This is a genomic window from Thiothrix eikelboomii (assembly GCF_900167255.1).
Taxonomy (GTDB): domain Bacteria; phylum Pseudomonadota; class Gammaproteobacteria; order Thiotrichales; family Thiotrichaceae; genus Thiolinea; species Thiolinea eikelboomii.
Genome location: NZ_FUYB01000022.1, coordinates 1 through 57671, shown reverse-complemented (window position 1 = coordinate 57671; position 57671 = coordinate 1). Strand labels below are relative to the sequence as shown.

Below are 57671 nucleotides of genomic sequence, written 5' to 3'. Positions count from 1 at the left end.
TAACTCTGCTTTTATGAAAGCAGCTCATCATATCTCGGAATCTTTACTGATTCAAAATGCCCTGCCTGCGATTTGCATGATGTTAGTCATGCTCGTGTTTTGGCCTTGGTTTCCAGTCAATCAAAACTATTTGTGGATTTATACCCTATCCCTAGGCTTAGCAGGTGTCTTATCTTTTTATTGGCTAAGAGCTTGGTTACCTGCATTCACAAACCGCCAGGCCCCTTTTCCACGTCAACAGGTCTTCCAAGGCTCAATTCCACTAGCCCCAGTCTCTTTCTTTGCCTTTCTGATGCTGTGGGCCGATACCTTAATGACCGGTTGGTTATTAAGCAATGAAGATGTAGCACTGTTCACGGTGGCAGCTCGCTTATCGTTTGTCAGTGGCTTCTTTTTAGGTGCTTTAGATGCGACTATTTATCCTCGCCTGTTACGCCTGCATAAGCAAAACCCGGAAAGAGTCCGTAAATTTTTCTGGCAAGCCACATTATTAGTCGTAGCGGTCTTAACCGTAGTCACGGTACTGATTGCTGCGGTGGGCAAGCCGGTTTTAGCAGTATTTAATGAGGGCTATGTACAAGCTAGCACCACTTTAATCATCTTATTATTAGGGCAGCTAGTCCGAGGTTTGGCGATTACCTTCTCGTTTATGTTCATTATTCGTGAGCAAGTGCGCTATCTTAATAGCCTCTTACTATTTGCCTTGCTCGCCAATCTACTCGCGAATGGGTTGCTGATTCCGCAATATGGAATTGAAGGGGCGGCAATGGCAACTTTAGCTGCTAACTTACTCTTAACGGGTGGAGTTATCGTATTTTTCTTCAAAAACCGCCTGTTAAGTGGTTATGCTTAGACCATTATGCTAAGAATTCTTGCCATCCTTTTTGTGATCTCCATTTTTATTCCAGTCGAATTCTTTGTCATGGCTGGTACCGTTCGGATAGAAACTTATCGGGTCATTCTCGCCTTGACTTTGATCTATGCCTTTTTTAATTTTCGCACCCTCCTCAAACGGGCAGATCTCACCGACCTGTTGTTGCTAGGGTTGATTGTGATTGCCTTTGCAAGCTTCTGGTACAACCATAGTTTACAAAAAGCCATCGAGTCGACTGGACTTTATTCTTTAGAAACTTTAGGTGCTTTTTATTTAGCCAAACTTTTTATCACCACTCCAGATCGCTTCTACAAAATCAATCAAGCCTTTATTTGGATCTTAGTAGCATTGACGCTTCCTGCCATTTATGAGGCTTTATCCCATCATCGAATCTTGCATGAATGGGCTGAGCGTCTCACTGGACATCTCTCCATTGATTATCGTCTTTATACCAGCGATTATCTTCGTGGCAATATTATGCGCACCACCAGCGTATTCGCTCATCCCATCTTATATGGAACTTTAACGGCACTTTTCTTTCCCTTTGCGATTCTATTATTCTGGCGGCAGCAAAAATTTAGACAATTTGTGGCCATCTTAGGCTTGAGCCTTTCTATGCTGACCACCTTGTCTTCGGCGCCGCTACTGTCATTAATTTTCCAAGGCTTCACTGTCTTACTGGTTAAATTTTGGCATACTGCACGCCGTTTCTGGGTAGCCTTATTTTTCAGCGGCTTAGCGGGAGCGATGCTGATTCAAGCTTTGTCCAATCGAGGCTTTTTTGGAATTCTCATCTCCTATCTCACGTTTAATCCCAATACAGGCTATTTCCGTATGTTGCAATGGGAATACAGCATGGATGATATTTTAGATCATCCCATTTTGGGGATTGCGCACAATGATTGGACGCGCCCGTATTGGAAAGATTGGATGGGCGATAGTATTGACAGTTTCTGGCTACTTGTTACCCTACAACATGGGATATTCGCATTTATCTTGCTACTAACGGCTTGTTTGTACGCGATTTTTAGCGTGCTAAATCAAGTTCATCGCCAGCATGAAACGGTAAAATGGATGGTCACTGCTTGGATACTTTCATTCATGTCCTTAATTCTTATAGGATTCACGGTTGACTACTTTGACAAATTGCAGCCAATGTTTTTCTTTACACTAGGCGCTATGTCTTGGGCGAAATACTATCTAATGCCAGAAGCATCCATCACGAATACGGCGGCCTTAGCCACGCGGAAACAGGGGAAACCAACAACATGAAGCCACGCTTTGTCAGTCAAAAAGTATTCATGTGGATACTTCATTTCCGTCACAGCTTGCTTTATGCCTATAACTGGTATTTGCGTTCTTTCTATGGCATGAAGCTAGACCCGAGTGTGCGTATTTCTCTAAAAGCACGGATGGACAAAACCAATCCGAGTGGCTTAGAAATTGGCGCAGAAACGATGGTGACTTTTGATAGCATTATTCTCTCCCATGATTATGCCACTGAGCGTCATGCCGGGGCTTATCAGCAAATGACAAAAATCGGTAAGCGCTGCTTTATCGGTTGTGGTTCGATCATTATGCCGGGGATTACCATTGGCGATGAATGCATTATCGCAGCCGGTAGTGTTGTTACCAAAAATATTCCCGCTGGCTCTATTGTCGCGGGTAATCCAGCGAGTGTGATTCGTAGTGGTATTCATACCAAACCGTATGGTCGTCTGATCAATAATCCAGTCTCCACGCCTGAACCGACTAATTCAACTTTGCCTAACACTGCTTTGAATGAAACCCTTAGTTAGTATTATTCTCGTCTCGTATAACACTGCTGAGCATAGCCTTCGTGCTCTGAACTCTGTTCAAGAACAGACCCAAGTGGCTTATGAAATTATCGTGGTAGATAATCATTCGACGGATCACTCGGTTGAACTGATTCGCAACAGTTTCCCTAGCATTCAATTGATTGAAAGTAATGAGAATTTAGGTTTTGCAGGTGGAGTCTGCCTAGGCGTAGCACAGGCTCAAGGCACTTATCTCCTATTACTTAACCCAGATACCTTGGTATTAGATGGTGCTATTGATCAATTACTGCACTTTGCTGAGCAATACCCGCATCATGGTATTTGGGGAGGTGTCACCCTCAACAATGATCTGAGCTTAAATACGCAACATGCTTGGTCAAAACCAGATTTTTCTTCATTGCTCTTTAGTGCCTTGGGCTTAAGCAAACTGTTCAGCTCAAGTTGCCTATTCAACCACGCGAATTACGGCTGTTGGCAACGTGACACCGTTAAAGAAGTGGATATCCTATCCGGCTGCTTTTTTCTAATTACCCGCAAAGTTTGGGATCAGTTAGGTGGTCTAGATCCAACATTTTTCATGTATGCCGAAGAAGCTGATCTCTGTTTACGTGCTAAAGCTCAAGGTTATCAACCGATTGTTACCCCGACCGCTCGTATTATTCATCATGGTGGAGTCAGTCACTCCCGCTTTTCGGGAAAACAAATTAAATTATTAACCGGTAAGGTAGAGTTGATTAATCGGCATATGAGTGCTTGGAAGCAGCCTATTTATAAATCTTTATTATGGCTTTATGTATTTAATAAATATTTACTGCATCGCCTCTTCAAGCCTAAATCTGAGCAAACACAGGAATGGCAAACGGTTTATCAAGCACGTTCTAATTGGTTAAAAGGATATTCATAAGCCATGCCTAGCATTATTGTTCCGGCTCATAATGAAGCAACCGTGATTCGGGCTTGTTTAGATAGTTTACTGAAGCAAGCAGGCGTTGATCGCATTATTGTTGCTTGTAATGGTTGCACCGATAACACCGCAGCCATCGTCCAACAAGAATATCCACAAGTTATCTGCCTTGATCTCCCCACTCCCTCTAAAGTTAATGCCCTTAATGAGGCTGAAAAGCAGGTCGTGGCTTGGCCGGTGTTTTATATTGATGCAGACACTAAGCTATCTGCAGGTGCAGTCCAAACCATTACGGAAGTAATGTCTCAAGGTTCGCTATTATTAGCCGCACCAGAACCCGTGATTGATACTTCGCGCTCGTCATGGCTGGTGCAGCAATATTATAAAGTTTGGCTCAGCCTGCCCTATATTCGTGAAGGTGTAGTCGCTACCTGTAGCTTTGTTCTCTCTGCTACCGGTCGGCAACGTTTTACTCAGTTTCCTCAGGTTATCAATGATGATGGCTTTGTCCGTTGCCAGTTTGCTGCCCATGAACGTGGCAATGTATCGGGTACTCAAGTCTTTATTCAAGCCCCACATAACCTGAAATCTTTGATTAAAATTAAAACCAGAGCACGTTTAGGGAATCTGCAATTAGCCGCAGCAAACTTGTGTACCCAAGCTCAAGAAAAACCTTATTCGCACATTATGCGTACTCGATTATTTAGCAAAGACTTTCTAGCAGTTGGCATTTATCTCCTGATCGCTAGCCTGATTCGCCTCAGAGCGAAGCAGCAATTCAAGCATTTAGCTAACTATCGTTGGGAGACTGATCATAGCTCTCGACAAACCTCATCCCACTAGATGCTAACGGCTGTCATAAAAATACCTACATTTGTATTTTTTTTGCGACACAAATTGCTGAATTAAGCTATATTTAATGGCAGAATAGCGGCCGATTTGAGTGTCTACTAGCCGCAAAAATCGAGTTTTGCTTATAGAACAGCTGCTTATGATAAATAAGCTAAAAACAATGGCTTTCATTCTATGATAAAGTTTGTTGTTTTTTTGTCAAAACCGCTGTAAATAAGCAATTGTGACAATAAAGCCCTGCGTCTAAAGCGTTAGGATAAGACTTGTGGATGGAATATAGCGATGGTCGATAAAAAAATCAGTTCTGAACTCGTCTACCGTAGTGCAGATACCCTGATTATTTTAAGCATTGTACTCTTAGCATCCGTTTATGCTCCTAGTTATGACTTCACCGATGGCTACTTAGCTGTTGGCTTAGGCGCTGCACTCATCTTCGGTTTAGTCGGACGTTTCACCGATATTTATACGTCTTGGAGTGGTCGACCCTTCTTCCGTGATGAAGCGATGCGGATGGTTGTCACTTGGCTTACGACCTTTTTCTTGCTGGTGTTCATTATTTTTGTTGCGAAAAGCTCTGATCAGTTTTCGCGGGTTGTTTTGGTTGGTTGGTTATTTACCACGCCGATCCTACTCATTATTAGCCGCTATACACTGCGGGCTGCTCTGTCCTATTTAAAACGTATCGGGATTCATAATCGTAATATTGCCATTGTCGGTATCACTGATACTGGTTTGCATTTTGCAAACTCCATCAATCAACAACCTGAATCGGGTCTGCAAGTCGCAGGCTTTTATAGTGTTGACTTAGATAATGCCAGTTTACCGAGCACCTATGCCAAGATAGGTGGTGTTGCTGAACTCTTAGAGGCTGCCCGCAGTGGAACTTGGGACCAAATTTATTTAGCTTTACCGAATCAAAACCAGCGTTTTTCAAGCCAGTTGATTAGTCAACTCGCAGATACCATCACACCTGTTCGCCTCATTCCTGATAATTTCACGCATGCCTTACTGCATAATAAATATTTAGAAATCGCTGATACACCCGTTTTATGTATTTATGATGCACCGCTGTCAGCCGAACGAGCCCTAGTCAAACGTGCAGAAGATTTAATTATCGGCAGCCTACTATTAGTTTTATTACTACCATTAATGGCGTTAATTTCTCTGGCCATTAAAACCAGTTCACCAGGCCCGGTACTCTTTAAACAATCACGTCATGGGTTACGCGGTGAAGAATTTCAAGTCTGGAAATTTCGCACGATGACTGTCTGTGAAAATGGCAGCGTGATTAAACAAGCAACACGTAATGATGCCCGCGTGACTAAAGTCGGTGCTTTCCTACGTAAAACCTCGTTAGATGAACTGCCACAATTCTTTAATGTGCTTCAAGGGCATATGTCGATTGTTGGACCACGCCCACACGCTGTCGCGCATAATGAGGCCTATAAAGCCTTAATTCCGGGTTATATGCAACGTCATATGATGAAACCAGGAATCACCGGTTGGGCGCAAGTCAATGGTTGGCGGGGTGAAACCGACACTTTGTACAAAATGCAAAAGCGTGTTGAATGTGATATGGAATATATCCGCTCATGGAGCTTAGGCTTAGATCTGCGAATTATTGTAGCCACTGCCTTCAAAGCCCTCTCCGACAAAAATGCTTATTAAATTAAACCTAATATTAGAAAATTTTGAAACTTGATCAGCTTACGTTTACACGTTATATCGCTGCTTTAACGGTTGTATTCTTTCATTTTGGCCAACAAGCCTTTCCCGCCACGCATGCATGGTGGCATCCTGTGGTAACGGCGGGGCCAATCGCGGTCAGCTATTTCTTTGTACTTTCTGGCTTTATCATGGCGGTTGCTTATTATCAGCCTAAGGCTCAGAGCCTAACCTTCAATAAAGGTAAATACTGGCTAGCACGCTTCGCACGCATTTACCCTGTGTATTTATTAGCTTTAGTGCTGATGATTCTCGCCAATTTAAAAACGGACGGTCGAGATCCTTTGGCAATTGGTTTAAGCCTTAGCATGCTTCAAGCTTGGATTCCGGGTTATGCGATGGTCTTGAACTCACCGGGATGGTCACTTTCAGTTGAAGCTTTATTTTATCTAAGCTTCCCGTTTCTGCTCTATTTTGTACATCGTAAAGGAATTAGAACCTTAGCCTTCCTCACTTTAGTCGCTTGGCTCAGTACACAAACCTTACAAATTTTTTTACACAACTCACCCAGTTATGAGGCCAAGGGTAGTTTGCATCAATTCATCTACTATCATCCTTTGATGCATCTCAGTACCTTTATGCTAGGTCTGACCGTTGGGATAAGCTTCTGTCATGGCAAATTTAAACGGTTTGATCAAGCTTGGAACGGGTTAGCAATTAGCCTACTCACCCTTCTAGTCATCTTATGCCTCGCCTATGAAACTCAACTTGAGCAGTATTTAGGAATTTTGATTGATTATAATAACGGCCTGATTGCGCCCCTATTTTTAGCAATTTTAGTGCTCTTAGCGGTCAATACTGGCTGGACAAACCGCTTGATGTCTTTACCTTTTTTAGTATTGCTAGGCGAAGCGAGCTATTCATTGTATATTCTGCAACGGCCAGCTTATGGTATTTATGACCGCGTGCTAGGCCAGTGGTTACCTTTAGATGCTAATCTGCACTATTATCTATTTGCGATCCTACTAACCGTAGCCTCTATTTTATCGTTTAAATATATGGAAACACCTCTACGGCGTTTGATCAACTCATACTACGGCTCATCTGGGAAAGCTAGCTCAAATACTTAAGCCTATGCACACTCGCTTGCCACAAGATAAGATTCAGTGCTTTAAATGGTGCTGGCTCAGCCTCAGATGCTGAAATTACGATTAACCCCAAGAACTTACTGATACCGACTATGAATCAGAACACTGCAAGTCAAGTCAATGGAACGAACTATGTTCCAGCTTATGCCAAGGCTCAGGATACCCTCGATCTGCGTGAATTTTGGAAGACTCTGGTACGTCGGAAAAAATTAGTGTTGGGTATCACGGGCGCAACTATTCTGCTCGCCCTGCTACTCACCCTGTTAAGTAGCCCGGTTTATCGAGCCACAGCCACCTTGCAAATTGAACGTGAATCCACCAAAGTGATTGACGTCAACTTTTTGAATCCGGGCGATATTCGTGATACCCGCGACTTCTATGAAACACAATTTCAATTAATCAGGCAGTATTCATTGATTGAATCGGTGATTGATAAGCTTAAACTGACTGAGGACGTGATTCGACAATCGCTGCTTGGCAAAATCAAAGGCCTATTTTCACCCGTGGATGATGCGAATAGCAAAACTGCACTGGCTAATGCCATTATTGAAAACTTAACGATTGAGCCTATTAAAAACTCACGCTTAGTCGCAATCCACTTTGATGCCTCCAGCCCAGAAAAAGCGGCCGAAGTTGCCAATGCGATTGTCGAAGAATTCGTTGAAACCAGCCGTGTACGCCGTTTAGAACTCACGGGTGATGCGCAAACCTTTTTGCAACAGCGTATCCAAGACGCTAAGCTCAAATTGCAAGAAAGTGAAAAAGCTCTCAATGTTTATGCTAAAGAAAATACCATCATCAACTTAGATGACAAAGAGTCTAATACCAGTTCGCACAAAATTATGCGTCTGTCTGAAGAGCTGGTCAAAGCAGAGAGTGAAGCCATCATTATTGAAACTGACCCAGCTCGTCAAGGTGAGCTTGCCGCTGCTAGAAAACGGGCGGAATTATTACGGGATGCTTTAAGTGAAGAAGAAAAGAAAGCCTTGATCTATCAAGACAGTCGTGTTGCCTACAATACCTTAGAACGTGAGGTTGAAACCAATCAAGCCTTGTATCAAGGTCTATTGCAACGCTTAAAAGAAATCAATGTCGTCGGCGAAGCAGGCAGCAATAACCTCAGTATTATTGATCGTGCTTTACCACCTTTACAGAAATTCAAACCTAAACTTTCCACTAATTTAGTGTTTGCAGGTCTGCTGGGTTTATTTTTGGGCATTGCCAGTGCTTTCTTACGTGAATTCATGGATGACAGTGTTAAGGATATTAATGAGCTAGAGCGCCAAACTCGTTTACCAGTATTAGGCCTAGTCCCTGCTGTGAACGAACATGACCCTAAGAAGATTGCACAACTGGTTCTAAACTCACCGAAATCTGCCTTAGCTGAGTCTTTTCGTTCTTTACGTACCACTATACGCTTTAAATTACGCGAGCAAGACGATGAGGCCATTCTGTTTGTCACCAGTGCAAGAGCGAATGAAGGTAAAACCACGGTGGCGATGAATTTAGCAAGTGCCTTCGCCCATACCGGAAATCGTGTACTCTTAGTGGATGCGGATTTGCGGAATCCTTCTCTACATAAATTGATCGGCACACGCAATCAACAAAATTTAGTCGGTTATCTGTCCGGCGAATATCCTTTGGCCCAACTGGCGCAAGCATCTAATCTGCCGAATTTGGATATAGTGGTCGCGGGTACACCGCCCAATGACCCCTCAGAATTATTAGCCAATACTAAAATGGAAGCCATGCTGAAAGCAGCCTCTCAGCATTATGATCTGGTGATCATAGATGGTCCGCCCATTTTGGGCTTGGCTGATGCTATGATTTTAAGCTCTTTAGCCAAGATCACGCTACTCACCGTGCATGCAACCGATACCAGTACGAGTACCATTAATAATGCACTCAAACGCCTACAGGAGACCGGGGCTAGTATTACAGGGATTATTTTAAACCAAGTTAAAGACGCAGAGCGTTTGGGTTATGGTGATGATTATTACCACTATCCGAATAAAGCTTAAGGATTTATTAGCTTAAAAGGAAATCAGCATGTCAATTGCTCTAGCACTACATGTACTCGCTGTTACAGTTTGGGTAGGTGGGATGTTTTTTGCCTATATGGTTTTACGTCCAGTCGCGGCCAGCCAATTACAACCTCCGCAACGTCTACCCCTGTGGCAAAGTGTGTTTAGTCGTTTCTTTCCTTGGGTGTGGGTAGCGATTGTTTTAATTCTTGCCTCAGGTTATTGGATGCTATTTGGCCCGTATGGCGGCATGAAAAATGCCCCCATCTTTATCCATCTCATGCATGCCTTGGGCTTAGTGATGATGGTGATCTTTCTGCACGTGTTTTTTGCACCTTACAAACGTTTAACGCGCTATGTGCAACAATCCAATTGGCAAGAAGCCGGTAAAGCTTTAAACCAAATTCGCTTTTTAGTAGGTCTTAATATGCTGATTGGCCTGATTACGATCGTGATTGGGGCGGCTGGCAAATACTGGTTGTGAGTACGACTAGTGCTACTCAGACTGAGCTAGTCATGACAGTTGCTGAATTGCCTTTAGCGGCTTTACAGCAACTGTTACAGCTTTATGGCCTAGCCCTGCATTTATTAGAGCCGCACACTGAGATTCCGGGTAGCTACTGGGGTGATGCCGAAGCAGGCATTATCGGGCGCTCGATTTATATCCGCCCAGATACCCCGATCCATTCATTCTTACACGAAACCTGCCATGTAATCTGCATGGATGAAGCCCGTCGACAGCAGCTACACACTGATGCCGGTGGAGAAACGACCGAGGAAGATGCGGTTTGCTATTTGCAAATACTGCTAGCAGATCAATTGCCCGAATTTGGCCAAGCCCGTGCCTTAGTCGATATGGATCGTTGGGGCTATACCTTTCGTCTTGGCTCAGCAGAGTCTTGGTTTGCAGAGGATGCCGAAGACGCTCGTCTTTGGCTAATTCAGCATGGATTGATTGATACCCACAACCAAGTGCTATTTAAACTGCGAACTTAAAACCAAATATTAAAACTAAACAGGGATAATAACTCACTATCCCTGTTTGCTTATCTTTAGGGTGGCACACACGGTTTTAAGCAGTTAGTGCACTCGAGCCTCGAGCGATGCCCATACTGCCAGAACGCACTACCTCCATAATCCGCGCATCACTCAAGGCTTGTAAAAAAGCATCAAGCTTAGAACGATGACCCGTCACTTCAATCGTATAAGTACGCTCGCTGACATCAATAATCCGCGCCCGGAAAATATCCGATAAGCGTTTGACTTGATCACAAGAGCCTTGCTTTTGTACATCGACCTTGACTAACATCATCTCGCGTTCAATGTGTGAATAATCGTTCAAATCCATCAGCTTAACTACATCAACTAATTTATGCAGTTGCTTCATGATTTGCTCAACGATTTCCTCACTGCACAGCGTCACCAAGGTTAAACGTGACAAAGTAGCATCCTCCGTAGGTGCTACAGTAAGCGATTCAATGTTATAGCCGCGTGCTGAAAATAAACCAGATACCCGCGACAAAGCACCTGCTTCGTTTTCCATTAGGATGGAAATTACATGCCGTGTTTCATCACTCATCGCTTACACCAAGATCATTTCATTGTGACCAGCATTCGCTGGAACCATCGGATAAACATTAGCTTCCCGCTTAGTAATGAAATCCATAAATACTAAGCGATTTTTCATAGCCACGGCTTCTTTCAAAGCACCTTCTACATCAGAGGGACGCTCAATGCGCATGCCAACATGACCATAGGCTTCTGCTAATTTGACGAAATCAGGCAAGGCATCCATATAAGACATCGCATAACGCTTCTGATAGAAAAACTCTTGCCATTGCCGCACCATCCCTAAATAGCCATTATTTAAGGTGACAATCTTGATGGGCAATTGATACTGCATACAGGTTGATAGCTCTTGAATATTCATCTGAATACTGCCATCACCCGTAATACAAGCCACCGTAGCCTCAGGATAAGCAATCTGCACACCCATCGCGGCTGGCAGGCCAAAGCCCATCGTGCCTAGACCACCTGAATTGATCCACCGATTGGGTTTATCAAATTTATAGAATTGTGCAGCCCACATTTGATGTTGACCCACATCCGAGCAGAGATAAGCATCCCCCCCAGTGACTTCCCAAAGTTTCTCAACCACGAATTGAGCACGAATCGACTCATGATCCTGCTCATATTTGAGGCAATCTGCTTTGCGCCATTCATTAATTTGCGCCCACCACTCCCGGATGTCTGCTGCTTGATACTCTTTCCGTGAATGCAATTCTTCCAGCAAGTCTGCTAAGACACGCTTCACATCACCCACAATCGGAATGTCCACTTTGACATTTTTAGAGATCGACGCAGGATCAATATCCACATGAATAATTTTTGCGTGGGGGCAAAATTTCTCAATATTCCCAGTCACACGGTCATCAAAACGCGCACCAATCGCAATCACTAAATCCGCTTGATGCATCGCATGGTTAGCTTCATAAGTACCATGCATCCCTAGCATACCCACAAACAAAGGGTCGGTTGCCGGATAAGCACCTAAGCCCATCAGGGTATTCGTCACTGGGAATTGCAATTCACGTGCTAATTGAGTCAGCTCAGCAGAACCACCCGACAAGATGACCCCACCACCGGTATACAAAATCGGACGCTTGCTTTCTAGCATCAAATCAATCGCACGCCGTACTTGGCGCTTATTGCCTTTAACCGTCGGATTATAAGAACGAATGCTGATTTCCTTAGGGTATTCAAAGGCACAACGCGCCATTGTAATATCCTTAGGAATATCAACCAAAACCGGCCCTGGGCGACCAGTACTGGCAATATAGAAAGCCTTCTTAATGATAGTGGCTAAATCTTTAACCTCGGTGACTAAGAAATTATGCTTAACACAAGGGCGGGTAATCCCAACAATATCAACCTCTTGAAAAGCATCATTACCAATCAGATGGCGTGGAACTTGCCCTGTAAACACCACCAGCGGTACCGAATCCATGTAGGCATCGGCAATCCCAGTGACGGCATTGGTCGCACCAGGGCCTGAGGTGACTAATACCACACCCGGCCTATTAGTAGCCTTGGCATAGCCCTCAGCTGCATGTACAGCTGCTTGTTCGTGTCGTACCAGAATGTGATTGACATGCTCAGCTTCTTTGTAGAGCGCGTCATAAATGTATAACACTGCCCCACCCGGATAACCGAAAATGGTTTCAACCCCTTCTGCCTTCAGACACTCAACGAATATCTCGGCACCGGTCAGTTCCACACTTAACTCCTGATTAAGGATTTATAAAGAAAAGAGCCGAATCATAATATGAATTCAGGGATAATTCACGTCACTCGATGGGTTATCTCGGTTTTTTTTGCTTCAATGCAGCAAGAAAGACAAAATCAAGGGCAAAGTCACCAAGGATAACAAGGTTTGCCCGGTGATCATCCCTGCCATTAACTCAGCATTCCCGCCGAGTTGACGTGCTAAAATATAGGCCGAGGGTGCGGTGGGTAACGCGGCAAAGACGATCAAAATTGAACTAGACACCGCATCTAAACCTAAAACTATGGCCACACCCCAAGCTAACAAAGGTACGATGAGTAACTTTAAAGCCGCACTCCAAAAAAATGGCGCATGCAAACCACGTAAAGCGGCTAAGTTCAGCCCCGCACCTACCGCTAATAAACCAGTCGGCAAAGCCATTTGAGCCAGTTGCCTAAGTACTTCGCTAGCAATAACTGGCAGTTTCCAAGGTAAAATATTCAGTACCATGCCGAGCACACAGGCTACCAGCAGGGGATTCGTCGCTAATGACTTGAACAGCATACCCAGCTTTAACTGCTTTTGTACAAACAGCGCAAACACCAGCACACAAAGAATATTTACCACGGGGATCATGATGGCTAAGACTAAAGCCCCTAAAGTAGGCGCTGGTGTTGGAAAAACCGCTGCCATGGCTAGGCCAATATAAGTACTAAAACGGACGACCCCCTGAAAGAATGAAGTGTAATCCGCCGCATTTAAGTTTAAAACCGCTTTAAACGGGAAGCTTAAAAAACCTGCCAAAATCGGAATTAGAATAATCCCACTGATCAATCGGCTGGTTTCAGACCAATGAATGTGCGCTTGGCTTAAATTGAGGACTAACAACGCGGGTAGCAAGACGTAATAGGAGGCTTTTTCAAGATACGGCCAAAATTCAGCCGGCAAAAAACCACTGCGTTTAGCTAGATAACCCAGCATTAACAAGCTAAAAATCGGTAAAACTGTGACAAGAATCAGGGACATGGCTGGCCATAGAAAAAGCCCTTGAAGCTGATCACTACAAGGGCTTTGAATAATGGTGGCTACGGTGAGACTCGAACTTACGACCCCAGCATTATGAGTGCTGTGCTCTAACCAACTGAGCTACGTAGCCAAGAGGCTGCAAATCTTAGCCTTAAGCATGAACCCTGTCAACACTGAACTAAACATTAAAACGGAAATGAACCACATCACCTTCCTGCAGGAGATAATCTTTGCCTTCTAGGCGCCATTTACCCGCATCTTTCGCACCTTGCTCACCCTTATAGGTGATAAAATCATGGTAAGCGATCACTTCAGCACGAATAAAACCACGCTCAAAATCCGTGTGAATTTTACCCGCACCATTCGGTGCACTTGCCCCACGATTTACTGTCCACGCTCGGACTTCTTTCACACCCGCCGTAAAGAAAGTTTGCAAACCTAGCAACTCGTAACCGGCACGAATCACCCGATTTAAGCCCGGCTCATCTAAACCCATACTCGCTAAAAACTCAGCTTGATCAGCAGCTTCCAACAAAGATAGCTCAGCTTCCATCGCCGCACACACTGGCACGACTTGCGCCTGTTCATCTTGAGCGATTTTCACCACCGCATCTAAGTAAGGATTATTGTCAAAGCCATCCTCGCTCACATTCGCAATGAACAATAAAGGCTTAATCGTAATCAGATGAAACTCACGGGCAAGCTTTTGTTCTTCAGGTGATAAAGCTAACAACCGAGCGGCTTTACCCTCAGAAAGATGGGCTAGTAAACGCTCAGCCACCGCTTTCTGTGCGAGCATTTCTTTATTGCCGGATTTAGAGGCTTTAGCTAAACGCTGTACTGCACGCTCCATGCTTTCCATGTCGGCTAGCACCAGCTCAGTATTAATAATATCAATATCGTGAATCGGGTCGACTTTGCCCGCGACATGGATAATATCGTCATTATCAAAACAGCGCACCACTTGGGCAATCGCATCCGTTTCGCGGATATGGGCTAAGAACTTATTGCCCAAACCCTCACCTTTAGAAGCACCCGCCACTAAACCAGCAATATCTACAAACTCCATCGTGGTAGGCAGGATACGTTCTGGCTTCACAATCACGGCTAGCGCCTCTAAGCGCAAGTCCGGCACCGGTACAATCCCCACATTCGGCTCAATCGTACAGAAGGGGTAATTCTCTGCTTGAATGCCTGCTTTAGTGAGTGCATTAAATAAAGTGGACTTACCAACGTTGGGCAAGCCAACAATCCCGCATTTGAATCCCATCTGATTTACCTTTTTATCTGACTATTTGCGATGCAATTCATTCATCGCCTTTTGCAAATCACCGGCCAACACTAGCGCAATTTGATCAGCTGCCTTATCCACCGCGAGCCGAATCGCAATTTCCTCATCCCGCGTCGGTGGGGATAAAACATAGTCGACCACTTTATTTCGATCACCGGGGTGGGCAATACCTAAGCGTAAGCGCCAATAATCAGCCCCCAGATGAGCATGTAGATCACGTAAGCCATTATGCCCACCGTGTCCACCGGCTAACTTCAAACGCAAATCACCGACTGGCAAGTCCAACTCATCATGGGCGACTAAAATTTGCTGCACTGGTATCCGATAGAAATCGGCGAATTGGCGCGTCGCTAAACCGCTACGGTTCATAAAAGTCATGGGTTTCAATAACCAGACTGACTCTGAACCAATCTGAATACGGCAAGCTTCACCGGAGAACCGTTTTTCAGTTAAGAACTGGCCGCTATAACGTCTAGCGAGTTCTTCAACAAACCAAAACCCGGCATTGTGCCGGGTTTTATCATACTGAGCACCCGGATTCCCCAAGCCGACTATTAACCGAATAGGCTCTGCCATCGGAGAATCCTCAAGGTTTTTAGTGAATCGCTGCTACCGCCTGATTGTGGTCATTACCTAAAGCTAACTCAGGTAAACTCACGCCTTCAGGTAATTTCAAATCTGATAAGTGGATGATTTGACCCTTATCGACATTCAACATATCAACTTCGATATACTCAGGAATGTTTTTCGGCAAACAGGCCACTAACACTTCGTTGAGGATACGGCTAACTGTACCACCACTCACTTTCACCCCTACTGAACCTTCTTCATTCATGAAGTGTAAGGGGATATGAACTTCGATCACTTCATCATCTTTAATCCGCTGTAAATCAGCATGTAAAATAATGGGCTTAGCTGGATGACGTTGTAAAGCACGCAGAATCGCAATCTCTTTCCGATCACCAAAATTAACCGAAATCAACTGTGAGTAGAAAGCTTCATCTTGCAGATTTCGAATCAACTCATTGTGCTTTAAAGAAATCGACTGGGCTGGCGTACCCGCACCATAAATAACTGCAGGCACCTTATTCTCACGACGCAGGCGGCGGCTCGCACCCTTTCCCTGCTCTGAGCGGGCTTCTGCCTGCAATGAAAACTCTTTAGACATAATTCATACTCCAAAATTAATAAAAACCACTGGATCCGCGACCAGATCAAGCGGCCAGATCAGCTTCACTGATCTTATTCTTCCTCAAACAGAGAACTGACCGAATCATCTCGGTTAATTCGCAAAATCGTTTTGGCTAAAATCCCTGCCACAGAAAGCTGGCGGATTCTAGCACATTTCTTGGCGTTTGCACTCAAGGGGATAGTATCAGTGACAACGACCTCATCCAGCAAAGAATTTTCAATATTCTCAACTGCTTTTCCCGAGAATACCGCATGTGTTGCATACGCGCAGACACTTAAAGCCCCACGATTTTTCAAGGCCGCTGCTGCATTGCATAAAGTGCCGCCTGTATCAATCAAATCGTCGATTAAGACGCAATGCCGCCCTTCTACTTCACCGATGATATTCATAATCTCGGCTTTATTCGGTTCAGGGCGGCGCTTGTCGATAATCGCTAAATCGGCATTACCTAAAACTTTAGACAAGGCGCGGGCGCGTACCACCCCACCTACATCTGGCGAAACCACAATGATATGCTCTAAATTCTTCGCCATCACATCCGCTTGCAACACACCGGAAGCATAGATATTGTCGACGGGCACATCAAAAAACCCCTGAACTTGGTCAGAATGTAGATCAATAGTTAATACCCGATCGACATGCCCGGTCGCGACCATATCGGCGACTAATTTCGCTGAAATCGGCACACGACGTGACCGAACTCGTCGATCTTGGCGCGCATAGCCATAGTAAGGAATCACGGCCGTAATCCGCCCAGCTGAAGCACGATACAGAGCATCGGTGATAATCAATAACTCCATTAAGTTATCGTTCGTCGGTGAGCAGGTGGGCTGAATCACGAAAACATCACGGCCTCGGACATTTTCTAAAATCTCGACATGCACTTCACCATCACTGAAGCGTTCTGCTTTGATTTTACCTAGGGAAATTCCGAGATGATCAGCGATTTTTAGAGCAAGTCCAGGATTGGCATTACCTGCGAATACCATCATTCTATCGTCAGACATGGAGTGTCTCGCATTGAATATAAGACAGGGGGATGGCTGGGCTGCTAGGATTCGAACCTAGGTATGGCGGAATCAAAATCCGCTGCCTTACCGCTTGGCGACAGCCCATCAAAAGAACTTTCTAACTTAAGGTGTTAAGCTTTTCATGCAAAGGCGATACACATCGACCTTTGGCTACAAAACCTGACCATTGTTTAGGTAGATTTTTTGCTATTGTTTGAGCTGACGCTTCATCGTCAAACTCTGCAAATAAACAAGCTCCAGAGCCTGTTAATCTTGCTTGATCTCCTAGCCACTCAAATGCTTTGGCAACCTCAGGAGAGTTTTTCCTTACCACTGGCTCAAACACATTGGTTGTTTGCCCTGCAAGAAAGGCCGCCATTCTGATGGGTTTGCAGTTACGTGTCAACCCTTCTGCTGAAAAAACTTCAGCGGTTGAAATATGCACCTTAGGGTGTAAAACGAAATACCATTTTTCTGGCAAATTCACCGGCTCTAGGCGTTCACCAACCCCTTCAGCCCAAGCAGCATGACCTTGTACAAATACAGGCACATCGGCCCCCAAACGCAAGCCCCAAGCGGCAAGCCTGTCTAAATCTAGCTGCAAGTTCCACAGATAATTCAGACCTAACAGCACCGTGGCCGCATCTGAGCTGCCCCCACCTAAGCCACCGCCCATCGGTAAAATTTTGTGTACTTTTATATCAACACCTAACTGACAACCAGTAGCTTGCTGCAATAAACGCGCTGCCTTTACGACTAAATCTTCATTTTCAGGGATTAACGGTGAAGCAAATGAGCGGGTGATTTTTCCATCGCCACGGACTTGCAAACTAATGACATCGCTATAATCTAAAAACTGAAATAGCGTCTGGAGCAGATGATAACCATCCGCTCGCCGACCGGTAATATGCAGGAATAGATTGAGCTTTGCAGGCGCAGGTAAGCTTAAAGCTTCGCCTAGAAACGTGTTTTCCATTCTTTGGCAACTAACTTAGCTTTTACTCGCTCAGACGCCTTCTCTAACTGAATCTTGCTAGGCAAAGCCTGAGTGCCATTCCCTTCATAACTGGCATAATCCACCACCCAGCCCGCTTGCTGTAAGCGTGTAGGGCGACCCGCCGCATCTAATTTCACAGCATCCACCGCAACATTAGGCGAAGGCAGACCACGCGCCCAATATTGGAGATTTTTTAGCGGTAAATTCATTTTTAACTGCCTTGCCAACAACCGCTCTGCATCAGTATCTTGATAAACCTTGCCATCAGCTGCCTTTAAGGTGACTTGCGAACCTGTTTCCAGCACCGTTGCCATCAAACCACCCGTTAATGGATTTTGGATCTGCATTTCATATTGGCGCGAATTGCGTTGAGCCCAATCCAACCCAAATGACCAACTTTGCTCACGCAGTTGCAAACCAACCCGCCCTTTTAACTGCCATTGCTGCATTTGTGCCAAGACCCGCTGCCGTTCAGCCCAAGCTGCTTCTGGATTGGCGGCTTTCATGACGCTACCTGAGGTAGTAGGCTTAGGTTGGCTGCTACAAGCAGTCAAGACCAAAGCACTGGTACACAATAGGGCTAAGTAAACTTGCTTCATAATTTCTTCCTTGAAAAACTAATTCGTCTGATCGGCTAAAGCGGCGATACGCTGTTTTACATCTACTAGTTGCTTATCATCTGGATATTTTGCCAACATCGCTTTCAGTAGCGTGCGTGCTTCTTCGATTTTACCATTCACCGACAAGACCTCGACCAAATGCGCGCCAATTTCAGGATCAGGCATCTTATCATGTGCCTTACGCAACCACTCTTCTGCGCCTTTAGCATCGCCTTTTTTGAACAGCGCCCAACCCATACTGTCCATCACTGCGGGGTTATCTGGGCGCAAATCCAGCGCTTGTTTAATCAAATCATAGGCATCTTGATAGCGAGTGGTGCTCACCACTAGCATATAGCCCAAAGCATTGAGTGCATCCGCGTCTTTAGGATCTAGCTGAAGGATTTCACGCAAATCCTTTTCAGCCTGCTCCACCTTACCCATCCGGTCATAACTTAAGGAGCGCGCATAGAGAATATCGCGTTTTTTGCTAGCAAACTCTTCGGCTTTATTAAATAGATCAATCGCTGGCTGATACTGGCCGGCATCATGCAAGAGCTGTCCCTTCGCCATTAATGCAGTCACTTTTTGCTCAGGCAGTGTGGCTTTTTCTAGTAAACTATCCAACCAAGCTTGGGCGGCTGGCAAGCCTTGTTCTTTATGCAATAACGCTGATTTACGACCAATCGCATCTCGTGCAAAATCACCATTTAAAGCTTCATCATAAGCCTTTAAAGCCTCATCAATACGCTTTTGGCCTTCATAAATTTGTGCTAGAAAATAACTCGCTTCATATTTGCGCTCAGGAATGTCCAACAACTTTTTCATTAAAGGTTCGGCGAAAACAAATTCATCTTGCTCTAAATGTAACAGGCCTAAGGTATACAGAATATCTGCATTATCTGGTTGCTCGGCATAGAGTTGCTTATAAATAGGACGAGCATCGTCACGGCGATCCGCCATAATCAACATCCGCCCATATTCCAGCTTTAACTCTTGATTTTTGGTCGTTTTAGCATAAGGCTCTAAGGTCGTCAGGGCTTCTGAAACCCGCTCTAAACTCAATAAAGCTTTAGCCCGTAAACGCACGGCCTCCTCTTTTTGTGCCGCATCACCTGAGGTTTGTACCGATTCAGTGCTCGCTAAAACCGCTTCCATTTTATTGGCATTTAAGGCAAAGGTAGCCAGCACTAATTGGACTTTCGGCGTACTTTCAACTTTTTCGGCATAACGTTTAATCACTTCATAGGCATTGGCCGCGCCTGCATCTAAAGCCAGCAGCGAAACAACATACTCAAAGCCATGTCCTTCTTTTTTCTGCATATAATCGCGAACCCAAACCACATCTTCAACCGCTAAATCATAATTACCCAATTGGGCATTCAACAGCGCTCGATATTGATGTACCTCAACTGTATCGGGTTCTAAACTAGCCCATTGATCGAGTGCCGCTTTAGCTAATACGGGTTCTCCAGCCTGAATAGCAACTTCAGTGGCACGTTTGGCTAAGGCCTGATCCTTACTCTGCCCCACCGCTAAGACATAATGTTGAGCAGCTTGCTTGATCTTGCCTTGGCGAATCAGCATTTCTGCGACTAAGGTATTGTAAAGTTGATAGCTGGTCTCCGATTGGAACGGCTCTTTAGGCAATAACGGCCCTGCAAGAGTAGAGAGTGTAGCGGGTGGTTCGGCAAAACTTTGTGTGCCAACTGTACAACCTGCGATGACTAAAGCAAGAGACAGCCCTACAAAACGATGGGAAACATGAAAACGGGACATAGGCAACTCCAGCATCCAAGGATACCGTTAATAGTCGAATTGGCTTGGTTTTAAAGGTATATTCAAAGGTATATTCATTAAACCACCTTGTAATCCTGCATAACGTATCAGAAAATCCGCGCTTCTGAAAATAGAATATATATGCGGTAATTACGCTCTGGATGTCGATTTTTGTCGTTGGTGTCAATCATAAATCAGCCCCTGTTGCCATTCGTGAACAGGTTGCTTTCTCGCCTGAACGTTTAGTAGAGGCCTTGCATTCAGCAAAACTCGTCACTCAAGAGCATTTAATTCTCTCAACTTGCAATCGCACTGAGGTCTATGCTGCAGGGCATGAGCCACAACAAATTGAGCAACTGATTGCTTGGCTAGCACGCTTTCATAATATTTCACTCAGCAAATTGCAGCCCTATCTGTTTGTTTATCAAGAAGAACAAGCCGTACAGCATGCGATGCGGGTTGCTTGTGGTCTTGATTCCTTAGTCTTAGGCGAACCACAGATTTTAGGTCAACTAAAAACCGCCTTGCAACAAGCGAGCCAAGCGCAAGCCACCGGCCATCAACTGACGCATTTAATGCAACAGGCTTTTAATACTGCCAAAAAAGTCCGCACCCAGACCCGTATCGGTGCTAATCCGGTGTCAGTTGCCTTTGCAGCCGTGAGTCTGTCTAAGCAAATTTTTAGTCACTTAGAACAGCAAACCGCCTTATTAGTCGGTGCAGGTGAAACCATTGAACTGGTAGGACGGCATTTAAACGCGCATAACATTGGCCAAATTATTGTCGCTAATCGCAATCTAGAACGCGCCCGCAAAGTCGCTGATCTTTATCATGGTATTGCTATTGGCTTACCGGAAATAGCTGACTATTTAGCCAAAGCAGATATTTTAATTTCCTCAACGGCAGCCCCCTTACCGATTATTGGGAAAGGTATGGTCGAGAGTGCTCTAAAGCTGCGTAAGCACCGCCCGATGTTTATGGTTGATATTGCAGTTCCCCGTGATATTGAGCCAGAAGTCGGTCATTTAGATGATGTCTATTTATATACCGTCGACGATCTGCAATCGGTGATTGAAGAAAACCTACAATCACGCCGCGCAGCAGCTGAACAAGCTGAAACGATGGTACTTGATGAAGTCCAAGGCTTCATGGGTTGGCTCAGAGCGCAAGAGCATCGTGATACGATTCGCCAATTTCGACACCACAATGAGGCCATTCGTGATGAAGTCCTCGCACGTGCACACAAGATGCTCCAAAACAAAAACCCCAGCGAAGTACTTGAGTTTCTGGCAAATACCCTCACTAATAAGCTCACGCACGCCCCTATCCAAAGCATGAATCATGCCGCACAAACAGGAAATGATGTATTATTGGCGCATGCCAAAACTCTGTTCAACCTTACTGATGAATCCTAGACTGTGAAAGAATCTATCTTACAAAAATTAGAAAACTTAAATGAGCGTTATGCCGAAATCACAGTATTACTAGGCGAAAACGAGGTCATTTCTGATCAAGAGCAGTTCCGTAAACTGTCCATTGAATACAGCCAATTAGAACCAGTGGCCTTAGGCTTTCGGGATTATCAGCGTAGCTTAGACGATATTGCTACCGCGCAAGAAATGCTGGCTGACCCTGAAATGCGCGATATGGCTGAAGAAGAATTATCCACTGCCAAACTGCGGCGGGACGAACAAGCCCTAGAATTACAAAAACTTCTCTTACCTAAAGACCCGCATGATGGTAGCAATATCTTCCTTGAGGTTCGTGCTGGTACTGGTGGCGATGAGGCTGCAATTTTTGCGGGTGATTTATTCCGTATGTATGCCCGCTATGCAGAACAGCAACGCTGGCAAGTTGAAATTTTAAGCCAAAACGAGGGCGAACACGGTGGTTACAAAGAAATTATTGCTCGAATTATTGGTAGCCAGGTGTATTCACGCCTGAAATTTGAATCCGGTGCACATCGAGTGCAACGAGTACCGGAGACGGAATCACAAGGCAGAGTCCATACCTCAGCCGCTACTGTGGCGATCATGCCCGAAGCCGATGAAGTAGAAGCACAACCGATTAACCCTGCTGACTTACGAGTCGATACCTTCCGTGCCTCGGGTGCAGGTGGGCAACATATCAATAAAACCGATTCAGCGATTCGGATTACGCATCTACCTTCAGGTTTGGTCGTGGAGTGCCAAGATGAGCGTTCACAACATAAGAATCGAGCGCGAGCAATGTCTTTGCTGCAATCCCGTTTATTGGAAATCGAACGCCAAAAGCAAAATACCGAACAAGCTGAAACCCGCAGAAATTTAGTGGGCTCTGGTGACCGCTCTGAACGTATTCGTACTTATAATTTTCCTCAAGGTCGGGTCACGGATCACCGCATCAATCTCACACTTTATAAGTTAGATGACATTATTGCCGGTAGCCTCGATCAAGTGATTGACCCCTTAGTGCATGAATATCAAGCTGATCAACTCACGGCTTTAGCAGGTGAATAGCCGCAGGTTAATTCAATCAACTGCCCATAAACTGAACCTTCATTGACGCAGCCGTGCAAATCCGTGAAGCCCTACAACAAGCCAGCCGATATTTAGAGTCTAGCTCTGACAGTGCACGCTTGGATGCTGAGCTGCTGCTTGGGAAAGTATTAGGTAAACCTCGTAGCTATCTATTCACTTGGCCAGAAAAAGAACTCAAACCGGAAGAGTCTCATCAGTTTCAAAGCCTACTGGCTCAACGCTTACAAGGCCAGCCTGTGGCTTATTTATTAGGCTATCGTGAATTTTGGGGTATGGAGCTAGAGGTTTCGCCAGCAACCTTAATTCCACGTCCCGATACTGAGCTGATCGTTGAATTGGCCTTAGAACACCTTGCTCAGACAGTTGCCCCGAGGATTCTTGATTTAGGCACGGGTACAGGTGCTATTGCCTTAGCGCTCGCTAAAGAACGCCCGGATGCCCATATTCTAGCGCTGGATAATTCCGTCGCAGCCTTAGCCGTCGCCCAGCGCAATCAACACCGCTTAGGCTTTAGCCATGTAAACTGGCTAGCCTCTAATTGGTTAAGTGCTTTAGCTCCAGCCAAGCAATTTAGCTTGATTGTCTCTAACCCACCGTATATAGCAGAACATGACCCTCATTTATCTCAAGGTGATCTTCGTTTTGAACCGCGCTCGGCTTTAAGTTCAGGTGCACAAGGTTTGGCTGATCTTAGTTATTTAATTCAAACCGTTCCTGACTATTTGCAAGCCGGAGGCTGGTTAATGTTGGAACATGGCTACACTCAAGGCGCAGAAGTTGCTGCCGTTTTCACAGACACAGGCTACACTGAGTTAGCCTGTTATCAAGATTTGGCAGAGCATGACCGAGTTAGCCTCGGTCGCTATCCTCGCTAGTTTTAGCGACCTCTATCTTATGAATTCAGTCACGACTGACATCACGATCTAGCCAGAATAAGCGTGGCAACTGATTCCCTAAATCAATCCGGTCAACAGCCTGATTACTTCCATTAGTTAAATGGGTTGCATCTAATAAAGCATGCTGCATTTTGCCAATACGGACTTCTAAACCTTGCACACAATCACTGCTAGTACACGCACTGCCATCCGCTGCCATCGGTTGCTTAAAGACCAATTGAGGCGTATCTGGGATTTCATCAATACCAATGATCATAGAGCGTACTTTTTCATCCGGCTTACTAGGATCTAAGCTTCCAACCGCTGCGCCACTAAATAAATCCATCACATAGGCACGCCCTGCACTGGTTGAAACATCACAAGTCCCCGCATTGCCTTCCTCGATAGAGAAACTCGTAAAGACAATTTTATTCATGAAGGTTAAAGCAGGCGCCAAGACCTTCTCTGCTTGATTGGGCAAATCATAATACCAACCTGTTAAACTGGTATCTGTCAGTAAATTATTCGTGCTACTGAGGGTATCCACATCCACCAAACTACTCGTCTCCTCAATGGGGAAAATAGCACTATCTGGCTCTGCAAAGGGTTGACGGTCAACTAATACATAGAAGCGATCATTAATCGTCTCAGATAAAGGATGCGAGCGATAACCGCTGCCAATCGACAAAGTTAACAGATCTTTACCATTCATTTTAGCAACCGCGACATCGGGCTCGTAATAAAACATCCGCTTATCACTACCACTGCCACCCAAATTGGCAAATTGGCTTAAGCGGGCTTTTTGATAATCGTAGAGCGTCGTTGTATCTGCATCTTTCACATCCACATCCAGATCGACACGCCAAATATGCCCACCCGTATCACCGAAATACAAACGATCTAAAGCACCATTCTGATCCATATCTAAGACACGAATATCACCAGGGATACTATGTTTTAATTCCATCACTGCATTAGAAACATCTGCCCGTAAAGACCAAATCAGCTCGGTTCCATTATGTGCATTCACGATATAGACATCATGACCCTTATTATGAGTTAAACGATTCGCGGGATTTTCATCTTCTAAAATAGGGTCGAAACCACCACCAAATACCAAGACATCTTTTAAAACACTGCCTGTGCTAGCATCTGCATCAGCGACTCGCATTTTAGCCAACACGGGCTTTGACCAAGACTCACCTAAGTTATTGAAACCCGCTGTCGTATCGTCCACTACCCAAGCCAAACTTGGTGCACTCATATCCGTGATATCTAAAGCATAATAAGCACTTCCTCCTCGGCGCAGGCCAAAATACACATAAATTTTGTCCTGATCATCCGGTTTGATTTGTCCGTCATTATTTTTGTCGTAATACCAAACCGTTAACGGACCATCGACGCCATAGAGGTGCTGAGTAGTGAGAGGATTCTCATAGAGGGTTTTGATATTTTTTAATAAAACAGAGGGCATAAAGGCCCATTTTTCAACACCTGTTGCTGTATCAAAGGCGTGTAGATAACCTTCATTACTGCCTGCTAAGACATAGGATTTGCCCTGACTGTCTCGTACCATCACTGGCTTACTGTTCATAATATCGCCTAGGTGCTGACGTGCCGTACCATCTTCATTATAGCCTCGGATAAACTCCAGCAAACTTTCATGCTGAGTATCTGTCATAGCCGCATCACCTAAACTCGCTTTGCTGATTGTGGTGTCTAAAGTGACTAAAGAGGTTTTATTATCAGTCCACAGTACACGGTTTGCAGGGTCTAATAAACTGGCTGCCCCGCCGCCAGTCACATCCGAACCACTGGCTGTTGCCCCCCAAAAATCCCAAGCACTATCTAAAAACTGCCCTTGTGCGTCCACAGCGGCTTGGGTAGCCGTCGTGCCTGTTTTGCCAACAATCACCCCATTTTCTAACTTAAACTTCTTTAAATTCCCCTTCCATTGCGCATTCGGTGTACGCTTGAAGACTGGAATAAACACCTCATCTGAATGGGCTAGATAGCTATTAGGGTCAACCTTATAAGTCGGCGAGGTAAACGAAGACGCCGAAGCTTGCACACGCCCAATGATTGAGCTGAAAGCACTCGTCAGGTCTTTAACATTATTGGCATGAAAAAAGTTATTGCTCGTAGCCGCTAAACTAGGCGTACCACCCGCACCGCCCATAAAGATTGACGGTTCGATTAACTTCAGCAAAGCTTCTGCTAAATCAGGATTAGTCACAAAGCTTTTCCATAAAGCCCAAGTACTGACTAAAGGATGACTAGTATCATGAGCCGCTTGAGCGACTAAGGTCGTCGCGCTTAAAGGACGAGCCGCTGCATACACTGGCTCAGCGGCTACGGGTTTACTGACACTCGTGGCCTGAGCGATGACTTGCTGCAAGGCCTTGCGTAATTCAGTCGCATTATTAGCGACCTTTAAATGCCCAGCCTCCGCTAAGCTTTGCAAATACTGAGTGCCCGCAGGATCATTCAAAGCAAAAGCAATCGTGAAAGTTTCAATAGTTTGCTTACCCGCAAAAGCCGTGCTTTGATCTTCATTTGCCAAATACTCTGCCAACTCTGGTCCACAAGTCCCCGCTGGATAGCCTGAAGGTGAATCGAGACAAGTTTTACCCACCGTCGTTTCAATCAAACTGCGCCAGACAGGATAATCGGCAATACCATTGTCTCCTTCAGGACGCCCGTCTGACATAAAGACAATATAGTTTGACTGACATTCAGAAGTCAGTGGTGAGCTATAATTAGCTGTACCTGCCAGTTGGCCAATACAACTACGAGTTTGGCAAATTTCCGCCTCCACTTGCCCACCTGGAACCAAACAATTAGCATAATTATAACCAGGGCAAGTATATCCGCCCGTACACTCCCATACAGTACCTACTCCAGATTCATTAACACTCGTCGTCGTCCACTCACAACAAGCATCATTGGTTGCTTCAAACTGTAAACAGCCCACATCTACCCATTGATTGGCACAGCTCCCTGGAATTATTTCATTATAACAAGCCCCTGCCGTATTATTGCAGGCATACGGTGCTGAGTAACTTGCACAAGCATCATAGCTTAAGTTACCAGTATAAGTTGAAGGATGAGCAGCACGCACATGGCTAGGCTGTAAAGCACCGAAACTACTCACTTGCTCACCACGATAATAACGAGCTGCCTCAGCAAACGAGTCAACAATTGGTGTAGAACCTCTCGCCTGCCAGCTATTCACCACCAATGGTAAAAATGCTCTGACCGTTTGCCCAGCAATAGGATCAGGCAAATTATCCTGATCCACGGTTAGTTTATCCGTGATAATCGGTAAAGCCTCGGCATCAATCGGCTTGACAGGAAAGCTAATCCCACTGGGACTCGCACTATACTCACCACCATAACGCAGCAAGCCTACATTTAAATTCGCAGGTGCATTGGTAATGACATCAGCAAATACCTCTTGCAAGACACTCATGCGTGATTTTTTGCCACCCATTCCATCATCAATATCTTCACCATTCATACTGCCAGAGGTGTCTAGCATAAATAAAATATTGGGATTCGCTGCAGGCTTGGCTGAAGAGTAAATTTCTGAATCATCGGCGAGGGCACTAAGCTGCCAGCTCGCAATAAAGACACCCAACAAGTAACTTATGTAAGTTCCAGCTTTCTTATTATTTTTCATGATTAGCTTCCAGATTCAGTTAGTGCTTATTCGGCAGGTACATATTTTAAAATACCAGCCACATGCTCACTGTGTGCAGAAGTACCTGCTACTTGACTATCAGCAACCACCGTGAACAAGCGACAAGCAATATTGCCACTCTTAGGCGTCATTGAAGTACTCATCGCAACACCACTCAATACAGGTGGGCAGGCAATACCTGTACCCATCGAGATGGCGCTCGATGAAGTGATTTGCTCACCCGCGCTCACCGCATCTTGGTAAGGACCAAAGGCTTTATCGGTATTATCAGCGACTTTCTGCTCAGCCGATTGTTTGATATTGTAAAGACTCACCGAACGACGTAAGGCTGACTCAGCCCCCTGATAGGTAAAATCATCAAACATCACATTACCCACAATCCGTGTATCTAGCATCGAAATACGGCTAGCCGTCACGCCCAAAGCAGCTAACACCAAGAGTCCTACCAAACCCCACAGTAAGACCGTACCTTGCTGAGATTTAAAACCTAAATGAGATGGTTCAGTCTGTATCGGCATTGCTAGACTCCTTCATTCACAGCTAAATTACGTAAATAAATAACCGCCGTATGCACCGTGCGCTGATAACGATCATTCCGACTATAGTCAGTCCCTAATAAAGTATAAGTGCGGGCTTCAGCGGTATTGAAAACTGGCTCACGAGAACGCAGCAGTAAAGAAGCTTTAATCGTGCGGACTTGATCCCAACGATTGGCCAACTTGACGGCGGCAGCATCTAAATAATTATCCACCGTACCATCCGCATTTTGATCAAGCCCATAAGCCAATTGCATCGCCTCTACCCCCTCAGCTACCTCCAGTGGTGCAGTACTTCTAGAACCTGCACACAATAAATTCGGCATCCCTGCGACCGTAGCGACATAAAAGGTGTTATAGATTTGTGCATACTCAGGATGAGGTGCTGCTTGAGCTTGACAAGCTAGGGGCATCAGTTCGTTCCCACAGTCGACTGCTAAAGCACTGTCAGCAAAAAAAACTACGCCGATGCTATCCCCCGAATTATTTGGATCATCATTATCCAAGGTAGCTGCCAAATCATCGGGATCGCTGATAGCTATACTACTGGCCCCACCGCCACAGCTTTTTGACACGGGTGCTGGATCACCCTCTACATAAAACGCTTTAGCTAAAGGCAAACGCGCAGGCGTCGTATACCCTGCATGCTCCAAATGTTTAGTTAGTACTTTTATCGCAGTCCGCGCATTTTCTTGCATCGTGGAAAGCTCATCACGGGCATTATAAGTCTGGCGACTCCCCATATAGACCGTCGCGACTCCAGCCACTAAGATCAAACTCAAGGCCGTTGCAATCACTAATTCAATTAAGGAAAAACCTGCTTGTCGTGGTAAATACAATGGATTTTGCATACTAGCCGCCCTTATAAAACAGTATTTATAATTAAATTGAAGGGCTCTATCTCTGCTTCATTTTTAGAGCTATTCCGCTCATTCCATTGCAAACTTAAGCGCACACCTTGTGCACAATCCCCACTAGGATCAGGGCAATCAACGCTGAGCTCTCCATTCAATAACTCGCTATTGATGCCACCGCTAGAACCATAGCCACAGAGCACTCGATGGAGATCATCGCTCGCCATTTGTGCTGCATCGCATGTATTATTTTGGCAACTCACTGCCAGTGGATCTGCACAATAAGTCGCGGCCACGGCGGTGACTTGATAATTCCCTGCAACCACGGCACCGCGATTGGAGCGCATACGCTCTAATAACTCATGAGCTAACTGAGTCGCTTGTTGCATCTGGTAAGAATTATGCGTGACACGTAAACTTTTCACTTGTAATCCGGCCATGCCAAGCAAACCTAAAGAAATCAAAAAAGAAGCTACTAATACCTCGACTAAATTAAGGCCTTGTTGTTTTTTCATTATTCGCCCTCGGCTTCTGCTGTAAAATCCAACCAATACATGCGTGGTAACAAGCGGGTTAGGTCAATCATTTGGGTATAGCTTGCTGTTTGATGATCGGTATTGGCTAAATCAAGCAGAGGTAATTTTAGTTTCCCAATCCGCACCATAATATTTTGCTGGCAACTCCCTAATTCGCAACTCGCTTCACCATTTTGCCCAGTGAGGCGTCCAAAAATCAGCTGAGGGGTATCTAATAATTCATTAGTACCTGCGACGACAAATTTATCTGCCGAACCATCCGCTGAACGATCTAAGTTCAGGACAGCTGTACCTTTTAAGAGATCCAAAACATAAGCTCGGGAGGTATTCGTGGCGGGTTCACAGGCTTGAACTACACTCGCATTGCCTGCTTGGTCAGCTTGCGAGAAAGTAGTAAAGATGAGTTTATCGAGTACGGTCAGGACGGGCGATAAGGCCTTTTCACCATGATGCTCCAATTCGTAATACCAGCCCTTCCTATCCGGGTAATCGAGAATCGTTTTACCGGTCTCGATCGTTTGCACGTCTTTAAGATCAGTATCGGTGATTAAACTTGGAGTCGCTGGCAACTGATAAACATCAGGGTCGATCAACATATAAAGCCGATCTAAGGCAGCTGAAGTATTTAAAGGATGTGTGCGATAGCCACTGCCAATTGCGAGCGTGAGCAGCGGTTTACCATTATGCATACGAATCGCCGTATCCGGCTCATAGAAAAACTTGCGATGATCTTGCGTGCTATTATCCCCTCCGAGGCTAGCTAATTGAGTCAGCTGAGCCTTGCTATAGTCATAATAAGTGCTCGAATCTGTATCCCTTACATCGACATCCATATCCACACGCCAGACATTACCGCCAGTATCCGCGAAATACAGGCGATCCAAAGCACCATTATTATCCATATCGAGAATACGAATATCACCCGTAATACTATGCGTGAGGCTAGTCGAGTCCGTAATAGGCGATTGAGTACCGGAAACCCCATAATACCCCTTACGCAAAGACCAGAGCAGGCTACCTGAATTAGCATCGACGATGAAAACATCACGACCCCATTGATCAGGTAAACGCTTAGTTATATCTTCTTCGTCTTTGCGGGGATCATAACCGCCACCAAAAACCAGAACTTGCTTTAATATCGACTGCTGCGTACCGTCACCCGCCGCAACTCGTAACTTAGAAAGTGTCGGTTTAGACCAAGTTTCGCCCAGTTCACCAAAAGCACTGCTGATAGCGCCCGAACTCGCCGTCGGTGCTAACTTCCACAGGATACTTGGGCTATCTGCTGAACTAATATCCATGCCGTAATACATGCGTCCACCACGGCGCAAACCGAAATACAGCTTAATACTATCAGCATCCTCCGCATTGATCTCGCCATCCCCGTTGTAATCTTGAGTGGGGTTGAGTTCAATAATGCCATTCAGATTGTGATCCACTCGCCAAATTGTTGGGCTGCCATCAATACCGTAGATATGTTGGCTATCCGCTTGATTATCTAAAAATGCCTTGGCATTTTTTAGCAAGGACTCTGGCATAAAAGCCCATTTTTCAACCCCTGATTCCGCATCAAAAGCATGCAAAAAACCTTCATTAGTCGCTAGCAGTACTCGGACTACATTATTGCCATAGTCCACCACGACTGCTTTACTATTTAAACTATCCCCTAAGTGATTTCTTGCCCCTGCATTGACATCCCCGTCTTTGTAGCCCCGAATAAAATTCAGCAGCTTAGTGCGTTGCTCTGCTGAAATCGTGGAAGCTGAACAGGTAGTCACCTCAGCAATATTGACACAACCTGAGCCTGTATAAGGATTACCCAAAACAAAGCGGCGGTTACCATCACAATTGGTATAGCTCCCCCAGCAACTCGTACCTGCTGGTAAGTTAGAATAAAAATAACTGGTCAGTAATAGATGGTGCTGAGTGGTGAAGGTTCCGCTAGGACCTAATAAATTAGCCGTGATACTCGTCGTATTGGGACTGATTGACACTAAATTGAGTCCACCTGCATCTGTGTATAAAACTCGATTAGCAGGGCTTGGGAGCTTATTCGCAGCCCCCCCTAAGCTTACATCGCTACCATGCGAAGTACTTGACCAAAGATCCTGGGCATGAGTGCTTAAACTACCATCGGTATTTAAAACTGATGAGCCAGTTGCACCTAAAATCTCACCTGCATCATTGACGGTAAACTTACGTAAATTGCCTGACCACATGGCAGTCTGACTTGAGTCAAACACAGGCATATATACATTGTTTTCATGTGATAATAAATTAGATTGATCAACAACAAAGCTCGGTGAACTGAAAGATAAAGAGTCTTTCTGTACATCGGTCAAAATCTGATTAAAAGCAGTGGCTAATTCTTGCGGATTATCAGCGGTATAAGCACCATTTTCGGCGGTAGCTAACTGTGCTAAATAACTGGTACCGGCGGGTTCATCAGCCATACCGAAAGCAACCGTAAAAGTCTTAACCACTTGCTTACCAGCAATCGTCGTCGATTGATCTTCATTGGCCAGAAAATTTGTTAACTCTGCACCACATTTACCACTTTGATAACCCACAGGTGCATCGGTACAAGCACTAGAGATTAAACTCGATACCGTTACCGGAAAATGCGTATTATCCATGTCCGGCAACATCGGTGGCACCAGCGCCGTATTATAGACATGGGTTGGTGCAACTGATTCTGGATAACGTGCGGTACCATCTGCCGTAACGCCATTCCAATAAGGGTATTCAGGCTTACCGTCTGACATCAAGACTAAATAATTTGCCTGACAACTATGCTCAATCGGTGATTTATAAACTGGATTACCACTATACGCATCACAAATAGTGTGTTGGCAAAAGTTCACACTGACTGTGCAACTATAATTATTATTTTTACAAGATTGTGAGCCATCCGCCGCTGTTTCCCACTGACAACATTCACTGTATTGGCGTGTTGTACAAGCACCGGGGCTTAAATCAGCCGTAGCATTACAAGTTCCCCAATCGGGGCTACACTCCTCTTGATGCTGGCTCGTACACGCTAAACTACCGGTATAAGTCGATGGGTGTGCCGCCCAACTATAAGCAGCCTCATGCTTACCCCAGACTAAACTTTCTCCACGAAAATAACGTGCCGCCTCGTATAAAGAATCAACAATTGGGGTATACCCTGCCGCTTGCCAGCTATCCACCACATCCGCTAAGAAGGTTCGTACTGGCATCCCAAGCGGTGGATCAATCAAATTATCGCTACTGGCAGCTGAACCAATAATCGTTGAAGCTTGCTGATCAATCGGTGAAATTGGAAAACTGATACCTTTAATTGAATTCCAGCTGTATGAAGGCAGGAAACTAGCATTGGCATAATGCATCAGACCAATATTCACATTAGTCGGGGCATCATTGAGAACATCACGAAAAGTCGACTGTAAGACCTCCATCCGTGAGCGCCCGCCACTATTTGACAGGATTTTTTTCATACTGCCTGAAGCATCTAGCAAAAACAGCACATTGGCATCCACTTTACTGGCTTGATTTTGCGAAAAAATTTCGGTTTCATCTGCTAATACTGGTAGCGCTAAGCTGCTTAAGATCAAACTCAAGCTAGCTTGCCGGATTAGACACAAAAATCTGCTTATTTTTCGCATGCCTGCAGCACTCTTATTATTTTTTTCTAAACGCGGGTTAACGCCAACATTGATCGGTCATGACCACATCCGAGCTATTTTTGGCGACTCGTCGACCCATCTGATCCAAGGTGAAACTAGCACATTGACTATCCTTGGCTTGTCCAGAAGTGCTCGCGGGGGTCGCTTTTAAAATGTAACTGGTTGCGGTCGCTGCACTAATCGTAATGTCGTATTCGTTTTCTGGACTAGGAATCGTATCTGCGGCGTAGCCTAAAGCGGTTAAGCTAGTCGCATAGCTATAATTTTTAACAAAATGGGATTCTTGGCGTTGAGCAATTTGTTGTAAGGCAACTTTTGCATCAGAGCGCTTACTTTTTCTTACTTGCTCTACATAACTAGGATAGGCAAATGCAGCAATAATCCCCATGATTGCCACGACAATCATCATTTCAATTAGAGTAAAACCGCTTTGTGGTCGATGACTGAGCATATTTAACCTTAAGTTTTAATTATTATTCGGCTAACTTGATCATACAGTAAATATTTTTTTTATTAAATTAATTTATGACGAAGGCATAAAATGGACTATCCCCATTTTGTGCAAACTACGTGCGCCAGTGCTTTGAAAGCGACTGTCTGCATCAATAATGAATAAAGAGCAACGGTATCTATCACCATTCATCTCAACACTCATCGACGTTTCTAAAGGGGGACACTGCTCCAAAAACCCATCATGTTGTACTTTTAAACTAGTGTTCAGCTTATCAGTATGAAACAAGACCTCCGTATTTGTTTGTGGTACAACAAAGGTTTTGGTAGCTTGCTCCATCGTCAATTTTATGAAGGCCAGTGAATTAGCCGGGGCCAACATTTCTAAGGGGGGACGGACTAAGTTGAGCTGGGATTCGGCCCCTTGATAAGCGATCATGCTGTACGTTTCATTCCCCACAATGCGCGTATCAGTCACCCCCATCCGTGCAGCTGTCACCCCAATGACAGACATTACTAACAGGATAGACAAGCCCCAAAGTAAGGTAGATCCTTGCTGTGAGCGACGACGAGTAAGTCTCAAATAAGTTTTCATTCTCATATCAGCGAGTAATATTTCTTAAATAAATCGTGGTCGTATAAACAGAACGCTTATAGCGGTCTGCGGTTTGAATTTGCTGATCAAATAATTGATAGGTTTCAGTTTCTGCCTGCTTAAACACTGGATCTATCGTCCTGACTAATAAAGCCAGCTGGACTAAAGCGACCTGATCCCAAGCATTATTCGCAGTGACTTCTGTGGCACTCCAATACTGATCAACTTGCCATTGTTTTTTCTGGCCAATCGGTACAGGGTTTGGCAAAACATCTACACCATAACGGATTTGTATATTTTCTATTCCCTGCGCCCAAGGTTGGGCTAAAGAATTGAGTGAGCCACCACAAATCAACTCTGGAATGCCCTCGCCCACACTATTATTACGGCTAGCATTTTTTTGAATTTTAAAAGAGCTATAGACCCGCCGCGTGGTCTGTGCCTGAGCACTTTGACTCGCCCAATCACTGAGACTCGCATCAGGATCAACGGTACAACGATTTTTCCAAGAAGAACCGGTACAATCTTTAAAGCTCTGATCATCAGCAAGGAAAGAGAGGCCAATACTATCGGCTCGCGCCATGATCTGATTAGTCGTTAAAGTGGCTGAGCCAAGCGTAGTGCCATCCGCCGAGCTGGCTATTTTACTGGGATTGATTACATTAGTATTTCCATTCGGACAAGTCACTGCTTGCGCAACGAAGCCCGTCGGTAATAAGTAGTTTTCTAATTGAACCCCACCGACCTCCGATGTATAACCTGCGCTTTCAATATGAGTCCGCAAGGCTTTGATGGCAATACGTGCATTTTCATCCATTTCTGAGATTTGATCACGCAGGGCATAGGTTTCCTTGCTACTGAGATACACGGTGGCCAGACTGGCGAGAAGGAATACACCCAACATGAGAGCGATCATCAGCTCAATGAGAGAGAAACCTTGTTGCCGGAAAGAATTTGTTATTTTTATCATCATACTTAAATCACAGCATCCATTTCTAAACTGATGGCATCCTGTTCTTTTTCTGCAGTAGCTTGCCCCGTGGTCGAACTAGCAGGCGATGCTTGGATACCTCGCTGCTCTAAACGCTCCTCCCAAGTGAGTAAGAAATGTAAGCCTAAGCCACAATCCCCTCCAGTCGGGCAAGTAATCACTAATTGCCCGGCAGGTAAGCGCTGAGAATTATTCAGGCAAAGTGCCTGATACAGATCATGACTCGCTTGCTCAGCAGGTGAACAAGTCGTACTACAAGCAGCCGGTGGTGAGGCAGCACAGTGCGTCGTTTGCACATAATTACCCGCCAAAACCGCCTGTCGATTACTGCGCATCCGCTCGAGTAAGTCATATAAAACCAAGGTAGCACCCTGCTTTAAAGATGCATTTTGGGTCGCTTTAAGACTACCGACTTGCAAGCCAGCTAAGCCTAACAAGCCTAGTGACAAGACTAAGGTAGCAATCAATACTTCAAGCAAGTTAAAGCCAGCTTGCGAGCGTCGGGGTTTACGCTTCATTTATTTTTTTTATAACCTTACGAGAAAGCTCGTTAGTCAAACAACACTATAAATCTTACCCTAAACTCAGGGAATAGATAATTTTGATATAATCTATTACAATTAATTATGAAAAGCAATTAATGAACGCTTTTTGAACAAGGCAAGTCAGTACTCGCAGCAACCCCACTATACCTTAACAACAACTCCAAGTGTCGTCCGGCCTCACCTAGCTCTAAGCGATACAAAATCAGACCATCTAATAAGCGCCTAGCCGTTTCGAGATACGAGGATTGTTGTGTGTTGTCTTGATTATCTGGATAAATGTCCATATTTAAGCCCACCCTTATCACCCATACATTAGAAGTGTAGACCATATATTTACAAACGAGGTTGCTAGCAGGAGAAAATGAGTGGTAGATTGGGTTGATCTCGATTAATCATTGTTAATGACCTACCTATGGAAGCCCTAGACCTAGTTACCTCCAGCCTACCCTTTGTTCAGGCATTGGATACGCAGCAATTAAAGACGCTACAAAATCAAACCGCTGGCCAGTATGGCTTGACGACTTTTTTTCAGGATCAGCTAAAGTCTGGCCTAAACGGCCCTAAATTAGCAGTGATCCCAGCGGGTCAATTTGAAATGGGATCTACGCAGACTGAATTTGGTCATCGCCGCGAAGAATATCCACAACATATGATTCGTTTAGACTATGACTTTGCCATCGGTCAACTGCCCATCATGGCTGAAGAGTTTGAACTGTTTCGGACGGCCACCGAGTGGCAAAAACGTCCTGAATTGATTTGGCATCAAGGACGCTATCCGGTGATCAATATACGGATGAGTGATATAAAATTGTATTTAAACTGGCTGAGTGAACAAACGGGATACCGCTATCGACTGCCTACCGAACCCGAATGGGAATATGCGGCACGAGCAGGTACGACGACGCCGTTTTGTTATGGCAGTACCGTTAGCTGCAAAGAAGTTAATTTTAATCCCATTTTTCCCTATCAAGAAGCTGCTGAGAAAAAGCGCTGGTATTTACCTCGCTGTATTCCTTCGGTCAGTGCCAGTGAGGTCGGGCTACGCGAACCTAATCAATGGGGCTTGTATGAAGTGCATGGCAATGTGTGGGAATTTACCAGTACGCATTGGACTCCATCGCATTTAGGGGCGTATCGCGATGGTAGCCCGAGCCACCACGGCAATCCTTATTGGTATGTGACCAAAGGTGGCTCGTGGTTCGATCCTGCGGTTTTAGCCAGAAGTGCCGCACGGAAGAAACGCTATCTTGATGAATTAGACACAAATTTAGGGTTTCGGGTGGTTCGTGAGCTAGCTTAGCCTAGACCTTAGCGGATGAACTGGAGAGCTTGCCCTCTCGGTGAGCGTTCCAGAAGCCGCCCTTCATGCCAAACTAACTCACCATTCACGAGGGTGGCGGCAATACTCGAACGAAATGGGTAGCCGTCATAAGGAGTCCATGCACATTTAGCGAAGGCCTGCGCCTGACTCGCCACATGGGGCTGCTCTAAATCCACTAAAACCAAATCAGCCCAATAACCCTCACGAATAAAGCCACGCTCTTGGATACTAAATAGCTGAGCGACGGCATGGCTAGTTTTTTCAACGATGAACTCTAGACTAAAAATGCCATCTTGATAGTTTTCTAATAGAGATAGCAGGGCATCTTGCACCATTGGCATCCCTGCTGGTGTTTTAAAATAATTCGAACCTTGCTTTTCAGTGAATAGATGCGGGGCATGAGCACTACCGATAATATCTAAATGCCCCTCCAATAAACCTTGAATCAAGGCCGCACGATCCTCAATCGTTTTAATCGCTGGATTACACTTTAATAAGCCCTGTTGACTAGCATAATCCTCATCAGAAAAATGCAAATAATGGGGGCAAACTTCCGCAGTAATCAGCTTTTCAGCCATACTCGCTGCTGAGAATAACTCTAATTCTTTAGCTGAAGAAATATGCAGAATATGTACCCGCGCCTTACAATCATGCGCCACTTCAAGCAGACGTGCTGCTGCTAGATAACAAGCCTCATCACTACGAATCACACCATGCAGCTCAAACGGCACAGCATCACCGTAGATACTCCGATAACTCTCCTCATTCTCAGCGATCAATGGCATATCTTCGCAATGGGCAGCCACTAACACGGGGGAACTGGTTAAAATTTCCCGCAGTACATCGGGGTCATCGACTAATTTACTAGCACAAGAAGAACCAACAAAAACATTCACTCCACAAGCCAATTGCACATCAAGGGATTTAATCAGCTCAATATTCTCGCTCGATGCCCCCAGATAGAAACCATAATTCGCTAAAGACCGACCTACAGCTAGTTGGTGTTTTTCTTTTAATAACTCATTAGACAAGGTAGGTGGCTCGGTATTTGGCATATCCAAAAAACTGGTAATTCCCCCCGCCACAGCAGCACGAGTCTCAGTAATCAAATCACCCTTGTTCGTCAAACCGGGTTCACGAAAATGAACTTGATCATCAATCATCCCCGGTAAAAGATAGCGCCCCTTCGCATCTAAGACTTGACTCGCCGCTTGTCCTGTTAATGCACCGATGGCCTCAATTCGCCCCTCATTAATATAAACATCCGCTTCAACTATTCGTCCTTCATTAACCAACTGTGCATTAACAATCAATAAGCTACTCATAAGCGCTCGTAGAGAGTGAACGAATAATTATAGGGATTTTTAGCATCTGCTAAAAAGTTTTGTTCATGAACCAAGCACCAGTCTTGTGCTCGATAGGCTGGAAATACCGTATCACCCTTGAGCTTAGCATCAATGAAACTTAAGTACATACGCTGTGCTTGAGGCAGAAAATAGGTATATAACTGCGCACCACCAATAATCATGACTTCTGGGCTATCGGCGACTAAATCCAAGGCAGCTTGAGGGTGCTGAACACATTCAACCTGCGCTAGTTTAAGACTCGTATCGCTTGAGACCACTATATTCCGCCGCCCCGGTAAGGCTCGCCCTAAAGACTGCCAAGTTTTTCGCCCCATAATAATCGGCTTATTCAAAGTATTTTGCTTGAACCAAGCCAAATCAGCCGGTAAATGCCAAGGCATCTTGCCTTGGTCACCGATTACATGCTCAACACGAGTCATGGCAGCGATCAGTGAGATCATATTCCAGCTAATTATTTAACGACACGTAAAGCAGGACGTGATTTTGAAGCAGGCTTATTCGTTTTCGGAGGCGGAGGTTCATCGGGTGGCAGATCCTCAGTACTATCAAGATCAGCTTCCTCTGTCTCTTCTGCTCGCGTAGACACCGCCGCTAGGCTCGGCCCTTTAGCCACAGTCGGTTTAACTTGAGCATATTCATCCGGCGGGAAAGAGGCCCCTTCTTGCGTCTCACGTGAATAAACTGCTAACACAGAATAAATAGGACAATAGACATAAAACGCCGCCCCACTAAAACGTGCACTAAAACTCACTGCATCATTGTCCATGACAAAATCACGTACTGCAGTCGGACTGATATTTAAAACAATGCGCCCATCTTTCACATGCTGACGCGGCACAGACACCTCTTCGGCCGTCGCATCCACAGTGATATAGGGCGTCATATTGTTGTCAACAATCCACTCATAAAAAGCACGAAGTAAATAGGGGCGTTTTGGAGTCATGGTCTAATAGCCTTTTCAACCTTACTTAAAGATTGTTGAAAACCATCACGCGAGAATACGCGCTCCATATATTTTAGGATAGGTCTGCCCTGTTTAGCAGGCACATCAATCCCATATTTAGGCAAGCGCCATAAAACCGGAGCAATCGTGCAATCCACTAAAGTGTATTCATCGCTTAAAAAATAAGGCTTGATAGCAAACACTTCGGCAGCCGACAAAACACTTTCGCGCAAAATTCGCCGCGCTTCTGCGGCAGATTTTTCATCACCACGCTCAATATCTTCGACTAAAGAGAACCAGTCTTTCTCAATCCGAAATAAAGCCAAGCGAGAATGGGCGCGTGTCACCGGATCAACGGGCATTAAGGGTGGATGAGGAAAGCGCTCATCTAAATACTCCATAATAATGCGCGCATCATACAGCACTAAATCACGGTCGATTAAAGTAGGCGTTGTGTTATAGGGATTAAGCTCGGCAAGCTCCTCTGGCTTATCATCGGGATTAATATTTAGCACATCGACGGTGATATCTTTCTCTGCTAAGACGATGCGCACACGATGACTGTCAGCACAATCCGCAGCAGAAAATAAAGTCATAACAGAACGGCGGCTAGAAATCGATGCCATAGCTTGAAAAGCTCCTGTAGTCCAAAATGAAAAGGCTACTCTAGTTGATAAGCCAGAGTAGCCAATTTATGTTATACCAGTCGGTAATTAATGAACATCCTTCCAGTATTCTTTCTTCAAGAAGTAGGCGACTACAATGAAGACAAGTAGGAACAAGACTACCCAAATACCCACCGCTTGACGGTGCAGCTTACCCGGCTCGCTGACATAAACCAAGAAATTAGTAATATCTAACACCACACGGTCATATTCTGCGAGTGAAATTTTACCCGGAGTCGCTAATACCAACTTAGGTTCAGCATGTGCGTTCGCAGCAGCATGTTCACCTTCAGCGGCCTCAGCATGCTGTAGCTCTTGCATTCCTTGTAGCTCCCACAAGACATGCGGCATACCTACATTGGCAAAGACCGTATTATTGACACCCAAAGGCCGTGTTGGATCTTTATAAAAGGCTTTCAAGAAGCTATAAATCCAATCAGCTCCGCGTAAACGACCCTCTAAAGATAGATCCGGTGGCGCGTTACCAAAGGCTTCGTTACCGTATTTAGGCGTCATCCCATTTTTCATGAGTTCACCTACTTTTGATAACTCACCATCAGTACGGGTAAAAATCAGATTTTTTTGCACCTGCTCAGGTGTTAAACCGAGATCAGTCGCCACGCGATTATAACGGCTCATACTCAAGGAGTGGCAACCCATGCAATAGTTGACGAAATACTTCGCACCCCGTTGCAAGCTTTGCTGATTACGCAAGTCAATATTAGCCTTTTCTAAGCTCACTTCCTCAGAAGCAATACTAGCAACTGGCAGGGCAATACTTAAAACAAGTAATAAACGGGTAATAAACTTTTTCATGTATTAACTCCTTACCCAGTCACACGATCAGGAACTGGCTTTTCCTGATTGAAGCTAGGTTTAAAGGCTGGCAACAACAAGGTTGCAGCTAAGTAAATCACCGGCCAAATAAATTGCAGAACCATCTGCCAAGTTGCTTCACTATCTTCCAAATTAAGGCGGAAAACTAAATCGTAAAGTACAACCACTGCCAACAAAATACCAAACCACTTGGTATAGTTTACTTTTGCTGGGTAACTATGCAGCCATAAAACCACAAAGAATAAGAAGTAGATTTGTGTCATCCGAGTACCGAGCTCTTTATAAACAGTGGTCACGGCCTCAACACCCATCCAACCTAAGACTAAAAACACCACTGCGAATGACAAGAGGTTAATCTTGTGCGCTTGATTGCGATAACGCCATGATTTAACGGGATTTTTGTCGAGCCACGGTAAAAGGAACAACATAATAATGGCGGCAAACATAGCCACTGTACCATACCAAGGATCAGGCACCGCACGTAAGACGGTATAAAACGGTGTGAAATACCACACTGGCGCAATATGCAACGGGGTCTTTAAGGGGTTGGCTGGTTCAAAGTTAGGCTGTTCAATAAAATACCCCCCCATTTCTGGCATAAAGAACAGAATGGAGAAGAAAATCAATAAGAACACTGCCACCCCTAAAATATCTTTCACCGTGTAATAAGGGTGGAAAGGAATACCATCCGCAGGCGCATCAGGAGACCAACGATTACCTTTTGGACCTTGCTTAATTTCAACACCATCAGGATTATTAGAACCCACGGCATGCAGAGCAACAATATGCACAAACACCAAAGCAGGTAACACAATGACTGGGACAAAGAAATGTAAGGCGAAGAAACGATTCAAAGCCGCATCCCCTAAAACATAATCACCCCGTAACCAAACGGATAAATCATTACCGATATAAGGGACTGTATTGAACAGATTGACAATAACTTGAGCACCCCAGTAAGACATTTGCCCCCAAGGTAAGAGATAACCCATAAAAGCCGTTGCCATCAAGGCGACATAAATCAGCATCCCAATCAGCCAAAGCAATTCGCGCTTACCTTTATAAGAACCATAAATCATGGCTCGGAACATGTGCAGATAAACGACCAAAAAGAAAGCTGAAGCACCGGTAGAGTGCATATAACGAATAAACCAGCCACTCGGTACATCACGCATAATGTACTCAACCGAGGCAAACGCTAAATCGGCATCCGGCTTGTAGTGAAAAGCGAGGAATAAACCAGAAAAAATTTGGATCGCCAGCACTAACATCGCTAACGAACCGAAATAATACCAAAAGTTAAAATTCTTCGGCGCATAGTATTGCGCTAAATGCTTATTCCAAGTTTCCATCAAGGGGAAACGATCTTCGACCCACCCTAAGAAACCGGTATAATTATGTGCAGGACGCTCAGCCATTATGCAGCACCTCCATCTTCACCGACTAAAATCGTACTTTCACTCTTGAAGTAGTAAGGAGGCACCTCAAGATTTGTACCGGCAGGAACGTTTTTAAAAACACGTCCAGCCAAATCAAAACGTGAACCATGACAAGGGCAATACCAGCCCCCTTTCCAATCAGCGCCTAAATCAGCGGGTGCTACTTCAGGGCGGAAAGTCGGTGAACAACCTAAATGCGTACAGATCCCGACTAATACTAGATACTTAGCCTCACGGGAGCGATAAGCATTTTTAGCGTATTCAGGTTGTTGAGTCACCACCTGAGAATTAGGATCTTTCAGTTTAGAGTCTAAACTAGGTAATGCAGCGAGCATTTCCTCAGTACGATTGACCACCCAGACTGGCTTACCCCGCCAGACCACCCGTAACATCTGACCGGGTTCACTTTTGCTTACATCCACTTCCACCGGCGCACCCGCAGCCAAAGCACGTGCACTGGGAGACATCGACCCTAGGAAAGGATATGCAAGCGCTGCCGTCCCTGCTGCTCCTACGACTGACGTAGTTGCAATCAGGAAACGACGGCGATTCTTATCGACTCCAGAATTTGCCATCGTTAGCTCACTCCCAAATTATCAAAACCTCAATACTTCTTGCCGTTTTGCTTGTGCTACAAGAAGCAAAATCCTTAATTGCTACTGGACTACTGCATTGCAATATTAGCAAATGCTAAAAAACGCCATAGGATGTCTGACTTCCAGACTGAAATCAAGCCGACTTCTTTTGCAAACCGAAGAAGATCAACACTAAGCACCTCAAGGGCGACAAATCCGGTGGCGATGATAGCACAAAAAATATCGAAATAACCTGACATTAAGCAGGATTATCAATCTCGATAAAGCGACACTCTAGCCCCCATTGTGCTGCTAAATGCTCACCTAGCACTTGAACACCGTAACGCTCCGTCGCATGATGCCCTGCAGCAATATAGTGTAAATTATTTTCGCGTGCACTGTGGGTGGTCTGCTCTGAAATTTCGCCACTCAAATAAGCATCTACCCCCAAAGCGAGTGCGTCAGATAAATAAGCTTGAGCACCACCGGTACACCAAGCAATCCGCTGAATCTTATGTTCACCGCCTGCCACTAATAAGGGTTTACGTTTGAGTACTTGCTCGACATGCTCACCAAAAGCCGACAAGCTAAGGGCTGTGGGTAGTGTACCGATATTCCCCACACCTTGCCCGTTTAACCAGCCTTCGATCTTCAGCCCCAAGCGTTTAGCCAATTGCGCATTATTCCCTAACTCGGGATGTGCATCTAACGGCAGATGATAGGCAAACAAACTCACTTCATGGTTCAGTAGTGTCGCTAACCGGCGGCGATGCATGCCACGCACCACAGGGCTATCCCCTCGCCAAAAATAACCATGATGGACTAAGATCGCATCTGCACCCTGCTCAATGGCTGCGTCTAATAAGGCTTGGCAAGCCGTTACCCCAGTCACTAATTGACGAATCGACCGCCGCCCCTCTACTTGCAAGCCATTCGGAGCGTAATCTTTAAACTGACTCACATTGAGTAAAGTATTTAAGTAGCCTTCAAGCTCATCACGGTCGACCATATTATACGGCCACTAAAGCGCTAAGCTTCGCCAATAAAACATCCATTTCGGCCTCTGTCCCGATGGTAATGCGTAAATATGCCTGAATCCGTGGCTTATTAAAATGCCTTACCAATACCCCTTGTGCTTTGAGCGCTAAATAAATGGCCTCGGCATTCCCAAGCGGCGGGCGAGCAAAAACAAAATTCGCCGCTGAAGGTAAAACTTGAAAACCTAAAGCCTGCAGTTGGGTAACGACTCGAGTTCGGGTTTTGATAATTTTTTGACAAATCTCGGCAAAATAAGCCTGATCTTGCATAGCAGCAGCAGCACCAACGATGGCTAACCGATCCAAAGGATAAGAGTTAAACGAATTTTTCACCCGCTCCAAAGCTTCAATTAAAGCCGGATGCCCGACTGCAAAACCTGCCCGCAAACCCGCTAATGAACGCGATTTCGAGAGAGTTTGTACCACCAATAGATTTGGGTATTGATGAATCAATGGAATCGCGGTGGCCGCACCAAAATCAACATAAGCCTCATCGACCACCACCACCGAAGACGAGTTAAGCTGTAATAATTGCTCAATCGCCGCTAATTCAAGCGCAGAGCCCGTCGGAGCATTCGGATTTGGGAAGATGATCCCGCCATTCGCTGGAGTATAAGCCGTTAGATCTAAGCTAAAATCCGTCGCCAACGGAATTTGCTTGACCGACAAGCGATAAAGATTCGCATAGACTGGATAAAAGCTATAAGAAATATCGGGAAATAATAAAGGTTGATCAGGCTTAAATAAGGCGTGGAAAACATGCGCTAACACCTCATCAGAGCCATTCCCCACAAAAACTTGCTTAGACTCTAAGCCATAATAAGCTGCAATCGCGTCTTTAAATAAATCAGCATTCGGATCAGGATACAGCCGCAAAGTATCCGCTAGCTCTTGCTGAATCGCGGCTAATACTTTAGGTGAAGGCGGATAAGGGCATTCGTTGGTATTAAGCTTAATATAGCGCTGATCCTTAGGTTGCTCACCCGGCACATAAGGCTCTAACTGCTGTACTAAAGGACTCCAATATTGACTCATGCCAAGCTTCCTGCACTGATGCATAAAGACCTGCATGATATAAGCACACTCCAGCTTTTACTAGCCTCTTCAAGCCTAACCTTTCGTCGTATAATTCTCTATCCCCATCAAGCCTAGGCCAGCAAAACTGCGCACAGTCAAGAATACTAACCAGACATTTTCTTGCTTGCTTGTTGCTATGGCTTACTCAAACTTACAAAGCTTCCATCGTGGCTTAGTGCTACAAAATGCGACCGCGTTTCCAACCGAGTATTATGTAGAGCTACATAATGCCTCCAGCGTGCGCCCCATTTCGCGCTATCTGTCGCTACCCATTTTGTCTATCCATGACACTCGACCTAGGCTAACTGCCCAAGCCGAGTTAAAGGAATTAGATTCACTAGACTCCCTTTATCACACACCACCTGAAAAACAGGTGTCCTCACCGGTTTCACCAGAATTGATCCCCACTGTGTTAGATGTACTGCGCCCGTCCATCACCATTGAGACCGTACCTATCTTAGAAAAAGGTGGCAAAACTATTTGGCAACCCGGACATGGTTTGATAGAAAAAGTCGATAAATTAACAGGTGAAATCGTTCATTTGACTGAAAAATACACACCTGCTACAAAAATATAAAAGTTTCTCGACTCGAGCAAGGGTTTAAAGCAAGCTCTATAGCTTTTTGGCTAAAATCGTATTGATAAATCAAACCCTTGATACGCTCTAGAACAATGCAAAACACTAAAATACTTATATTAGGACTTATGATCACCTCTTTATTGACTGGCTGTGCTAGTCAAGGAGAGCTTATTAACTTAACTCACGCCCCTTCAGCCCGATCGAAGCTAGACCTCACCATACCAACTCGCCCTAGGCTGCCAACCCACTGCTCTGCTGAATTGCTACGTCCTGCGGTTTTTCGTGAAGAACCGCTCAAAGTATTGGTTTATGATGGCTCGGCCAACTATACCAATGTTCCAGCCGAAATGACCTGGCATGAAAGCAAGATTCAAGTAGAGCCGGCTCGGTATGCACAGGAAACTGAAGCCGCTGAATATGAAATTCTTGAAGATCGGATCGAAGTAGAACGGGCGCGCTCAGAACTCTATGCAAGCCCCGCCCGATACAAGACCTCCGTCCGAGAAGTCTTAGTGAAGCCCGAACATCAAAGTTGGCAATCAGGTTGCTTAGCGACTGCTGCTAAAACCTGCCTTGAAAAAATACCCGCCACCTTTACCCAACTAACTACCGAAACTATTCAAGAGCCTGCACAAATTAGGCAACGAAATATCCCCGCCAAAACAATCACCATAAAACGTAAAAAACTAATCAAAGCGGGCAAAGGAAGCGGTGACATATTGCCTGCTCGTTATACCGTCATTAAACGGTATCGAGTGAGCAAACCCTGGAAAATCATTTCAAGCTTAGTACCTGCCCGTTATGAAACGCTGATGGTTCAATGCAAACGCCGTGATGAGCAAATCCTCACCCTGCCTGTCGTCTGTCCAAATACCTTAAACACAGAGCAAATCACTCAAATTCAAAAGGCGCTACTGCAACATGGGCAAAACCTAAAGCTCTCGGGTAGCTTAGATACCCATACGCTGCAGGCCCTGCATGCTTTCCAAGTTGAACACCAACTGTTTGTGGGTGCTATCACCCTAGAAACCTTACGAAAATTGGGTCTGGCATAGCAGTCCCTAGGCATTTTCGTTAGACTGCTCCTGAATACGCCAAATATGAAAAATACAATAGGAGCAGTCATGAGTGAACAAGCTGGGATTCTCATTGGCAAAGGTGGCAATCAACAGGTTAAGCTAAATTTGCGCTTTGCGAATCGACATGGGCTAATAGCAGGCGCAACCGGCACGGGTAAAACCGTGTCTTTACAAGCCTTAGCGGAAGGTTTTTCGCGGGCAGGTGTGCCTGTCTTTATGGCGGATATTAAAGGCGACTTAACCGGCATTAGCCAAGCAGGCACAGCCCACCCTAAAGTTGAAGAGCGGGTTGCCAGCATTGGCATCGAGCAGTTTAAATTTGAAGCTTACCCCAGCATTTTATGGGATTTATCCGGTCAACAAGGGCATCCAATTCGTGCCACGGTCTCGGATATTGGCCCTTTACTGTTATCACGCTTGCTCGAACTCAATGATACCCAAGAGGGTTTACTCAATATCGCCTTTAAGTTCGCGGATGACGAAGGCATGTTATTGCTAGATTTCAAGGATCTACGCTCGATTCTAAAACACATGGGTGAAAACGCCCAAGATTTCCAAAATGCTTATGGTAATGTCAGTGCTGCTTCAATCGGTGCGATTCAACGTCGCTTACTCGTGCTCGAGCAGCAAGGGGCAGAAAGCTTCTTTGGCGAACCAGCGTTAGATCTGTGGGATTTTATTCGTACCGCCCCCAATGGCTATGGCTATGGCAATATCAATATTCTGATGGCCGACAAGCTCATGATGACTCCACGCTTGTATGCCACTTTTCTCTTATGGCTATTATCCGAGCTATTTGAAAATTTGCCTGAGGTCGGTGACTTGGATAAGCCACGCTTAGTGTTCTTTTTTGATGAGGCGCATTTACTGTTTAACGATGCCCCAAAGGCTTTAGTCGATAAAGTTGAGCAAGTAGTGCGTCTGATTCGCTCTAAAGGTGTCGGGGTTTATTTTATTACGCAAAATCCGCTGGATATTCCAGACAGTATCCTCGGGCAATTAGGCAATCGGATTCAACACGCGCTACGGGCTTTCACTCCGCGTGATCAAAAAGCTGTCAAAGCGGCGGCTGATACTTTCCGCGCTAATCCTGAGTTAGACACGGCTGAAGTGATTATGGAGCTAGGAGTCGGAGAAGCTTTAGTCTCGGTGTTAGAAGAAAAAGGAATTCCGAGCATCGTACAGCGCACCTTGATTCGTCCACCTCAATCAAGGATCGGACCAGCCACGGCTGAGGAGCGGGCAAATTTAATTCGCCAAAGCCCTTTTGCAGGTCGTTATGACAAGATGATTGACCGCGAATCGGCACATGAAATTTTGCAAGCACGGGCTGAAAAACAGGCGGCTGAACTTGCCTCTGCTAGTCAAGCTAAAGAATTTGAAAAAGCAGCCCGCCGTTATGAGGCTGCAAATACACCGCGCCCGAGTAATCGTCAGACCTTAGGGGAAACTATTGTAAAAAGCGCCGCCCGTTCGATTAGCTCTAATCTTGGGAAGCAAATCGTGCGCGGCATCTTAGGTTCGCTGTTTAAAGGCCGTTAGCCCAAGCTTTCTGCTGCATACAATGGATAAACGGTGTAAACTCGCGCCCATTCTGTTGGGATATGCCGAGAAAAAGGGCAAATTAATGCTCTAAATGAGTCATTGTGGTGTGCGGGTCTTAAACTCAAGCATACCGCTTAATCCTGATTTTTCTGAGAACATCGGCATGCTAACAACACCAAATAATAGCAAGACTTATAGGAATAGCTCCATGATGGATGTTCGCAAAATCAAAAAACTGATCGACCTGCTTGAAGACAGCGATGTCGCTGAAATTGAGATTAAAGAAGGCGAGGATTCTGTGCGAATTAGTCGGGTTTCAACGACAGCAACCCCGGCTATGCCCTTGCAGCAGTATTACGCCCCTCCGCCAATGATGCCGCAAGCGCCCATGACTACAGCGCCCGTCAGTGCGCCCGTGGCGAGTGACAAACCCGCTGCACCCACAGGGCATGTGCTAGAATCACCGATGGTCGGTACTTTCTATCGTTCCTCTTCACCGGGTGCTAAATCCTTTGTCGAAGTGGGTCAAACCGTTAAAGTCGGCGATACCCTATGTATTATCGAAGCGATGAAAATGCTCAATCAAATTCAAGCCGATAAGAGCGGCGTCATCAAAGCAATTTTGGTTGAAAACGAGCAGCCTGTTGAGTTTGGCCAGCCCTTAATGATCATTGACTGATCAGGAGGCTTTCATGTTAAAAAAAGTCCTCATCGCTAATCGTGGCGAAATCGCCTTACGTATTCTGCGCGCCTGCCGTGAGTTGGGCATTAAAACTGTTGCGGTGCACTCGACCGCTGATCGTGACCTGAAACATGTTCGCCTCGCTGACGAATCGGTCTGTATTGGCCCACCGCGTTCAATTGACAGCTACTTAAATATTCCAGCCATTATTAGTGCTGCCGAAGTCACTGGGGCAGATGCTATTCACCCCGGCTATGGTTTCCTCTCTGAAAACGCTGATTTTGCCGAGCGGGTTGAATCCAGTGGTTTCATTTTCATTGGTCCACGTGCTGAAACGATTCGCCTAATGGGTGACAAAATTTCTGCCAAAGATGCCATGAAAGCCGCTAAAGTGCCGTGTGTTCCCGGTTCGGATGGCCCTGTGCCTGATGATAAAGATGAATGCTTAGCAATGGCTAACCGCATTGGCTATCCCCTGATTATCAAAGCGACCGGCGGTGGCGGTGGACGTGGGATGCGCGTCGTCCATCAGGAAGAAGACTTATTCCGTTCGATAGAAATGACCCGCTCAGAAGCTAAAGCGGCGTTTGGCAATGATGTGGTTTATATGGAAAAGTATTTGATCCATCCACGTCATATTGAATTTCAAGTGTTAGCTGATCAATACGGCAATGCCATTCATCTTTGTGAACGCGATTGCTCGATGCAACGTCGCCACCAAAAAGTAGTCGAAGAAGCCCCCGCCCCTGGTATTACCGAAGAGCAGCGAGCGCGAATTGGCAAAGTGGTAGCGGACGCTTGTCGGAAGATCAATTATCGGGGTGCAGGTACTTTTGAATTTTTGTATGAAAATGGTGAGTTTTATTTCATCGAAATGAATACCCGCTTACAAGTCGAACACCCTGTGACTGAACTGATTACCGGCGTTGATTTAGTTAAACAACAATTATTGATCGCAGCGGGCGAAACCTTGCAAATTAAGCAAGAAGATATTCGCCCCCACGGCCATGCGATTGAATGCCGTATTAACGCGGAAGATCCAGACACCTTCGCCCCCTCTCCGGGCAAAATCACGCGCTATCATGCTCCGGGTGGCTTAGGAGTCAGGGTGGATTCGCATATTTATGCTGACTACACCGTGCCACCTTATTACGACTCTATGATCGGCAAATTAATCGTGCATGGCGAAGATCGCTTAACGGCATTAAACCGCATGAATGGCGCACTCACCGAAATGATCGTAGAAGGCATTAAAACCAATGTGCCACTACAACGCCGCATTATGACTGACCCCGCTTTCCGTCAAGGTGGCACAGATATTCACTATTTAGAGAAAAAGTTGGGCTTGCAATGACTTGGCAGCAGTTAATTTGTCATACCACGGTTGAGCATCAAGAAGCGATTAGTGCGGCCTTAGAAGAGGCGGGAGCGGCCTCTGTTACCTTTGAAGATGCAGTTGACCAGCCGATTCTTGAGCCTTTACCGGGTGAAACGCCCTTATGGGATCTGCTCGTGATCACTGGACTTTACCCTGCTGAAGAGGATCTCACCGCCCTACTCCTGCATTTAGAGCTACATCGTCATAGCTGGAGTATTGCTGAGTTCAAACTGGAGCAGCTAGAGGATCGACCTTGGGTGAGAGAATGGATGGATAATTTCCATCCCATGCTATTCGGCCAACGCCTATGGGTTTATCCGAGCTGGCGTGAAGTCCCCGCAACAGCCACTGAGGCTGTAAAAATTTTACTCGATCCGGGTTTGGCTTTTGGCACTGGTAATCACCCTACCACTGCTCTTTGCTTAGAGTGGCTGGATGGTGAAGACTTAGTAGGCAAGCAGGTACTGGATTATGGTTGTGGCAGCGGCATTCTTGCGATTGCGGCGGCTAAACTCGGTGCAGCCGTCGTGGTGGCCACCGATCTTGATCCGCAAGCCTTAGAAGCCACTGTGGAAAATGCACGGCGTAACCAGTTAACTGCAGACAAGATTATCACTTGCCTGCCAGAAGACTTACCCGCACAACGCTATGATGTGGTGATCGCGAATATTTTATCAGGCCCCTTAGTCACCTTAGCCCCTACTCTATTAAGCTATCTAAAACCGCAAGGTCGGCTCGCGCTTTCAGGTATTTTGGCTGATCAAGGCGCAACCGTGGCGGCTGCTTACGAATTTGCCTTAGAAAATACGCAAATAACAGCAAAAGAGGAGTGGCTACGCTTAGAAGGTCAAGCAAAAGCCTAGCTCTAAGCCACTCTTACTTTTTTTCACCCCGCTCATCAGTTCAATAATGTTAAAAGCGGGGTTCTGCCTTAGGATTAACGCTACTATTTTGTGCATCAAATCATTAAGCTGCCTTTAAAAAATAGGGCTACAATAAGAATGCTATGTCTAACCTCATCACATGAACTAAATGTATACCCAGTGTAGTCATTGCCGTGCTGTTTTTCGTGTCACTATGAAAGAGCTTACTGCTGCTCAGGGCTTATTGCGCTGTGGTGAATGCGATACGATTTTCGATGCAATGAAAGCTTTAAGTACCACCCTGCCTGACGAACGTTTAGGCAGTGGTAATGGCCGTGATTTGCTCGGCGAAGCGCGCATCCATAATTTACCCCTAGGCAGTTTAGCCGAAGGTAGCTCCAGCACCAATCCGCATAAAACCGGGAAGCATATCTCTTCCAATAAACGCACCTCTAAGTCACGGAAGTTTTTATACTTAAGCTTATTTGCACTGTGTTTATTATTATTAATTCAGCTGTTTTACAGTTATCGTACTAAGCTCTTAGAGTATCCAAGTACCCGTGAACTCACCCAAACGGTTTGTTCGTGGTTAGCTTGTGAGCTAGACAATGTGCGGCATTTAGATCAAATCAAATTGCTGAGCCATACCGTTTATACACATCCAAACACACCGAATGTACTGATTATTAATACCTCAATTCAAAACAATGCCACGAATCCACAACCCTACCCTTTGTTGGAGGTGAGTTTTCTAAATCAGCGCTCGGAAGTGGTCGCGTTGCGGCGCTTTACGCCTGAAGAATACCTCAGCAAAGAACAACAAGGTGAGTTGATGCCAGCGAAAACCCCTAAAGAACTTTCGCTGAACATTGAAGACCCGGGCAAAGATGCTGTGCGCTTTCAATTACGTTTTCTATGAAATCACTGTTTAGGATAGGAAGCTTACTATTAAAATTTATGCAATTTTACCCTTATCTATTAATAAAAAATGCGAAAAGGTTTTGCTTGGGCTATAATCGCGCGCCCTTAAGTTATGCCGAAGAAACGAGGTAGGGTTCTTGAAACCGACCCTAGATTTAACCCTTTGATTTTCAATAAAATCAAGCTGTTGGAGAAAAATAATGGCAACTGAAAATGTAACCTATATAGCAAGGAAAGCTGCGTTACCAGTTGATGGCATTAATCCCTATATCCCTGAAGCTGGCGAAGAATATATGAACGAAAAGCAATTGCAGCATTTTCGTAATATTCTGGTCGCGTGGAAAAAAGAATTAATGGAAGAAGTTGATCGCACGGTCGATCACATGAAAGAAGAAGCGAGCAACTTCTCAGATCCTGCTGATCGTGCCACCCAAGAAGAAGAATTTGCTTTAGAGTTACGCGCCCGTGATCGTGAACGCAAGTTGATTCGTAAGATTGAAAAAACGATCTCACGGGTGGATGAAGAAGATTATGGTTATTGTGATGCCTGTGGTGTGGAAATCGGTTTGCAGCGTTTAGAGGTACGCCCAACAGCGGAGTTATGCATTGATTGCAAAACCACGCAAGAAATCAAAGAAAAACAATTAGCTTCCTAAGCGTGTGACTTACATCGGGCGTTTTGCACCTTCGCCCACAGGCCGCTTACACTTTGGCTCTTTGTTGGCTGCGACTGCAAGTTATTTGCAAGCACGCAGCCAACAAGGTCAATGGCTGTTGCGAATTGAAGACTTAGACCCAACCCGGGAACAAGCGGGGGCTACTGCAACTATCATCCGCACGCTAGCTTTATATGGCTTTGAGTGGGATCAGTCGATTGTTTATCAAAGTCAACGACAGACTTTTTATGCTGCAGCCTTAGCTAGGCTAACACCTGAAACTTATCCCTGCTATTGCTCACGTAAACAATTACAAACCTCTGCTCAATCTGGCAATTTTGGCTTTATTTATCCCGGCACTTGCCGTTTTAAACCACAAGATTTAACGCAACCCGCTGCAATTCGCATTAAAACACCTAACCAAGCCATCTGCTTTCATGATCAAATCCAAGGCAGGTATTGCCAAAATTTGGCTCAGGAATTAGGTGACTTTGTAATTCGCCGTGCAGATCGAATCTTTGCTTATCAATTAGCCGTAGTGGTTGATGATGCCGAACAAGGCATAACCGAAATTGTACGCGGTTCGGATTTGCTGGATAATACCCCCCGCCAACTCTATTTACAGCAGCTCTTAGGCTATCCTATGCCGAGCTATGCACATATCCCGATTGCAATCAATCAATTAGGCCAAAAGCTTAGTAAACAAACTTTAGCACCTACCTTGCCAACAGCAGCTAAACAGTTAGTCGCTACCCTATGCAAAGCCTTAGGCCTGCTTGGGCAAGCCCCCTTGCCTGCGACAGACTATACATCAGTGAATGCATGTTGGAGTTGGGCTATTCAAAATTGGAATTTAAACAAAATTCCAAAACAGCTCACATATGATCAACCATTACCTGACTAAATTGAACGGTGTATTGATACAAGCAATACCACCGCATGCGCCGCAATCCCTTCTTTGCGGCCTTCAAAGCCAAGACGCTCAGTGGTGGTTGCTTTAACGCTGATTTGGCTGAGTTCGCAATCTAAATCAGCGGCTAAATTAGCACGCATAGCACTCATATATGCAGCCATTTTCGGAGCTTGGGCGACAATAATACTATCCAGATTAGCGATTTGGTAACCCTGATCCTTAATCAACTGCCGGACTTTTCTTAATAAGATACGCGAATCAATCTTGGCATAAGCCGCCGAAGTATCGGGAAAATGCAGGCCAATATCACCTAAAGCCAAAGCACCTAATAAAGCATCACAAATCGCATGAATCAGTACATCGCCATCCGAATGTGCGGCAAAGGCATGGGTATAGGGAATCCTTACCCCCCCTAATACCAAATGATCGCCCTCAGTAAAGGCATGCACATCATAACCCTGACCGATCCGCATTAAAGTTACTCCTGTAAAAAGAAGGCTGCCAAGGCTAAATCCGCAGGGCGCGTAATTTTAATATTACGGGCGTCCCCCTCGACTAATAAGGGGTGCAAGCCTAAATACTCCAAGGCGGAAGCCTCATCAGTCAGAGTGATCCCCGCTTGCAAGGCTTGCTCGATAGCCATCGTTAATAAGCCTAAAGGAGCTAACTGCGGCGTGAGGGCATGCCATAAATCGGCGCGCTCCTCTGTATGACTAATCACCGTTTGACCTTTAAAACCGCGCTTCATCGTATCACGCACCGGCGTTGCTAAAATGGCACCGTGCTCCGCCTTAGCAGCGAGTAAAGCCGTTAAATCGGCAGCGGCTAAACAAGGACGCGCTGCATCATGCACCAGTACCTGAGTATCCTCCGCGAGCGATAAGGTCTGTTGCAAATACTTAAGACCACTCAGCACCGAATGTGCACGCTCTTGCCCACCAATCGCCTGATACACCCTCTGTCCCTGATACTTAGGCGCTAATTCCGCCCAATACTCATCCGCCGCGCTGACCACGACCACAACCCCATGAATAGCCGAATGCTGAAGAAAACAGGCCACAGTATGTTCTAAAACGGTTTGGCCATGTAGACGTAGATACTGCTTTGGAATAGCCGTTTGCATCCGTTTACCCACACCAGCAGCGGGAATAATGCACCAGACCTCATTCGACATAGCTTGGAACTCCGGTGGCTGGTGTAGTTGGTTGGACTAGCTCGGTTTTAGTATCGCTATTTAAAATCACCTGATAAAAGGTTTCACCGCGCTTAATCATGCCTAGCTCACTACGTGCACGGTCTTCAATCACGGCATCATCCCGACTAATATCCAGCACATCGGCCTGTAATTGCTCATTACGTTTGGCTTGCGCTTCATTTAACTGCTTTTGTTCTGCGATCTGCCCTGCTAAATCCCAGATTTCAGGATAGCTACCTGTCCCTAGCCACAAGCGTACAAACAATGCTAGCGCGAGGACACTTAAAACGAGCAATAAGATTTGAGTTAGCGTTAGTTTCATGCCTGAGGTTTAGATGGCCCAAATAAAAATGCTGGGCACATGAGTCCCAGAGTCGAGAGTATAGCAGATTACTGACTCGGCCAACGAAGATCATCAGCGCTTAGACCTAATCAGGTGCATCTCCTTAACAGTTTGCATAGGACTTATCAGGCGACTCACCATCATCAGCGCTTTCTTAACAAGGTAATGGGTCGAAAAATAGTCTGTGTCTGTCTCGTCAGTGGCTCATCAAGTGTCCAGTTATTCCACCAACCGATAAACTCAAACTGCTGCATCATTTTGATTAACTGGAGAAATTCTTGAGGATAAATTGCACGCTTAACCGAATGGCTCGCTAGCGACAAGCACTGCTCACCCTCCTGCACCTCAATCGCTAGTTGCTCTTCAAATAACTGATTGGGATGATCGAAGGGTTGCATTCGTACTTGGCATTTAAGATGGAGATCTCCCTGCTTTACTTCCCACATCTCCGCTTCAGATTTGAACATGTTCGCTGGCTCAAATTGAATACACCAATCTAATAGAAATAACCCACCCGGGCGCAAAGCGGCAGCCACAGAGGAAAGATGTGAATCTAACTCTTCGTTAGATTGGACATACAAATCACCCAAGGCAATCAAGATATAATCCACCGGCTGTTCAAGTTGAAAGGCCGTCATAGATTGCTGGTAAAACTTCGCAGCAATACCGGCTTGTTGAGCCTTTGCTTTGGAATAGGCCAGCATCGCAGGGTTAATATCCAAACCTACAAACTGTAAACCGCGCGCTGACAACTCAAGCAGGTGCGGAGACGGACCACAAGCCAATGTCAACACCGTATGAGTATCGACTCTGGCAAATTGCTGGATCGTTTGTTGAATGACATCCACCTCATGAGCCAGATCACGAAAGGCAAAGGCCAATTCATAATAACGCGGATAATCGTAACAATTAGGTTTTATATTCATGGCAATTTTCGCAGTAAAGCGTTAATAAACTTAAGTTTCGGTACGCTTAATTTCGACATCCAAAAGCTTTAATTGATCAATAATCCTGACAAGTTTCTGACCATTCTCGGTCAGTGAATATTCTGTTCTAGGCGGCACCTCTGCATAAACCTGCTTGGCTAACAAACCATAAGAGGTCAGTTTGCGTAACCGTTCAGACAAAACTTTGGTTGAAATGCCTTGCACGTGACGCTCCAAAGCACCCGGACGCGAGACACCTTCGGCGATGGCACGCAGAACGGAGACGGACCACTTGCAACCCACTACATCTTCGAGTTGCGAATAGGCTGATTGGGTTGTTGGTGACATTTTTTTCCCCTTTATTTTCTACAATTTACACCAAAAGGTTAGCGGGAAACCAAAAAGTGCCTGCTATGCAGTAGCTTTCGTTGTTTCTAACATAATAGGTGTGTCTGGTGGCACTAACCAACCTAGGAGAACAGTATGAAAACCAACGCCATTTTTTATCATGCGGGCTGCCCCGTCTGCATTGCCGCCGAGCAAACTATAGCCAATGCACTTGACCCCATGAAATACGATGTTGAAATTGTCCATCTTGGTAACGACAAAGCGCGGCTGCAAGCAGCCGAATCAGCGGGTGTCAAGTCCGTACCTGCCCTCGTCATGGATGGAGCAGCATTCCACATTAATTTTGGTGCTAGCATCGAGGCCTTGAAATAACCGCTTCATCCTGCTTATAGCTATAGTATAAAGGGTGTTTGCTCTTTTGGCAGGCATCCTTCCCCCAATTAATTAACTGGTAAGATGCGAATCAAGCCTTATCTTCTTTCTAGCCAGATTTTGTATGGCTTGGAATTAACATAAACCGCGATTAACATAAAAAGCAGTTCCATCAATTAACAATAATTAATGGTTAATAATCATACGGCAACCTATTCAAAATCCATAACCATTTAATTCTCAAGTGTTTTTGAAAAAAAACCTATTTTCCTTTTATAAGTTTAACTTCATTGGATAATGGTTAGTCGCAATTTTTATTTGACAATGAATGGCTTATCTAGCTGTAAAAAAATCTTTTCTTGATTAAGTAATAAGCCAACACCATTGAAACTACAAAACAAGGAAGTGCTATTGTGTAAAACTGTTGTGATACTTCATTTAAGCTAATTTCTTCAGAACTTGATGAGACAAACAGCTTACTATAAATAGAAATAATACTAACAAAGGCGTTATTTAAAGCATGCAGCAAAATAGGAATGGCTAGGTTTTTTGTTTTATAAAATACGATACACATACTCAATCCAAAAAGAAATGTAGTAATTGATGAAATTGAAAAGTGTATTGCTCCGAATAATAACGATGAAAATATCATGCTTGTCCAAACCGAAAACATTACTTGAAATTTAGTAAACAAAAATCCTCTAAAAATAAACTCCTCTGCCAAAGGTGCTAAAAATACTGCAACTATACCACCAATTATTGCTCCTACCAGTGTCGTTTGCCCCATTAACCCATTTGATTGAGTCATACTACCAAGTTGATCGACAGGTAAGAAGTTAACCACAGCAAAGATTATTAGACCTCTTGCGAAAGTAGTCATTTTCGCCTATAAAGTTAAGAATGAACTACCTA

59 protein-coding genes and 2 tRNA genes (1 of these 61 running past the window's edge) are annotated in these 57671 nt (G+C 45.2%); 24 read left to right on the top strand and 37 right to left on the bottom strand.

All coding sequences use genetic code 11. From position 1 onward, the window contains the following. The 10 genes from B5D50_RS16965 to B5D50_RS16920 form a co-directional block, all read left to right on the top strand. A protein-coding gene (locus B5D50_RS16965) for an oligosaccharide flippase family protein (protein WP_078923845.1) crosses the window boundary here: on the top strand, positions 1 to 853 show its 3' portion. 422 nt of this gene lie to the left of the window's left edge; the window shows 853 of its 1275 coding nt (coding positions 423-1275); the start codon falls outside the window, past its left edge; the stop codon is at positions 851 to 853. A gap of 69 nt (positions 854 to 922) precedes the next feature. Then, positions 923 to 2146, top strand: a complete 1224-nt coding sequence (locus B5D50_RS16960) for an O-antigen ligase family protein (protein WP_078923863.1) — start codon at positions 923 to 925, stop codon at positions 2144 to 2146. After that, complete coding sequence (locus tag B5D50_RS16955; protein ID WP_078923844.1) at positions 2143 to 2673, top strand: acyltransferase; 531 nt, start codon at positions 2143 to 2145, stop codon at positions 2671 to 2673. The genes B5D50_RS16960 and B5D50_RS16955 overlap by 4 nt, the downstream gene beginning before the upstream one ends. After that, positions 2657 to 3577 carry a glycosyltransferase family 2 protein gene (locus B5D50_RS16950; RefSeq protein ID WP_078923843.1) on the top strand — a complete coding sequence of 307 codons (921 nt, stop codon included), beginning with the start codon at positions 2657 to 2659 and terminating at the stop codon, positions 3575 to 3577. Before B5D50_RS16955 ends, B5D50_RS16950 begins: the two co-directional genes overlap by 17 nt. Positions 3578 to 3580: 3 nt before the next feature. Beyond that, on the top strand, positions 3581 to 4420 hold the full coding sequence (locus tag B5D50_RS16945; protein WP_078923842.1) for a glycosyltransferase: 840 nt from the start codon (positions 3581 to 3583) through the stop codon (positions 4418 to 4420). Positions 4421 to 4711: 291 nt separating this feature from the next. Continuing rightward, complete coding sequence (locus tag B5D50_RS16940) at positions 4712 to 6097, top strand: undecaprenyl-phosphate glucose phosphotransferase (protein WP_078923841.1); 1386 nt, start codon at positions 4712 to 4714, stop codon at positions 6095 to 6097. 23 nt (positions 6098 to 6120) lie between these two features. Beyond that, positions 6121 to 7224, top strand: coding sequence for an acyltransferase family protein (locus B5D50_RS16935; RefSeq protein WP_159448666.1), 1104 nt, complete (start codon positions 6121 to 6123; stop codon positions 7222 to 7224). Between the two features lie 110 nt (positions 7225 to 7334). Further along, positions 7335 to 9263, top strand: a complete 1929-nt coding sequence (locus B5D50_RS16930; RefSeq protein ID WP_078923839.1) for a GumC family protein — start codon at positions 7335 to 7337, stop codon at positions 9261 to 9263. 28 nt (positions 9264 to 9291) lie between these two features. Next, positions 9292 to 9750, top strand: coding sequence for a CopD family protein (locus tag B5D50_RS16925; protein ID WP_078923838.1), 459 nt, complete (start codon positions 9292 to 9294; stop codon positions 9748 to 9750). Between the two features lie 32 nt (positions 9751 to 9782). Next, positions 9783 to 10262 carry a hypothetical protein gene (locus tag B5D50_RS16920; RefSeq protein WP_078923862.1) on the top strand — a complete coding sequence of 160 codons (480 nt, stop codon included), beginning with the start codon at positions 9783 to 9785 and terminating at the stop codon, positions 10260 to 10262. Positions 10263 to 10338: 76 nt separating this feature from the next. On the opposite strand, the gene ilvN is transcribed toward B5D50_RS16920, so the two are convergent. The 12 genes from ilvN to B5D50_RS16860 form a co-directional block, all read right to left on the bottom strand. Continuing rightward, a complete protein-coding gene (ilvN, locus tag B5D50_RS16915; protein WP_078923837.1) occupies positions 10339 to 10845 on the bottom strand; it encodes an acetolactate synthase small subunit in 507 nt (168 codons plus the stop codon). 3 nt (positions 10846 to 10848) lie between these two features. Beyond that, entirely contained in the window at positions 10849 to 12543 is a 1695-nt protein-coding gene (gene ilvB / locus B5D50_RS16910) for a biosynthetic-type acetolactate synthase large subunit (protein ID WP_078923836.1), read from the bottom strand. A 102-nt stretch (positions 12544 to 12645) separates the two neighbouring features. Next, complete coding sequence (locus B5D50_RS16905; protein ID WP_078923835.1) at positions 12646 to 13557, bottom strand: AEC family transporter; 912 nt, start codon at positions 13555 to 13557, stop codon at positions 12646 to 12648. Positions 13558 to 13610: 53 nt separating this feature from the next. Continuing rightward, positions 13611 to 13687, bottom strand: a tRNA-Met gene (locus B5D50_RS16900). Positions 13688 to 13735: 48 nt separating this feature from the next. Then, positions 13736 to 14827, bottom strand: a complete 1092-nt coding sequence (gene ychF, locus B5D50_RS16895; RefSeq protein ID WP_078923834.1) for a redox-regulated ATPase YchF — start codon at positions 14825 to 14827, stop codon at positions 13736 to 13738. A gap of 21 nt (positions 14828 to 14848) precedes the next feature. Continuing rightward, positions 14849 to 15424 carry an aminoacyl-tRNA hydrolase gene (gene pth / locus B5D50_RS16890; RefSeq protein ID WP_078923833.1) on the bottom strand — a complete coding sequence of 192 codons (576 nt, stop codon included), beginning with the start codon at positions 15422 to 15424 and terminating at the stop codon, positions 14849 to 14851. Positions 15425 to 15443: 19 nt separating this feature from the next. After that, positions 15444 to 16016, bottom strand: coding sequence for a 50S ribosomal protein L25/general stress protein Ctc (locus B5D50_RS16885; protein WP_078923832.1), 573 nt, complete (start codon positions 16014 to 16016; stop codon positions 15444 to 15446). 74 nt (positions 16017 to 16090) lie between these two features. Continuing rightward, positions 16091 to 17047 (bottom strand): ribose-phosphate pyrophosphokinase, encoded by a 957-nt coding sequence (locus B5D50_RS16880; RefSeq protein WP_078923831.1) that lies wholly within the window; start codon positions 17045 to 17047, stop codon positions 16091 to 16093. 33 nt (positions 17048 to 17080) lie between these two features. Continuing rightward, positions 17081 to 17155 (bottom strand) — tRNA-Gln (locus tag B5D50_RS16875). Between the two features lie 13 nt (positions 17156 to 17168). Beyond that, positions 17169 to 18026, bottom strand: a complete 858-nt coding sequence (ispE, locus tag B5D50_RS16870) for a 4-(cytidine 5'-diphospho)-2-C-methyl-D-erythritol kinase (protein ID WP_078923830.1) — start codon at positions 18024 to 18026, stop codon at positions 17169 to 17171. After that, positions 18008 to 18646, bottom strand: a complete 639-nt coding sequence (lolB, locus tag B5D50_RS16865) for a lipoprotein insertase outer membrane protein LolB (RefSeq protein ID WP_078923829.1) — start codon at positions 18644 to 18646, stop codon at positions 18008 to 18010. Before lolB ends, ispE begins: the two co-directional genes overlap by 19 nt. An 18-nt stretch (positions 18647 to 18664) precedes the next feature. Next, positions 18665 to 20425 carry a tetratricopeptide repeat protein gene (locus B5D50_RS16860; protein ID WP_159448665.1) on the bottom strand — a complete coding sequence of 587 codons (1761 nt, stop codon included), beginning with the start codon at positions 20423 to 20425 and terminating at the stop codon, positions 18665 to 18667. A 161-nt stretch (positions 20426 to 20586) separates the two neighbouring features. Here B5D50_RS16860 and hemA point away from each other — a divergent pair, with 161 nt between their 5' ends. Genes hemA through prmC form a run of 3 tightly spaced genes read left to right on the top strand, consistent with a single transcriptional unit; the run spans position 20587 to position 23819 of the window. Continuing rightward, positions 20587 to 21840 (top strand): glutamyl-tRNA reductase, encoded by a 1254-nt coding sequence (gene hemA / locus B5D50_RS16855; RefSeq protein WP_078923827.1) that lies wholly within the window; start codon positions 20587 to 20589, stop codon positions 21838 to 21840. Positions 21841 to 21843: 3 nt separating this feature from the next. Beyond that, the gene (prfA, locus tag B5D50_RS16850; RefSeq protein WP_078923826.1) at positions 21844 to 22923 is read left to right on the top strand and encodes a peptide chain release factor 1; all 1080 of its coding nucleotides are present in this window, start codon (positions 21844 to 21846) and stop codon (positions 22921 to 22923) included. A 53-nt stretch (positions 22924 to 22976) separates the two neighbouring features. Next, positions 22977 to 23819: a peptide chain release factor N(5)-glutamine methyltransferase gene (gene prmC, locus B5D50_RS16845; RefSeq protein WP_078923825.1), complete on the top strand. Its 843-nt coding sequence runs from the start codon at positions 22977 to 22979 to the stop codon at positions 23817 to 23819. A 25-nt stretch (positions 23820 to 23844) separates the two neighbouring features. Here the strand turns inward: prmC and B5D50_RS16840 are convergent, their stop codons facing one another. The 10 genes from B5D50_RS16840 to B5D50_RS16795 form a co-directional block, all read right to left on the bottom strand. Next, on the bottom strand, positions 23845 to 27501 hold the full coding sequence (locus B5D50_RS16840) for a PilC/PilY family type IV pilus protein (protein WP_078923824.1): 3657 nt from the start codon (positions 27499 to 27501) through the stop codon (positions 23845 to 23847). 26 nt (positions 27502 to 27527) lie between these two features. Beyond that, on the bottom strand, positions 27528 to 28040 hold the full coding sequence (locus B5D50_RS16835) for a hypothetical protein (RefSeq protein ID WP_078923823.1): 513 nt from the start codon (positions 28038 to 28040) through the stop codon (positions 27528 to 27530). A 2-nt stretch (positions 28041 to 28042) separates the two neighbouring features. Beyond that, positions 28043 to 28909, bottom strand: a complete 867-nt coding sequence (locus B5D50_RS16830; protein ID WP_078923861.1) for a PilW family protein — start codon at positions 28907 to 28909, stop codon at positions 28043 to 28045. Positions 28910 to 28920: 11 nt separating this feature from the next. Then, positions 28921 to 29427: a type IV pilus modification protein PilV gene (gene pilV, locus B5D50_RS16825; RefSeq protein ID WP_078923822.1), complete on the bottom strand. Its 507-nt coding sequence runs from the start codon at positions 29425 to 29427 to the stop codon at positions 28921 to 28923. Further along, positions 29427 to 33050: a hypothetical protein gene (locus B5D50_RS16820; RefSeq protein WP_143594404.1), complete on the bottom strand. Its 3624-nt coding sequence runs from the start codon at positions 33048 to 33050 to the stop codon at positions 29427 to 29429. Before B5D50_RS16820 ends, pilV (B5D50_RS16825) begins: the two co-directional genes overlap by 1 nt. A gap of 82 nt (positions 33051 to 33132) precedes the next feature. Beyond that, the gene (locus tag B5D50_RS16815; RefSeq protein ID WP_078923820.1) at positions 33133 to 33567 is read right to left on the bottom strand and encodes a type IV pilin protein; all 435 of its coding nucleotides are present in this window, start codon (positions 33565 to 33567) and stop codon (positions 33133 to 33135) included. A 72-nt stretch (positions 33568 to 33639) separates the two neighbouring features. After that, the gene (locus B5D50_RS16810; protein ID WP_159448664.1) at positions 33640 to 34161 is read right to left on the bottom strand and encodes a pilus assembly PilX family protein; all 522 of its coding nucleotides are present in this window, start codon (positions 34159 to 34161) and stop codon (positions 33640 to 33642) included. 7 nt (positions 34162 to 34168) lie between these two features. After that, a complete protein-coding gene (locus B5D50_RS16805) occupies positions 34169 to 35134 on the bottom strand; it encodes a PilW family protein (RefSeq protein WP_078923860.1) in 966 nt (321 codons plus the stop codon). Positions 35135 to 35136: 2 nt separating this feature from the next. Further along, a complete protein-coding gene (gene pilV, locus B5D50_RS16800; protein WP_078923818.1) occupies positions 35137 to 35670 on the bottom strand; it encodes a type IV pilus modification protein PilV in 534 nt (177 codons plus the stop codon). Between the two features lie 119 nt (positions 35671 to 35789). Beyond that, positions 35790 to 35981, bottom strand: a complete 192-nt coding sequence (locus tag B5D50_RS16795) for a hypothetical protein (RefSeq protein WP_078923817.1) — start codon at positions 35979 to 35981, stop codon at positions 35790 to 35792. Positions 35982 to 36109: 128 nt separating this feature from the next. Here B5D50_RS16795 and B5D50_RS16790 point away from each other — a divergent pair, with 128 nt between their 5' ends. Beyond that, positions 36110 to 36997 (top strand): formylglycine-generating enzyme family protein, encoded by an 888-nt coding sequence (locus B5D50_RS16790; protein ID WP_078923816.1) that lies wholly within the window; start codon positions 36110 to 36112, stop codon positions 36995 to 36997. A gap of 8 nt (positions 36998 to 37005) precedes the next feature. Here B5D50_RS16790 and B5D50_RS16785 read toward each other — a convergent pair whose 3' ends face one another. The 9 genes from B5D50_RS16785 to hisC form a co-directional block, all read right to left on the bottom strand. Continuing rightward, entirely contained in the window at positions 37006 to 38343 is a 1338-nt protein-coding gene (locus tag B5D50_RS16785; protein ID WP_078923815.1) for a dihydroorotase, read from the bottom strand. Further along, positions 38340 to 38825 carry a type 3 dihydrofolate reductase gene (gene folA, locus B5D50_RS16780; protein WP_078923814.1) on the bottom strand — a complete coding sequence of 162 codons (486 nt, stop codon included), beginning with the start codon at positions 38823 to 38825 and terminating at the stop codon, positions 38340 to 38342. The genes B5D50_RS16785 and folA overlap by 4 nt, the downstream gene beginning before the upstream one ends. A gap of 11 nt (positions 38826 to 38836) precedes the next feature. Beyond that, on the bottom strand, positions 38837 to 39328 hold the full coding sequence (locus tag B5D50_RS16775) for a ClpXP protease specificity-enhancing factor (RefSeq protein ID WP_078923813.1): 492 nt from the start codon (positions 39326 to 39328) through the stop codon (positions 38837 to 38839). Continuing rightward, on the bottom strand, positions 39325 to 39954 hold the full coding sequence (locus tag B5D50_RS16770) for a glutathione S-transferase N-terminal domain-containing protein (RefSeq protein ID WP_078923812.1): 630 nt from the start codon (positions 39952 to 39954) through the stop codon (positions 39325 to 39327). The genes B5D50_RS16775 and B5D50_RS16770 overlap by 4 nt, the downstream gene beginning before the upstream one ends. Positions 39955 to 40041: 87 nt before the next feature. Beyond that, positions 40042 to 40809: a cytochrome c1 gene (locus tag B5D50_RS16765; protein WP_078923811.1), complete on the bottom strand. Its 768-nt coding sequence runs from the start codon at positions 40807 to 40809 to the stop codon at positions 40042 to 40044. A gap of 11 nt (positions 40810 to 40820) precedes the next feature. Then, complete coding sequence (locus B5D50_RS16760) at positions 40821 to 42248, bottom strand: cytochrome b (protein WP_078923810.1); 1428 nt, start codon at positions 42246 to 42248, stop codon at positions 40821 to 40823. Continuing rightward, the gene (gene petA, locus B5D50_RS16755; RefSeq protein WP_078923809.1) at positions 42248 to 42844 is read right to left on the bottom strand and encodes a ubiquinol-cytochrome c reductase iron-sulfur subunit; all 597 of its coding nucleotides are present in this window, start codon (positions 42842 to 42844) and stop codon (positions 42248 to 42250) included. Before petA ends, B5D50_RS16760 begins: the two co-directional genes overlap by 1 nt. A 259-nt stretch (positions 42845 to 43103) precedes the next feature. After that, entirely contained in the window at positions 43104 to 43853 is a 750-nt protein-coding gene (locus B5D50_RS16750; protein ID WP_078923808.1) for a Nif3-like dinuclear metal center hexameric protein, read from the bottom strand. 1 nt (position 43854) lies between these two features. Continuing rightward, the gene (hisC, locus tag B5D50_RS16745) at positions 43855 to 44916 is read right to left on the bottom strand and encodes a histidinol-phosphate transaminase (RefSeq protein ID WP_078923807.1); all 1062 of its coding nucleotides are present in this window, start codon (positions 44914 to 44916) and stop codon (positions 43855 to 43857) included. A 178-nt stretch (positions 44917 to 45094) separates the two neighbouring features. Between hisC and B5D50_RS16740 the strand changes: the two genes are divergently transcribed. From B5D50_RS16740 to gluQRS, 9 genes are all read left to right on the top strand, one after another. Then, positions 45095 to 45535 (top strand): hypothetical protein, encoded by a 441-nt coding sequence (locus tag B5D50_RS16740; RefSeq protein ID WP_078923806.1) that lies wholly within the window; start codon positions 45095 to 45097, stop codon positions 45533 to 45535. 128 nt (positions 45536 to 45663) lie between these two features. Continuing rightward, a complete protein-coding gene (locus B5D50_RS16735; RefSeq protein WP_078923805.1) occupies positions 45664 to 46593 on the top strand; it encodes a hypothetical protein in 930 nt (309 codons plus the stop codon). Positions 46594 to 46662: 69 nt separating this feature from the next. After that, positions 46663 to 48159 carry a helicase HerA-like C-terminal domain-containing protein gene (locus B5D50_RS16730; protein WP_078923804.1) on the top strand — a complete coding sequence of 499 codons (1497 nt, stop codon included), beginning with the start codon at positions 46663 to 46665 and terminating at the stop codon, positions 48157 to 48159. Positions 48160 to 48370: 211 nt separating this feature from the next. Further along, a complete protein-coding gene (accB, locus tag B5D50_RS16725; protein ID WP_407701259.1) occupies positions 48371 to 48841 on the top strand; it encodes an acetyl-CoA carboxylase biotin carboxyl carrier protein in 471 nt (156 codons plus the stop codon). Positions 48842 to 48854: 13 nt separating this feature from the next. Further along, on the top strand, positions 48855 to 50198 hold the full coding sequence (gene accC, locus B5D50_RS16720) for an acetyl-CoA carboxylase biotin carboxylase subunit (protein WP_078923803.1): 1344 nt from the start codon (positions 48855 to 48857) through the stop codon (positions 50196 to 50198). Then, a complete protein-coding gene (prmA, locus tag B5D50_RS16715; RefSeq protein ID WP_078923802.1) occupies positions 50195 to 51085 on the top strand; it encodes a 50S ribosomal protein L11 methyltransferase in 891 nt (296 codons plus the stop codon). Before accC ends, prmA begins: the two co-directional genes overlap by 4 nt. Before the next feature lie 169 nt (positions 51086 to 51254). Next, positions 51255 to 52004 carry a zinc-ribbon and DUF3426 domain-containing protein gene (locus tag B5D50_RS16710; protein WP_078923801.1) on the top strand — a complete coding sequence of 250 codons (750 nt, stop codon included), beginning with the start codon at positions 51255 to 51257 and terminating at the stop codon, positions 52002 to 52004. 202 nt (positions 52005 to 52206) lie between these two features. Then, positions 52207 to 52662, top strand: coding sequence for an RNA polymerase-binding protein DksA (gene dksA / locus B5D50_RS16705; protein WP_078923800.1), 456 nt, complete (start codon positions 52207 to 52209; stop codon positions 52660 to 52662). A 4-nt stretch (positions 52663 to 52666) separates the two neighbouring features. Beyond that, the gene (gene gluQRS, locus B5D50_RS16700; protein ID WP_078923799.1) at positions 52667 to 53566 is read left to right on the top strand and encodes a tRNA glutamyl-Q(34) synthetase GluQRS; all 900 of its coding nucleotides are present in this window, start codon (positions 52667 to 52669) and stop codon (positions 53564 to 53566) included. On the opposite strand, the gene ispF is transcribed toward gluQRS, so the two are convergent. The 5 genes from ispF to B5D50_RS16675 form a co-directional block, all read right to left on the bottom strand. Next, positions 53563 to 54048 (bottom strand): 2-C-methyl-D-erythritol 2,4-cyclodiphosphate synthase, encoded by a 486-nt coding sequence (gene ispF / locus B5D50_RS16695; protein WP_078923798.1) that lies wholly within the window; start codon positions 54046 to 54048, stop codon positions 53563 to 53565. The genes gluQRS and ispF overlap by 4 nt on opposite strands. Positions 54049 to 54053: 5 nt before the next feature. Then, positions 54054 to 54749: a 2-C-methyl-D-erythritol 4-phosphate cytidylyltransferase gene (ispD, locus tag B5D50_RS16690; protein WP_078923797.1), complete on the bottom strand. Its 696-nt coding sequence runs from the start codon at positions 54747 to 54749 to the stop codon at positions 54054 to 54056. Then, positions 54739 to 55092: a septum formation initiator family protein gene (locus B5D50_RS16685; RefSeq protein ID WP_078923796.1), complete on the bottom strand. Its 354-nt coding sequence runs from the start codon at positions 55090 to 55092 to the stop codon at positions 54739 to 54741. Before B5D50_RS16685 ends, ispD begins: the two co-directional genes overlap by 11 nt. A 164-nt stretch (positions 55093 to 55256) precedes the next feature. Further along, positions 55257 to 56039 carry a class I SAM-dependent methyltransferase gene (locus B5D50_RS16680; RefSeq protein WP_078923795.1) on the bottom strand — a complete coding sequence of 261 codons (783 nt, stop codon included), beginning with the start codon at positions 56037 to 56039 and terminating at the stop codon, positions 55257 to 55259. Positions 56040 to 56069: 30 nt separating this feature from the next. Next, positions 56070 to 56387, bottom strand: coding sequence for a winged helix-turn-helix transcriptional regulator (locus B5D50_RS16675; RefSeq protein ID WP_078923794.1), 318 nt, complete (start codon positions 56385 to 56387; stop codon positions 56070 to 56072). 135 nt (positions 56388 to 56522) lie between these two features. On the opposite strand from B5D50_RS16675, the gene B5D50_RS16670 reads away from it, so the two are divergent. Next, complete coding sequence (locus B5D50_RS16670) at positions 56523 to 56759, top strand: thioredoxin family protein (protein WP_078923793.1); 237 nt, start codon at positions 56523 to 56525, stop codon at positions 56757 to 56759. Positions 56760 to 57096: 337 nt separating this feature from the next. Here the strand turns inward: B5D50_RS16670 and B5D50_RS16665 are convergent, their stop codons facing one another. Then, complete coding sequence (locus B5D50_RS16665; protein ID WP_078923792.1) at positions 57097 to 57639, bottom strand: CPBP family intramembrane glutamic endopeptidase; 543 nt, start codon at positions 57637 to 57639, stop codon at positions 57097 to 57099. Positions 57640 to 57671: the final 32 nt, after the last annotated feature.

Excerpts from the sequence above, each read along its gene's own strand:
- B5D50_RS16735 (WP_078923805.1), top strand. The coding sequence starts at position 45,664 with ATGATCACCTCTTTATTGACTGGCTGTGCTAGTCAAGGAGAGCTTATT.
- hisC (WP_078923807.1), bottom strand. The coding sequence starts at position 44,916 with ATGAGTCAATATTGGAGTCCTTTAGTACAGCAGTTAGAGCCTTATGTG.
- B5D50_RS16675 (WP_078923794.1), bottom strand. The coding sequence starts at position 56,387 with ATGTCACCAACAACCCAATCAGCCTATTCGCAACTCGAAGATGTAGTG.
- accC (WP_078923803.1), top strand. The coding sequence starts at position 48,855 with ATGTTAAAAAAAGTCCTCATCGCTAATCGTGGCGAAATCGCCTTACGT.
- B5D50_RS16790 (WP_078923816.1), top strand. The coding sequence starts at position 36,110 with ATGGAAGCCCTAGACCTAGTTACCTCCAGCCTACCCTTTGTTCAGGCA.
- B5D50_RS16830 (WP_078923861.1), bottom strand. The coding sequence starts at position 28,909 with ATGCAAAATCCATTGTATTTACCACGACAAGCAGGTTTTTCCTTAATT.
- B5D50_RS16955 (WP_078923844.1), top strand. The coding sequence starts at position 2,143 with ATGAAGCCACGCTTTGTCAGTCAAAAAGTATTCATGTGGATACTTCAT.
- pth (WP_078923833.1), bottom strand. The coding sequence starts at position 15,424 with ATGGCAGAGCCTATTCGGTTAATAGTCGGCTTGGGGAATCCGGGTGCT.
- accB (WP_407701259.1), top strand. The coding sequence starts at position 48,371 with ATGATGGATGTTCGCAAAATCAAAAAACTGATCGACCTGCTTGAAGAC.
- prmA (WP_078923802.1), top strand. The coding sequence starts at position 50,195 with ATGACTTGGCAGCAGTTAATTTGTCATACCACGGTTGAGCATCAAGAA.
- B5D50_RS16960 (WP_078923863.1), top strand. The coding sequence starts at position 923 with ATGGCTGGTACCGTTCGGATAGAAACTTATCGGGTCATTCTCGCCTTG.
- B5D50_RS16925 (WP_078923838.1), top strand. The coding sequence starts at position 9,292 with ATGTCAATTGCTCTAGCACTACATGTACTCGCTGTTACAGTTTGGGTA.
- B5D50_RS16685 (WP_078923796.1), bottom strand. The coding sequence starts at position 55,092 with ATGAAACTAACGCTAACTCAAATCTTATTGCTCGTTTTAAGTGTCCTC.
- petA (WP_078923809.1), bottom strand. The coding sequence starts at position 42,844 with ATGGCAAATTCTGGAGTCGATAAGAATCGCCGTCGTTTCCTGATTGCA.
- B5D50_RS16775 (WP_078923813.1), bottom strand. The coding sequence starts at position 39,328 with ATGACTCCAAAACGCCCCTATTTACTTCGTGCTTTTTATGAGTGGATT.
- ychF (WP_078923834.1), bottom strand. The coding sequence starts at position 14,827 with ATGGGATTCAAATGCGGGATTGTTGGCTTGCCCAACGTTGGTAAGTCC.
- B5D50_RS16740 (WP_078923806.1), top strand. The coding sequence starts at position 45,095 with ATGGCTTACTCAAACTTACAAAGCTTCCATCGTGGCTTAGTGCTACAA.
- B5D50_RS16750 (WP_078923808.1), bottom strand. The coding sequence starts at position 43,853 with ATGGTCGACCGTGATGAGCTTGAAGGCTACTTAAATACTTTACTCAAT.
- B5D50_RS16940 (WP_078923841.1), top strand. The coding sequence starts at position 4,712 with ATGGTCGATAAAAAAATCAGTTCTGAACTCGTCTACCGTAGTGCAGAT.
- B5D50_RS16760 (WP_078923810.1), bottom strand. The coding sequence starts at position 42,248 with ATGGCTGAGCGTCCTGCACATAATTATACCGGTTTCTTAGGGTGGGTC.
- B5D50_RS16835 (WP_078923823.1), bottom strand. The coding sequence starts at position 28,040 with ATGCCGATACAGACTGAACCATCTCATTTAGGTTTTAAATCTCAGCAA.
- B5D50_RS16810 (WP_159448664.1), bottom strand. The coding sequence starts at position 34,161 with ATGAAAACTTATTTGAGACTTACTCGTCGTCGCTCACAGCAAGGATCT.
- folA (WP_078923814.1), bottom strand. The coding sequence starts at position 38,825 with ATGATCTCACTGATCGCTGCCATGACTCGTGTTGAGCATGTAATCGGT.
- B5D50_RS16945 (WP_078923842.1), top strand. The coding sequence starts at position 3,581 with ATGCCTAGCATTATTGTTCCGGCTCATAATGAAGCAACCGTGATTCGG.
- ispE (WP_078923830.1), bottom strand. The coding sequence starts at position 18,026 with ATGGAAAACACGTTTCTAGGCGAAGCTTTAAGCTTACCTGCGCCTGCA.
- lolB (WP_078923829.1), bottom strand. The coding sequence starts at position 18,646 with ATGAAGCAAGTTTACTTAGCCCTATTGTGTACCAGTGCTTTGGTCTTG.
- B5D50_RS16785 (WP_078923815.1), bottom strand. The coding sequence starts at position 38,343 with ATGAGTAGCTTATTGATTGTTAATGCACAGTTGGTTAATGAAGGACGA.
- pilV (WP_078923818.1), bottom strand. The coding sequence starts at position 35,670 with ATGAAGCGTAAACCCCGACGCTCGCAAGCTGGCTTTAACTTGCTTGAA.
- ispF (WP_078923798.1), bottom strand. The coding sequence starts at position 54,048 with ATGCGGATCGGTCAGGGTTATGATGTGCATGCCTTTACTGAGGGCGAT.
- B5D50_RS16860 (WP_159448665.1), bottom strand. The coding sequence starts at position 20,425 with ATGTCCCGTTTTCATGTTTCCCATCGTTTTGTAGGGCTGTCTCTTGCT.
- B5D50_RS16840 (WP_078923824.1), bottom strand. The coding sequence starts at position 27,501 with ATGAAAAATAATAAGAAAGCTGGAACTTACATAAGTTACTTGTTGGGT.
- B5D50_RS16665 (WP_078923792.1), bottom strand. The coding sequence starts at position 57,639 with ATGACTACTTTCGCAAGAGGTCTAATAATCTTTGCTGTGGTTAACTTC.
- B5D50_RS16880 (WP_078923831.1), bottom strand. The coding sequence starts at position 17,047 with ATGTCTGACGATAGAATGATGGTATTCGCAGGTAATGCCAATCCTGGA.
- B5D50_RS16730 (WP_078923804.1), top strand. The coding sequence starts at position 46,663 with ATGAGTGAACAAGCTGGGATTCTCATTGGCAAAGGTGGCAATCAACAG.
- ilvN (WP_078923837.1), bottom strand. The coding sequence starts at position 10,845 with ATGAGTGATGAAACACGGCATGTAATTTCCATCCTAATGGAAAACGAA.
- B5D50_RS16770 (WP_078923812.1), bottom strand. The coding sequence starts at position 39,954 with ATGGCATCGATTTCTAGCCGCCGTTCTGTTATGACTTTATTTTCTGCT.
- B5D50_RS16885 (WP_078923832.1), bottom strand. The coding sequence starts at position 16,016 with ATGTCTAAAGAGTTTTCATTGCAGGCAGAAGCCCGCTCAGAGCAGGGA.
- B5D50_RS16680 (WP_078923795.1), bottom strand. The coding sequence starts at position 56,039 with ATGAATATAAAACCTAATTGTTACGATTATCCGCGTTATTATGAATTG.
- B5D50_RS16815 (WP_078923820.1), bottom strand. The coding sequence starts at position 33,567 with ATGCTCAGTCATCGACCACAAAGCGGTTTTACTCTAATTGAAATGATG.
- pilV (WP_078923822.1), bottom strand. The coding sequence starts at position 29,427 with ATGAAAAAACAACAAGGCCTTAATTTAGTCGAGGTATTAGTAGCTTCT.
- B5D50_RS16905 (WP_078923835.1), bottom strand. The coding sequence starts at position 13,557 with ATGTCCCTGATTCTTGTCACAGTTTTACCGATTTTTAGCTTGTTAATG.
- B5D50_RS16920 (WP_078923862.1), top strand. The coding sequence starts at position 9,783 with ATGACAGTTGCTGAATTGCCTTTAGCGGCTTTACAGCAACTGTTACAG.
- B5D50_RS16795 (WP_078923817.1), bottom strand. The coding sequence starts at position 35,981 with ATGGACATTTATCCAGATAATCAAGACAACACACAACAATCCTCGTAT.
- B5D50_RS16670 (WP_078923793.1), top strand. The coding sequence starts at position 56,523 with ATGAAAACCAACGCCATTTTTTATCATGCGGGCTGCCCCGTCTGCATT.
- B5D50_RS16710 (WP_078923801.1), top strand. The coding sequence starts at position 51,255 with ATGTATACCCAGTGTAGTCATTGCCGTGCTGTTTTTCGTGTCACTATG.
- dksA (WP_078923800.1), top strand. The coding sequence starts at position 52,207 with ATGGCAACTGAAAATGTAACCTATATAGCAAGGAAAGCTGCGTTACCA.
- B5D50_RS16930 (WP_078923839.1), top strand. The coding sequence starts at position 7,335 with ATGAATCAGAACACTGCAAGTCAAGTCAATGGAACGAACTATGTTCCA.
- B5D50_RS16805 (WP_078923860.1), bottom strand. The coding sequence starts at position 35,134 with ATGATGATAAAAATAACAAATTCTTTCCGGCAACAAGGTTTCTCTCTC.
- B5D50_RS16765 (WP_078923811.1), bottom strand. The coding sequence starts at position 40,809 with ATGAAAAAGTTTATTACCCGTTTATTACTTGTTTTAAGTATTGCCCTG.
- hemA (WP_078923827.1), top strand. The coding sequence starts at position 20,587 with ATGTCGATTTTTGTCGTTGGTGTCAATCATAAATCAGCCCCTGTTGCC.
- ispD (WP_078923797.1), bottom strand. The coding sequence starts at position 54,749 with ATGTCGAATGAGGTCTGGTGCATTATTCCCGCTGCTGGTGTGGGTAAA.
- B5D50_RS16950 (WP_078923843.1), top strand. The coding sequence starts at position 2,657 with ATGAAACCCTTAGTTAGTATTATTCTCGTCTCGTATAACACTGCTGAG.